This is a genomic window from Plantactinospora sp. ZYX-F-223, assembly GCF_039649625.1.
In the GTDB taxonomy this organism is placed as follows: Bacteria; Actinomycetota; Actinomycetes; order Mycobacteriales; family Micromonosporaceae; genus Plantactinospora.
This window is the reverse complement of sequence record NZ_JBDJAV010000050.1, coordinates 1-57,671: the sequence shown is the minus strand read 5'-3', so window position 1 is coordinate 57,671 and position 57,671 is coordinate 1. Positions and strand designations below refer to the sequence as shown.

Sequence of the window (57,671 nt, the reverse complement as noted above, 5' to 3'; positions counted from 1 at the left end):
GCAGCGCGGGATGGATGCCGAACCGGTCGGCGGTGGCGGTCTGCGACTCGGGCAGTGCCACCTCGGCGAGTACCTCGTCACCGCGCCGCCAGGCCGCCCGCAGCCCCTGGAACGCCGGGCCGTACGTGAACCCGCCGTCGGCGTCGCGGCCGTCGTAGAACCCGTCGACCGGCAGTGGCTCGCTGTCGGCCGGCGGCCAGACGGCGGCGACAGCGTGCGGAGGGGGTGGGCCGGCCGGGGCGAGGGTGCCGGTCGCGTGTCGCGACCAGTCGGCCGAGCCCGGGGCATCCTCGTGCCGGGAGAACACATTGAACGGTCGGCGGCCGTCCGCATCCGGGCCTCCGACGACGACGTGCAGCCGCACCGCGCCGCTGTCGGGCAGTACCAGCGGGGCGGCCAGGACGAGTTCCTCGACCAGACCGCAACCGGCCTGGTCACCGGCCCGGACGGCCAGCTCCATGAACCCGGTGCCGGGGAAGATCACGATGCCGGCCAGCGCGTGGTCACCGAGCCAGTCGTGCGAGCCCAGCGACAGACGGCCGGTGAGCAGGAAGCCGCCCGAGTCCGGAACTTCGACGGCGGCCCCGAGCAGGGGGTGCGCCGCCGCCACCAGTCCCGCCGACGCCACGTCGCCGACCACGCCCGGCTGGTAATCCAGCCAGTAGCGGCGCCGTTGGAACGCGTACGTCGGCAGGTCGACGGTGGCCACGTCACGGCCGGCGAAGAACGCGTCCCAGTCGACCGCCACACCACGGCTGTGCAGCCGGGCCAGCGCGTGCACGAGTTCCACACGGCTGTCGCGGTGGCTGCTCATCGACGGTAGGAACGCCGCCGGCTCGGCCGACTCCGGCAGGCACTCCGCCCCGAGGCCACTGAGCGTGCCGTCCGGGCCTATCTCCAGGAACGTCGTCACCCCCTGCTCGTGCAGGACCAGCACCGCGTCGGCGAACCGCACCGGGGCGGCGATGTGCCGCACCCAGTACCCGGGCGAGCACAGCTCGGCTTCGGTGGCCAGCCGGCCGGTCACGGTGGACACGATCGGGATCGTCGGCGGGTGGTACGCGACCCCCTCGGCGATTCGCTGGAACTCAGCGAGCACCGGGCGCATCCGGGGTGAGTGGAACGCGTGGCGGACGGGCAGCCGCTTGGTCTGGCGGCCCTGGGCGGCGAGTGTGGCGGCGATCTCACCGACCGCCTCCTCGTCGCCGGAGAGAACCACCGCGCCGGGCGCGTTCACGGCGGCGATGCCGACCGAGTCGGACCGCCCGGCCAGCAGCGGTACGACCTCGGCCTCGCTCGCGCGGACCGCGATCATGGCGCCGCCGTGGGGCAGTTCCGCCATCAGCCGGCCCCGCGCCGCCACCAGGGTGCACGCGTCGGCGAGTGAGAGCACCCCGGCGACGTGGGCGGCGGCCAGTTCGCCGACCGAGTGCCCGGCCAGGTACCGGGGGCGCACGCCCCAGTGCGTCAGCAGCCGGAAGAGTGCCAGCTCCACGGCGAACAGCGCCGGCTGCGCGTACCCGGTGTCGGCCAGCAGATTCGCCGCGTCGGTGCCCTCGGCCGCGAACACCACGTCGCGCAACGGGACGTCGAGCTGGGCGTCGAGGTGTGCGCACACCTCGTCGAACGCGTCCGCGAACGTCGGAAAGCTGTCGTACAGTGCCCGACCCATGCCGGGTCGTTGGCTCCCCTGACCGGCGAACAGCATCGCGGTCGCGCCGTCGGCGACGAACCCGCGTACCAGCCCGGGCACGTCCTGTCCGTCAGCCAGCGCGTCCAGCCCCGCGAGTAGGGCGTCCCGGGTACCGGCCACGACGACGGCGCGGTGTTCCATCCCGAGCCGGGTGGTCGCGAGCGAGTAGGCCAGGTCGAGCCGACCCAGCTCGGGTCGGTCGGCGACGTGTTCGTGCAGGCGGCGTGCCTGCCCGGCCAGCGCGGCCTCGGTCCGGCCGGTCACCGGGAACGGCAGGACCGGCAGCTCGGGCACGACCCACGGGTCCGCCTGGTCCGTCACGTCCGGCAACTCGGCCACGTCCGGCAACTCGGCCACGTCCGACGGTTCGGGCAGGTCCGTCGGCACCACCCGGGCGGCGCCGACCGCCGGCGCCGGTGCCTGCTCGACAATGACGTGGGCGTTCGTCCCGCTCACGCCGAACGAGGAGACACCGAAGCGCCGCCGCTCGGTGTCCGGCCAGTCGCGCGCCTCGGTCAGCAGTTCGACCGCACCGGCCGACCAGTCCACCTGCGGCGTCGGCGCGTCCACGTGCAGGGTCCTGGGCAGCACGCCGTGCCGCATCGCCATCACCATCTTGATCAGGCCGATGACCCCCGACGCCGACTGGGTGTGTCCGATGTTCGACTTGATCGAGGCCAGCCAGAGCGGGTTGCCCGCCGGTCGGTCCTGCCCGTACGTGGCGAGCAGCGCCTGCGCCTCGATCGGGTCGCCCAGGGTGGTGCCGGTGCCGTGTGCCTCGACCGCGTCGACGTCGGCGGCGGTCAGCCCGGCACTCGCCAGCGCCTGACGGATCACGCGCTGCTGCGCCGGGCCGTTCGGCGCGGTCAGCCCGTTCGACGCCCCGTCCTGGTTGATCGCCGAGCCACGCAGCAGCGCCAGTACCGGGTAGCCGTTGCGCTCGGCGTCGGACAGGCGCGCCAGCAGGAGCATCCCGACACCCTCACCCCAGGCCGTTCCGTCGGCGGCGGCAGCGAACGCCTTGCAGCGGCCGTCTGCGGCAAGCCCCCGCTGCCGGCTGAACTCGACGAACACCCCGGGTGTGGCCATCACGGCGACCCCGCCGGCCAGCGCCAGCGTGGCCTCGCCGGCACGCAGCGCCTGCGCGGCGAGGTGGATCGCCACCAGCGACGACGAGCACGCGGTGTCCACCGTGACCGCCGGCCCCTCCAGCCCGAAGGTGTAGGCGACCCGGCCGGAAAGCACGCTCGCCCCACCGCCGGTCACCACGTACCCCTCGGCCGCCGCGCCCTGGCCCAACAGCAGCGCGGCGTAGTCGGACGTGGCCCCGCCGACGAACACGCCGGTACGACTGCCGCGCAACCGGTCGGGGCGGATCTGTGCCCGTTCCAGCGCCTCCCACGAAACTTCCAGCAGCAGCCGCTGTTGCGGGTCCATGCCCTTCGCCTCACGGGGCGAGATGCCGAAGAATCCGGCGTCGAAGTCCGCTACGTCGTAGAGGAAGGCGCCCTCCCGCACGTACGAACTTCCCGGCCGGTCGCCGTCCGGGTCGTACAGCGCCGCGAGGTCCCAACTCCGGTCGGTCGGCATCCCCGAAACCGCGTCCACGCCCTCGCTGACCAACCGCCACAGGCCCTCCGGGTCTCGTACCCCGCCAGACGTCCGGCAACTCATCGCGACGATCGCGACCGGGTCGTCGTCGATGACCACGGCGGGCGGTACGGCGTCCACTTCCACCCCTGCGGCGCCGTTCCCGATCTCGGCCCGCAGGTGGTCCACCACGGCCGACACCGTCGGGTGATCGAAGACCAGCGTGGCCGGCAGCCGCAGCCCGGTGACCGCCGACAGGCGGTTGCGCAGCTCGACCGCAGTCAGCGAATCGAACCCCAGGTCCCGGAACGCCCGGTGGGGCTCCACCGCCTCCGCCGACCGGAAGCCCAGCACCGCGGCGGCCTCGCCCCGCACCAGGTCGAGCACGGCGGCGGCGTGCCGTGTCGGGTCCAGCTCGGCCAGCCGTTCCCGTAGGGCGGTACCCGCCTCGTCGGGAACCGGCGCGGACGCTTCGGCGACCGCCCGGGCCACCTCGTCGATGTCCTGCAACAACGGACTGCGACGGGCGATGGTGAAGGTCGGAACGAACCGGTCCCAGTCGATGTCGGCGACGATCACCAGCGTCTCGCCGTGCTCGACGGCCTGGTGCAACGCGCCCACGGCCAGCTCGGGCGCCATCTGGCGCACGCCGCGGCGGTTCAGCATGTCCTCGGCGCGGTCGTCGACCATGCCACCCCGGGTCCAGCTTCCCCAGCCGATCGAGACAGCGGTCAGGCCCCGGGACGCGCGAGCCTGCGCCAGCCCGTCCAGGTAGCTGTTGGCCGCCGAGTACGCGGCGGTGCCGGCACTGCCCCAGGACGAGGCGCCGGACGAGAAGAGTACGAAGGCGTCCAGCTCCCGGTCGCCGAGCAGTTCGTCGAGATGCCGGGCGCCGGCCACCTTCGCCTCCATGACGTCGGCGAACTCGTCCATCGTGGCGTCGAGCAGCATCGACGAGCCACTGACGCCTGCGGCGTGGACCACGGCTGTCAACGGGTACCCGGCCGGCACGTCGGCCAGAAGCGCCGCCACGGCGTCCCGGTCAGCCATGTCACACGCTTCGATCGTCACTGCGGCACCCAGGGCGGTCAGTTCCTCGGCCAGCTCGGCGGCGCCCGCCGCGTCCCGCCCGCGCCGGCTCGTCAGCAGCAGGTGCTCGGCCCCGGCACCGGCGAGCCAGCGCGCGACGTGCGCCCCCAGCGTTCCGGTCCCGCCGGTCACCAGGACCGTGCCACGGGGCCGCCACGCCCGTACCGGCGGCTTGTCACCGAGCGGCGCGCGTACCAGCCGCCGACCCAGTACGCCGCTGTCGCGGATGGCCACCTGATCCTCGTCGCCCGCCGTGAGCACGCCGCTGAGCCGTGCCAGGGCCCGTGGCGTCAACGTCCCACCGGGTAGGTCGACCAGGCCGCCCCAGCGCTGTGCGAACTCGAGCGCGGCCACCCGGCCCAGGCCCCAGACGGCGGACCCGACGGCCGAGGACACCCGGTCGGACCGACCGACGCCGACGGCGCCCCGGGTCACCGCCCAGAACGGCGCGGTGAGGTTCGCGTCCTCGGACGCCTGCAACGCGACGACCGTGGCGGACAGACCGGCGGGAACGCCGGCCCGGTCGTCCTCGTCCAGTGACAGCAGCGACAGCACGCCGGACGGGGCCTCTGCGTCGAGCACCTCGCGCAGCCGGTCGGCGAGGCCCGCGCGGTCGGCTCCGGCCGCCGCGACGACGACCGGCCGGGCCCCGGCCGAGGCCAGCGCCGTCCGGACCGCGTCGACCTCGGCCCGGTCCCCGGCAGGCGCCAGCACCAGCCAGACACCGGACATCGGCGTGACCGACGCCGGTATCGGGCGCCACCGCACCCGGTACCGCCACGAGTCGACCGTGGAGGTGTCGCGTCGGCGGCGCCGCCAGGCCGACATCGCGGGCAGCAGTTCGCGCAGCGGCTGCTCGCCCACCTCCAGGGTGCGCGCCAGCGCCTCGACGTCCGCACGTTCGACCGCCTGCCAGAACCCGGCGTCCGCCGGGTCGGCGTCGGCCGAGGTGGCACCGGGACCAAGCATCGCCGGCATTTCGAGCCAGTACCGCTCGCGCTGGAACGAGTAGGTCGGCAGCGCCACCCGACGTGCACCGGATCCGGCGTACACCGCCGGCCAGTTGACGGTCACGCCGTGCGCGTACGCCTCCGACAGCGACAGCAGAAACCGTTCGATGCCGCCCTCGGAGCGACGCAGCGTACCGAGCACCGACGCCGGGCGGCTGCCGGCGTCGATGGTCTCCGCCACGCCGACGGTCAGTACGGGGTGCGGGCTCACCTCGACGAAGGCGTCGTACCCCAGCTCCAGCATCCCGCGCACGGCGCTCTCGAACTCCACCGTCTGGCGGAGGTTCCGGTACCAGTACCCGCCGTCGAGCTGCACCGTGTCCACCAGGCCGCCAGAGACGGTCGAGTAGAACGGTACCGTCGACGACCGCGGCTCGATGATGGCGAGTTCGGTGGCGAGCCGTTGCCGGATCGTCTCCACCTGCGCCGAGTGTGAAGCGTAGTCCACCGCGATCCGCCGCGTCCGCATCCCGTCCGCTTCGCACGCAGCCATCAGCGCGTCCAGCGCCTCCGGGTCCCCGGAGACCACCACCGACGCCGGGCCGTTGACGGCCGCCAGCGACAGCCGGTCGCCCCACCCAGCGAACAGCCGCAGTACCCTGTCCCGGGGTGCGGCCACCGACACCATGCCACCCAGTCCGGCGAGCTCCCTCAGGGCCCGGCTGCGTACGGCGACCGCGCAGGCGGCGTCCGCCAGCGACAGGGCGCCGGCGACGCACGCCGCCGCGAACTCGCCCTGCGAGTGTCCGACCACGGCGGCCGGCTCGACGCCGTACGAGCGCCACAGCTCGGCTAGCGACACCATCACGGCCCACAGCACCGGCTGCACCACGTCGACGCGTTCCCACGACGGGTCGCCCGTCCCGTCGCGCACCACGTCCTCCAGCGACCAGTCGACGTACGGCGCCAGCGCGGCGGCGCACTCCGACATGCGCCGCGCGAACACCGGCGACGTCTCCATCAGCTCGGTCGCCATGCCGGCCCACTGGGAGCCCTGGCCGGGGAACACGAACACCGGTCGGGCCGGACTCTCCGCCACCCCGCGTACCAGGCCGGCGTCGCCCCGTCCGTCGGCCAGCGCCGCCAGACCGGCCAGCAGGCCCTCCCGGTCGCCGGCCACGATCACCGCCCGCCGTTCCATCGGGGCCCGGGTCGTCGCCAGGGAGAAGCCCAGGTCGAGATCTGACATGCCGGTGCCGTTCCGGACGTGGATGTCCAGTTGCCGTGCCTGGTCGCGCAGGGCCGCCTCGGTCCGGCCGGACACCGGCCAGGCCAGGTGCGCGCCGACCAGCCCACTTCCGGTTCCGGGCCGCTCGTCGGAGTCGTCCGGCCCGGTGCCGGACGGTGCCTGCTCCAGGATCGTGTGGACGTTGGTGCCGCTGACCCCGAACGACGAGACCCCGGCCCGTCGGGGCCCGTCGGTCGCCGGCCAGTCCTGTCGCTCGGTCAGCAGGGCGACCGCGCCGGCCGACCAGTCGACCTGCGGGGTCGGTGCGTCCACGTGCAGCGTCTGGGGCAGTACGCCGTGCCGCAACGCCTGCACGGCCTTGATCACGCCGGCCACGCCCGAGGCGGCGGCTGAGTGGCCGATGTTGGACTTGACCGATCCCAGCCACAGCGGCCGGCCGGCCGGCCGGTCCTGTCCGTACGTGGCCAGCAGCGCCTGCGCCTCGATCGGGTCGCCCAGTGTCGTACCGGTGCCGTGCGCCTCGACCAGGTCGACGTCCGTCGCGGAGAGCCGCGCGTTCGCGAGGGCCTGCCGGATCACCCGCTGCTGTGCCAGGCCGTTCGGTGCGGCAAGCCCGTTCGAGGCGCCGTCCTGGTTCATCGCCGAACCACGGATCACCGCGAGTACCGGGTGTCCGTTGCGCTCGGCGTCGGACAGGCGCTCCAGCAGCAGGATCCCCGACCCCTCGGCCCAACCGATGCCGTCGGCCGCCGCCGCGAACGCCTTGCACCGCCCGTTGGCCGCCAGCCCGCGTTGCCGGGAGAAGACCAGGAACGGCGCCGGGGTCGCCAGCAGCGCCACTCCCCCGGCCAGCGCCAGGTCCGTCTCGCCGGTACGCAGTGCCTGCGCGGCGAGGTGGATCGCCACCAGGGAGGACGAGCAGGCGGTGTCCACCGTCACCGCGGGTCCCTCCAGCCCGAAGGTGTACGCGATCCGGCCGGACAGGACGCTGGCACTGCTGCCGGTCATCACCATGCCCTCGGACTCCTGCCCCGAGGCCAGCATCAGCAGCGCGGCGTGGTCCTGCGACGCGCCCCCGACGAACACGCCGGTGCGGCTGCCGCGCAGCGTGCCCGGGTCGATCCCGGCCCGCTCAAACACCTCCCACGAGTTCTCCAGCAGGAGCCGCTGCTGCGGGTCCATGCCCTTCGCCTCGCGCGGGGAGATGCCGAAGAAGCCCGGGTCGAAGTCCCCGGCGTCGTAGATGAATCCGCCCTCGCGTACATAGGACTTTCCGGACCGGTCGGGGTCCGGGTCGTACAAGTCGGCGAGGTCCCAGCCGCGGTCCGCGGGGAAGGCGGAGATCGCGTCCGTCCCGTCGTGGACCAGCCGCCACAGGTCCTCCGGCGAGCGCACCCCGCCGGGGTAGCGGCAGCTCATCGCGACGATCGCGACGGGCTCGTCGGCCCCGACCGCCGCCACCGCCGCCGGCGCGTCGGCGGTCGGGTCGGCCCCACCGAGTACGGCCGGCAGCAGGAACGCCGCCACTGCCTGCGCCGTCGGGTAGTCGAATGCCAGCGTGGCCGGCAGCCGCAGCCCGGTCACCGCCGACAGCCGGGTACGCAGCTCGACGGCGGTGACCGAGTCGAACCCGAGGTCCCGGAACGCCTTCTGCGCCCCGACCGCCTCCGCCGACGGGTACCCGAGCACGGCTGCCGCCTCGGCCCGGACGGTTTCCAGGATCACGGCGGACCGCCGGTCGGCGGGGAGCTCCGCGAGCCGCTCCCGCAACGCGGAGCCGGCGACGGCGGGCGCGGCGTCGTCGGCGCGCAAAGCGTCCGCCACCTCCGGGATGTCCTCGATGAGTCGGCTGCGGCGGGCGAGGGTGAAGGACGGCGCGAACCGGGCCCAGTCCAGGTCCGCGACGGTAATCAGAGACTCGCCGTGCTCGACCGCCTGGGCCAGCGCGGTGACGGCGAGCGGCGGCGGCATCTGTCGCAGCCCGCGCTTGGTCAGCATGTCCTCGGCACGGTCGTCGAACAGGCCGCCCTTGGTCCAGCTTCCCCAGGCGATCGAGGTGGCCGGCAGGCCGCGGGCCGTACGGTGCTGCGCCAACCCGTCCAGGTAGCTGTTCGCGGCGGCGTACGGTCCCGCGCTCGCGCTGCCCCACGCCGACGCCCCGGACGAGAACAGCACGAAGGCGTCCAGCTCCCGGTCGCCGAGGAGCTCGTGCAGGTGCCGTGCCCCGGCCACCTTCGCCGCAGCCTGGCTGGCCAGGTCGACGAGGCTCGTGTCGGCCAGCGCCACCGAGGCACCGACACCGGCGGCGTGTACCACGGCGGTCAGCGGACGGTCGGCGGGTACCGCGGCGAACAGTGCCGACACTTGCTCCCGGTCGGTGACGTCACACTCGACGGCGTCCACGGTCGCGCCCAGCTCACGCAGCTCCGCGATCAGCTCGGAGGCACCGTCGGCAGCCGGCCCCCGGCGGCTGGCCAGCATCAGGTGCTCCGCGCCGTTGGCCGCGAGCCAGCGCGCCACGTGCCCGCCGAGCACGCCCGTACCGCCGGTCAGCAGCACCGTTCCGCGGGGCTGCCAGGTGCGCTCCGGCCTGCGGTCCCCGAGTGGCGCCCGGACCAGCCGCCGGGCCAGGACGGCCGTGCCGCGCACGGCCAACTGGTCCTCGTCGTCGCCGGCCACGAGGATGGCCACCATCCGGTCCAGCAGGTGTGCGTCCAGCCGTTCGGGGAGGTCGACGAGACCGCCCCAGCGCTGCGGATACTCCAGCGCGGCCACCCGACCGAGGCCCCAGACCGAGGCCTGTTCCGGACTACCCGCCCGGTCCGCCCGTCCGATGCTGACCGCGCCACGGGTCAGACACCACAGCGGCGCGGCGATGTCGGCGTCGCCCAGGGCTTGGAGCAGCGTCAGGGTCGCCGCGAGGGCGTTCGGCACCCCGTCGAACGCCGACCACCCGCCGTCGAGCGCCACCAGCGACAGGACACCGGCCGGTGCCGGCCCGTCGGCCGGCAGCGCGGCGCGCAGCCGCTCGGCGACGTCGGCACGGTCCGGTGACCGCGTCTCGACCGTCACCACGTCGGCCCCGCGTCCGGCCAGGGCCGTCCCGCACCGCTCTGCCAGCCCGTCCGGTACGGCGTCGGCCGGGGTCACCAGCAGCCAGGTGCCGGACAGCGTCGTCGCGGCCGGTGTGGCGACCGGTTTCCAGGTCACCCGGTAGCGCCACGAGTCGACCGTCGAGCGGTCTCGGCGGCGCCGCCGCCAGGCCGCGAGTAGCGGCAGCACCGGTCGCAGAGCGGCCGGGCCGTCCAGCCCCAGTTCGGTCGCCAGGCCCTCCAGATCCTCGCGCTCCACGCCGTCCCAGAACCGGGCCTCCACCGGGTCCGTCGTCGGCCCGGTGTCGGTGGCGGCCCCAGCGGGCAGGTCCAGCCAGTACCGCTGGCGCTGGAAGGCGTACGTCGGCAGCGCCACGGTGGTCGCGCCGGTGCCGGCGAACACCGCCCGCCAGTCCACCCGGGTTCCGTTCGCCCACGCCTCGGCCACCGACGTGAGCAGCCGCTCCAGGCCGTCCTCACCTCGCCGCAACGTTCCCGACGCTGTCGCCGCCACACCGCAGTCGTCGATCGTCTCCTGTACCGCGGGCGTCAGCACCGGATGCGGGCTGACCTCGATGAACACGCTGTGGTTGTGGGACAGCAGGAGACGGGTCGCGGCCTCCATCTCGACGGTCTGCCGGAGGTTGCCGAACCAGTAGTCGCCGTCGAGTTCCGTCCCGGTCAGCGGCCGGGCGGTCACCGTCGAGTAGATCGGTACCCGCGCCCGTCGCGGGGTGACCGGGCCGATCATGTCCCGCAGGTCGTCGCGGATCGTGTCCACCTGCACCGAGTGCGAGGCGTAGTCCACCGCGATCCGGCGCATCCGTACGCCGTCCGCCTCACCGTCGACCATCAGGGCGTCCAGCGCCTCCGGACGGCCCGAGACCACCACCGACGCCGGGCCGTTGACCGCTGCCACCGACATCTGGTCGCCCCAGCCGGACAGCCGCTCGTCCACCTCCTGCCGGGAGGCCGCCACCGACACCATGCCGCCCTCTCCGGACAGCCGGCGCAGCAACCGGCTGCGCAATGCCACCACCCGGGCGCCGTCCTCCAGCGACAGGGCGCCGGCCACCACCGCCGCCGCGATCTCGCCCTGCGAATGCCCGATCACCGCTGACGGCTCCACGCCGTACGAGCGCCACAGCTCGGCCAGCGACACCATCACCGCCCAGAGCACCGGCTGTACCACGTCGACCAGGCCCAGTGGGGCGGCGCCCGGTTTCCCCCGTACGACGTCGGTCAGCGACCAGTCTACGAACGGCGCGAGCGCGGTCTCGCATTCCGACAGGCGTCGGGCGAATACCGGTGACGAGTCCACCAGTCGCGCGGCCATACCCGCCCACTGCGAGCCCTGCCCCGGGAAGACGAACACGACCCGGCCGTCGGTGCCGGCCGTTCCCCGTACCAGACCCGGCGCCCCCCGTCCCTCCGACAGCGCGGTCAGCCCCTCGACCAGGGCCGACCGGTTGGCGCCGACCAGTACGGCGCGGTGCTCCAGGTGTGCCCGCGAGGTCGCGAGCGAGTACGCCAGGTCCCGGTCGGCGTCGTACGGGTGGTCGGTCAGGTGGGCCAGCAGGCGCGCCGCCTGGTCCCGCAGTGCGCCCTGAGAATGGGCCGACACCGCGAACGGCAGTACCGGCAACGGCGGCGCGTCACTGTCCAGGCCCGCCACCGCGTCGGGTCCGGAAGCGGGAGCGGGGGGCTGTTCCAGGAGCAGGTGGACGTTGGTTCCGCTCACTCCGAACGAGGAGACGCCGGCCCGTCGGGGCGCCCCGGTCGACGGCCACTCCCGTGCCTCGGTGAGCAGCTGCACCGCGCCCGACGCCCACTCCACCCCGGAGGTCGGCGCGTCGACGTGCAACGTGCGCGGCAGCATGCCGTACCGCATCGCCAGCACCATCTTGATCACGCCGCCGACGCCGGAGGCGGACTGAGTGTGGCCGATGTTGGACTTCAACGCGCCCAGCCACAGCGGACGGTCCGCCGGCCGCTCCGACCCGTACGTGTCCAGCAGGGCCTGCGCCTCGATCGGGTCGCCGAGCCGGGTACCCGTGCCGTGTGCCTCGACCACGTCGATTTCGGCAGACGACAGCCGGGCGGTGGCCAGCGCCTCCCGGATCACCCGCTGCTGGGACGGGCCGTTGGGGGCGGTGAGCCCGTTCGACGCGCCGTCGGAGTTGACCGCCGAGCCGCGGATCACCGCGAGTACCGGGTGTCCGTTGCGTTCGGCGTCGGGCAGCCGCTCAAGCAGCACCATGCCGACGCCCTCGGACCACCCGGTACCGTCGGCCGCCTCAGCGAACGCCTTGCACCGGCCGTCCGCGGCCAGGCCACCCTGCCGGACGAACTCGACGAACGCTCCCGGGGTGGCCATCACGGTCACCCCGCCGGCCAGGGCCAGCGAGCATTCGCCGTTGCGCAGGGCCTGCGCCGCGAGGTGCAGCGCCACCAGCGACGACGAGCACGCGGTGTCCACCGTGACGGTGGGCCCCTCCAGCCCGAGGGCGTAGGCGACCCGGCCAGACAGTACGGAGCCCGCTCCGCCGGTCATCGAGTATCCGGCCTCCTGGCCGGCATTCATCAGCAGGACGGCGTGGTCCTGCGACGTGCCGCCGACAAACACGCCGGTACGGCTGCCGTGCAGTGCTGTCGGGTCGATCCCGGCCCGCTCGACCGCCTCCCAGGCGGTCTCCAGCAGCAGCCGCTGCTGCGGGTCCATGCCCTTCGCCTCGCGCGGCGAGATGCCGAAGAACTCTGCGTCGAACTCGGCGGCGTCGTAGAGGAAGCCGCCCTCGAAGGCCGACACCGCGTCGGACGTGTCACTGTCCAGCCCGTACGCGGCCAGGTCCCATCCACGGTCGGTCGGGAACCCGCCGACCGCGTCGACCCCGTCCGCCACCAGCCGCCACAGATCCTCCGGCGAGCGCACCCCGCCGGGGTAGCGGCAGCTCATCGCGACGATCGCGACCGGCTCGTGTGCCCCGCTACTCGCCTGGCGCAAGCGCTCCCGGGTCGCCTTGAGGTCGGCGGTGACGCGCTTGAGGTAGTCGCGGAGCTTGTCTTCGGTGTTCACGATCTTCCTCATTTCACGCGGGTCAGCGGAAGGGCGGGCGGCGGTCCGGTCAGTGCACGCCGAGGTCGTTGTCGATGAGGTCGAACATCTCGTCGTCGGTCGCGGACTCCAGCCGCATTCCGAACGCACCGTCGTCGGTGGTGGCACCGGCGACGGCGGTCAGCTTGGCCAGCAGTGTCTCCAGTCGCGCCACCACCCGGCCGTGCTCGTCGTCGCCTGGAGTGAGCGAGGACAACAGCCCGTCGAGGTTGTCGATGTCGCGCAGCGCCGCCCCGGGCCCGGTCGGCAGGTCCGCGACGAGTCGGGACCGCAGGTGTCCGGTGAGGGCGGCCGGCGTGGGGTAGTCGAAGACCAGCGCCGCGGGCAGGGACAGGCCGGTTGCCACGGTCATCCGGTTACGCAGTTCGACCGCCGTCAGCGAGTCGAAACCGAGATCCGTGAACGGGCGAGTTGCGGAGATCTCGGCGGCCGATCCGTGGCCCAGGACGGCCGCCACCTCCCCGTGTACCAGGTCGCGCAGGACGCTCTCCTGTTCCACCTCGGTCAGCTCGGCCAGCCGCTGCCGCAGCGTCGACTGTTCGGGCCGCGCCTCGACCGGGCCCGGCCGCTCCAGCACCTGGCGTACCTCGGCCAGGTCGTCGATGAGCGGGCGCCGGCGGGCCAGCGTGTACCCGGGCACGAAACGCTCCCAGTCGATGTCGGCCACGGTGAGGACCGACTCGTCCCGGTCCAGCGCCTGTTGCAGAGCGCCGATCGCCAGCGCCGCCGGCATGAGGCGCATGCCATGCCGGGTCAGCAGCTTGGCGGCCTCGTCGGTGACCATCCCTCCGGTGTCCCAGCTTCCCCACGACACCGAGGTCGCCGCCAGGCCCTCGGCGCGACGCCGATGGGCCAGTCCGTCCAGGTACGCGTTGGCGGCGGCGTACGCGCCGGCGCCGGCACTCCCCCACACCCCGGCGCCCGAGGCGAACAGCACGAACGCGTCCAGCGGTGTGTCACCGAGCAGTTCGTCGAGGTGGCGGGCGCCGTCCGCCTTGGCGGCCAGCACGTCCGCCACCGAGGCCAGGTCGGTTCCGATCAGTTCCCCGTACCCGGGCACTCCGGCGGCGTGCACCACCGCCGTCGGTGCGTCCGCCGCCGGCAGCCCGGCCAGCAGTGCCGCGAGCTGTTCGCGGTCGGACACGTCGCACGCGGCGACCGTGACCCGGGTACCGGCGGACCGCAGTTCCGCCTCCAGATCGGCCACCCCGGGCGCGCGGTCACCCCGGCGGCTGGCGAGAACCAGGTGCTCGGCTCCCCTGGCGGCCAGCCAGCGGGCCACCTGCGCGCCCAACCCGCCGGTACCGCCGGTGACCAGCACCGTGCCGCGCGGCCGCCAGTCGCGTGCCGATCCGGGCTCGGCGGGTACGGCGCGGACCATCCGGCGGGCGAATACACCCGAGTCGCGGACCGCCACCTGGTCCTCGTCGCCGTCGGCGAGCACCCCGGCGAGCAGCGCCCCCGCGGGTCCGGACAGGACCGGCGGCAGGTCGACCAGCCCGCCCCAGGACCGGGGCCGCTCCAGGCCCAGCACCGTGCCGAGCCCCCAGATCTGGTACTGGACCGGGCTGACCGTCGGATCCTGGCGGACGACCTCGACCGCGCCCCGGGTCGCGAGCCACAGCGGCGCGGTCACCCGCTCGTCGGCCAACGCCTGGACCAGCAGGACGGTCAGCGCGAGCCCACGCGCCAGCGCCGGATGGGTGTCCAGCCGCTCCTCGTCGACGGCCAGCAGGGACAGGACGCCGGCCACCTCGACGCCGTCGGCGAGCGCTTGGCGCAGCCGTGCGGCCACGGTGTCCCGATCGACGCGGTCCTCGCCCAGCTTCACCGTCACGACGTCGGCACCGTGCCGCTCGAGGGCGTCCGCGTAGGAGCCCACCGGTGTGTGCGGCGGGGCGACCAGCAGCCAGGTGCCGGACAACGGCGTCTCCGTGGGTCGTACCGCCCGCCAGGTCAGCCGGTAGCGCCAGGAGTCGATCGTGGACCGGTCCCGCCGGTCCCGACGCCAGGACGAGATCGCCGGCAGCACGGCGCTCAGCGGCTCGTCACCGACCACGCCGAGGGTCTCCGCGAGGGCCGAGAGGTCACCCTGCTCCACGGCCGCCCAGAACTCGTCGTCGACGGGGTCGGCGTTGGTGCTCACCACGGGTTCCGCCGACGCGGCGGCGACCGGCCAGAATCGTTGCCGCTGGAACGCGTACGTGGGCAGGGCGACCTGGCGCGCGCCGGTGCCGGCGAACACCCCGGCCAGGTCGACCGGGACGCCGTTGACGTACAGGTGCGCGACCGTGGTGAGCACGGCTTCGGGCTCCGGCCTGTCGGCGCGCAGGGTCGGTACGAACACCGGGCGGGCGCCGTCGACGCCGTCGAGACACTCCTGGCCCTGGGCGGTGAGACCGCCGTCCGGGCCCAGTTCGACGAAGGTGGTGACGCCTGCGGCGTGCAGGGTACGGATGCCGTCGTGGAAGCGCACCGTGTCCCGGGCGTGCCGGACCCAGTAGTCGGCCGAGCCCAACTGCTCCGGGTCGGCCAGCTCGCCGGTCAGGGTGGACACCACCGTGATCTGTGGCGGGTACGGGGTCAGGCCGGCCGCCACCCGTCGGTACTCGCCCAGCATCGGCTCGATCCGGCGGGAGTGGAAGGCGTGGCTGACGGTCAGCCGCTTGACCTTGCGCCCATGGTCCCGCCACCGTGCGGCGAGCGCCAGCACCTCGTCCTCGTCGCCGGAGAGCACGACCGATCGGGGGCCGTTGACCGCCGCGATGTCCACGCCGCATCCCGGCTCCGCGAGTGCCTCCCGCAGTTCCTCCTCGGCTGCCTGGACGGCGACCATCGCGCCGCCCTCGGGCAGTGCCTGCATCAGCCGGCCACGCGCGGCGACCAGCGCGCACGCGTCCTCCAACGACCACACTCCGGCGACGTGTGCGGCGGCCAGTTCCCCGATCGAGTGCCCGACGAGTACGTCGGGCCGGACGCCCCAGCTCTCCAGCAGCCGGAACAGCGCGACCTCCACGGTGAACAGCCCGGCTTGGGCGAACACCGTCCGGTCCAGATCCGTGGCCCCGGCGGGATCGAGGACGACATCCCGCAGCGGCCGGTCGAGGTGCCGGTCGAACTGCGCGCAGGCGGCGTCGAAGGCATCGGCGAAGACCGGAAACGCGTCGTACGCGAGCCGGCCCATGCCCGCCCGTTGCGCGCCCTGGCCGGCGAAGACGTACCCGAGACGGCCGGTCGTGACGGTGCCGGTCACCAGACCGGGAGAGGGGCGGCCGTCGCCGAGCGCGGCCAGCCCGTCGAGAAGCGCTTCGCGGTCCGCGCCGAGCACGACGGCACGCTTCTGCATCGCCGCTCGGGCGTTGGCGAGCGAGTACCCGACGTCGACCGGGCGGGCGTCCGGTGTGTTGCCGACGTGCTGATGCAGACGCCGCGCCTGCTCCCGCAGCGCGGTGCCGGTCGCGCCGGAGAGCACCCACGGCACCGGCGGAGGGGCCGCCATGGCGTCACCCGCCAACGGATCCGGCGCGGGCGGCCCCGCCTCGGGGACGACGTGCGCGGGCGGTCCCGCCTCGAGGATGACGTGTGCGTTCGTGCCGCTGATGCCGAACGACGACACACCCGCGCGCAGCGGCTGATCCGCCGGCCACGCACGCCCCTCGGTCAGCAGCTCGACGGCGCCGGCCGTCCAATCCACGTGCGGCGACGGCTCGGTCACGTGCAGCGTCGGCGGGAGTACCCGGTGGTGCATCGCCAGCACCATCTTGATGATCCCGGCGACACCTGCGGCAGCCCCGGTGTGACCGAGGTTGGACTTGATCGAGCCGAGCCAGAGCGGCGCCGCCGCCGGACGGTCCCGGCCGTACGTCGCCAGCAGGGCCTGCGCCTCGATCGGGTCGCCCAGCGTGGTACCCGTACCGTGTGCCTCCACCACGCTCACCTCGGCCGGACGCACTCCGGCGGCGGCCAGTGCCTGCCGGATCACGCGCTGCTGCGCCCGGCCGTTCGGTGCGGTGAGCCCGTTCGACGCTCCGTCGGAGTTGACCGCCGAACCTCGGACGACCGCCAGCACCGGGTGCCCGTTGCGCCGGGCGTCCGACAGCCGCTCCACCAGCAGCATGCCCACGCCCTCCGACCAGGCCGTACCGTCGGCCGAACCGGAGAACGACTTGCAGCGCCCGTCCGGGGCCAGCCCGCGTTGCCGGGAGAACTCGACGAACGCGCCCGGCGTAGCGATGACCGTGACACCGCCGGCCAGGGCCAGTGCGCACTCGCCGTTACGCAGCGCCTGGACCGCCAGATGCAGGGCGACCAGCGACGACGAGCACGCGGTGTCGACGGTCACGGCCGGGCCCTCCAGCCCGAACGCGTAGGCGACACGTCCGGACAGCACGCTCGCCACGTTGCCGGTCAGCGCGTAGCCCTCGCTCGCGGCCGACGCCAGCATGCCGTAGTCCTGGGCGCCGGCACCGACGAACACCCCGGTCTGGCTGCCGCGCAGGCGGTCCGGGCCGATACCGGCCCGCTCCAGCGCCTCCCACGAGGTTTCCAGCAGCAACCTCTGCTGGGGGTCCATCGCCACGGCCTCACGGGGGGAGATGCCGAACAGGCCGGCGTCGAAGTCACCGACGTCGTACAGGAAGCCGCCGTCGCGTACGTAGGAGGTGCCGGGCCGGTCCGGGTCACTGTCGTACAGCCGGTCCAGGTCCCATCCCCGATCCGTGGGGAACGGTCCGATCGCGTCGACGCCTCCGGCCACCAGGCTCCACAGCGCTTCCGGGTCGCGCACACCACCCGGGTACCGGCAACTCATCGCGACGATCGCAATGGGTTCGGATGCGGTGGGGACGGGTGACGGTGTGGGCGTACCCGGGTCACTGGCCGTCCCCTCGAGCTCGCCGCGCAGGTACCCGGCGAGCTCGACCGGGGTGGGGTGATCGAAGACCAGTGCGGCCGGCAGCCGCAGGCCGGTCGCGGCGCCGATCCGGTTGCGCAGTTCCACGGCGGTCAGTGAGTCGAACCCGAGTTCACGGAACGGCCTGGTCGTCCCGATCGTCTCGGGGGACGGATGTCCGAGTACCACGCCCGCCTCGACGCGGACCAGGTCCAGCAGGGCGGCCGCGCGATCCGCCGGTGGCTGGTCGAGCAGGTTCCGCCGGAAGGTCGACAGTGTGGCCGGCTCGGACACCTGGTCGCCGCTGGTCCGGATCCGTACGACCTCGGAGACGTCACCCAACAGCGGAGCCGTACCCAGGGCCGGGTGGTCGGCCAGCAGCTGTTCCCACTGGACGTCGGCGATGACGAGCGAGGTCTCACCGCGTGCCACCGCCCGCGACACCATGCCCATCACCAGCTCCGTCGGCATCGGCCGCAGGGCTCGCGCGGGCGGCGCGTCCCCGGTCGAGGCGACGTCGGCCAGGTTGCCCAGCCAGAGCCGGGTCGCCGCGAGGCCGCGCGACCGGCGACGTTGTACCAACGCCTCCAGGTAGGCCTCCGCCGGTGGTCGGCCCTCCGGCCGGGCCAGATCGTCCACCGAGCGCCCGGCCCGGGCACCGAACATCCCGGCACCGGTCGAGATCGTCACGACGGTGTCCAACATCTCGCCTGCCAGCAGTTCGTCCAGGTGCCCCGCAGCGGTCGCCGTCGCGGCCTGCCGCTCGGCACCGTGACCGGCGTCGAGGATCTGGACGAGCGCGGTCAGCGGGCGCTCCGCCGGGACGGCCGCGAGCAGTGCCGCAACCCCGTCGCGGTCGGTCAGCTCGGCGGCTCCCACGTTCACCGTCGCGCCGGCGGCGGTGAGCCGGGCCGCCAACGCCGTTGCCGCCTCCTGGTCGCCGTGGCCGGCCAGGACCAGGTCCACACCGGTACCGGCGAGCCACCGCACCACCTCCGCCCCGGCGCCCGTCGCGTCGCCGACGACGAGCACGGTGCCGCGTGGCGTCCACTCGTCACCACCCCGGGTGTCCGCCGGGCGGGCGTCCCCGTCCCGGGTGTCCACCTCTGGCGCTGGAACCAGGCGCCGGACGTGGATCGCCGAGTCGCGCAGCGCGACCTGGTCCTCGCCTCCGGCGAGCACGCCGGCCAGCCGGGTCGCGGCGCGCTCGGTGAGCACCGCGGGGGTGTCCACCAGGCCACCCCACCGCTGCGGCGGCCGCGACGTGGACGTCACCGCCAGCCCCCAGACGGCTGCCTGCTCCACGTCGACCGGCTGGTCGGACCGACCGACGCTCACCGCGTGCCTGGTCGCCACCCACAGTGGCGCCGCCACACCGGCCTCGTCGAGGGCCCCGGCGAGAGCCTCGGTCCGGGCGAACACCGCCGCCGACGGCGTCGGTTCCTTACCCGGTCCGGCCCAGGCCAGCAACGACAGCACCCCGGCCGGCTCCGGTACGTCGGCGAGCAGCGCGCGCAGTCGCTCGACCGTCTCGTCCCGGTCCGTGCCCGTCACTTCCAGCCGGATCACCTCCGCTCCGGCGGCCCGCAGCGCCCGTTCACACGTCTGCACGGTCTCCCGGGTCGTGGTTCCGGTACCGGCAGCCGCCGGCTGGCCGTCCCCGGCTGTCTCCGGCGGCGTCACCAGGAGCCAGGTCCCGGACAGCCCGTTGCCGGGCGGCGCGTGCACCGGCTTCCAGGTCATCCGGTACCGCCACGAGTCAGTCGTCGCCCGGGTACGCCGGCGGCGGCGCCACGACGACAGCGCCGGCAGGACCGGCGCCAACTCCGCCGCGTCCGCCAGCTCCAACGTCTGGGCGACCTCTGCCAGGTCGGCGCGCTCGACTGCCGCCCAGAACCCGCCGTCGCCATCGTCCCGCGCGCCGTCCGCACCGGTGCGGGTGGCGCCGGATCCTATTTCCAACCAGTACCGTCGCCGTTGGAACGCGTACGTGGGCAGTTCGACCCGCCGCGCGGCGGTGAACCGGGACGCCCAGTCCACCGCTACCCCGTGGGCCCACGCCTCGGCGAGCGAGGTGAGGAACCGGGTCGTACCGCCCTCGCCACGACGGAGGGTACCGACCGCGACCGCGCCCAGCCCGGTCGCCTCGATCGTGTCCTGCATGACAACTGTCAGCACCGGATGCGGACTGACCTCGATGTACGCGTCGTAGCCGGCGGCCAGCATGCCCCGCACCGCATGGTGAAACTCCACGGTTTGGCGGAGGTTGCGGAACCAGTACTCGGCGTCCAGGGCCGCGGTGTCGACCGGGCCACCGGTCACGGTCGAGTGGAACGGCACCGACGACGACCGGGGGGACAGCCCGGACAGCGCCGCGAGCAGATCATCGCGGACCCCGTCCACCTGGGCCGAGTGTGACGCGTAGTCCACCGCGATCCGGCGTGCCCGCACCCCTTCGTTGACGTACCCGGCGAGCAGCGTGTCCAACGCCTCGGGATCGCCCGACACCACCACCGACGACGGGCCGTTCACCGCCGCCAGCGACAGCCGCTCGCCCCATGGTCGGATCCGCTCCGCCACCGCGTCGTGCGGTACCGCCACCGAACCCATGCCGCCGTGCCCCGAGAGGCTGCACAGCAGGCGACTACGTAGCGCCACCACGCGCGCGCCATCCGTCAACGACAACCCGCCGGCCACCACCACCGCCGCGATCTCACCCTGGGAGTGCCCGACGACCGCCGCCGGCTCCACGCCGCAGGACCGCCACAATTCGGCCAGCGACACCATCACCGCCCACAGCGCCGGCTGTACCACGTCGACCCGGTCCAGCGACGCGGCTCCGGGCAGCGCCCGTAACACGTCCTCCAACGACCAGTCCACCAGCGGCGCCAGGGCGTCCGCGCACTCCCGGAGCCTCGCGGCGAACACCGGCTCGGTGTCGAGCAGCTCGGCGGCCATCCCCACCCACTGCGAACCCTGCCCTGGGAACACGAAGGCGGGGCGTCCCGTTCCCTCGACGACGCCCCTAACCAGTCCGGTGGCGCTCCGGTCGGCCGCGGCGGCCCCCAGACCGGCCAGCAGGTCCGCCCGGTCGGCGGCCGTCACGACCGCGCGGTGCTCGAACCGCGCCCGCGAGGCGGCCAGCGAGTACGCCACGTCGTGGTCGGACAGCCCGGGATTGGCCTCCAGGTGCGACAGCAGCCGACGGGCCTGCCCGGCGAGTGCCGCCGGTGACCGGCCGGAGAGGACCCAGGCGATCGGTCCGGACCCCCGGGCGTCATCCTCTGTGCGGACCTCGGGTCGGTCGTCTTCGCCGATCGGCACCTCTTCGAGGATCACGTGGGCGTTCGTCCCGCTGACGCCGAACGACGAGACGCCGGCCCGGCGGGGCCGGTCGGGTACGGTCCACGGTCGCGCCTCGGTCAGCAGCTCGACCGCACCGTCGGACCAATCCACCTGTGCCGTCGGCAGGTCGACGTGCAGGGTGCGAGGCAGGATCCGGTGCCGCATCGCCTGCACCATCTTGATCACGCCGGCCATGCCTGACGCCCCTTGGGTGTGCCCGATGTTCGACTTCACCGAGCCGAGCCACAGCGGCCGGTCGACCGGCCGGTCCTGCCCGTACGCGGCGATCAGGGCCTGTGCCTCGATCGGGTCGCCCAGCGTGGTACCCGTGCCGTGCGCCTCCACCACGTCGACGTCGGCCGGTGCCAGTCGCGCCGACGCCAGCGCCCGACGGATCACCCGCTGCTGCGCGGGGCCGTTCGGCGCGGTCAGCCCGTTCGACGCGCCGTCCTGGTTGACCGCCGATCCACGGATCACCGCCAGCACCGGATGCCCGTTGCGCCGGGCGTCCGACAGCCGCTCGACGAGGAGCACGCCCACGCCCTCGGACAGCCCGATGCCGTCGGCCGACGCCGCGAACGGCTTGCACCGGCCGTCCGGTGCGAGCCCCCGTTGCCGGGCGAAGTCGACGAACATCGTCGGCGTCGCCATCACCGTCACGCCGGAGGCCAACGCGAGTGAGCAGTCCCCGTTGCGCAGTGCCTGTCCCGCCAGGTGCAGCGCCACCAGCGACGAGGAGCAGGCCGTGTCGACTGTCACCGCCGGACCTTCCAGCCCCAGCGTGTACGCGACCCGGCCGGGCACGACGCTGCCGGCGACTCCGGTACCGAGGTAGCCGTCGGTCTGGCTCGCCGAGCTGGCGAACAACGTGCCGTAGTCCTGGTAGAGCACGCCGGTGAAGACACCCGTATCGGTGCCCCGCAGCGTCGTCGGATCGATCCCGGCGCGCTCGACGACCTCCCACGAGGCCTCCAGCAGCAGCCGCTGCTGGGGATCCGTGGCAACCGCCTCACGCGGCGACAGACCGAAGAACGCCGCGTCGAAGTCACCCACCGTGTCGAGGAACCCACCCTCGCGGGCATAGGTCGTACCCGGGCGGTCGGGGTCCGGGTCGTACAGCGTGTCGACGTCCCAGCCCCGGTCCACCGGCAACCCTGAGATCACGTCGGCCTCGTCGGCCACCAGCCGCCACAGATCCTCGGGCGAGTCGACGCCACCTGGGTACCGGCAGCTCATCGCGATGATCGCGATCGGCTCGTCGGGGTGCCCCGCCGGCCGGGAGGCAACCGGCACCGGGGCGTCCAGCGCCGCCGCCCTGCCCACCAGTTCGTCGCGCAGGAACCGGGCCAGCACCAGCGGGTTCGGGTAGTCGAAGACCAGAGTGGCCGGTAGCCGCAGGCCGGTGGCGTTCTTCAGCGCGTTACGCAACTCCACCGCGGTGAGCGAGTCGAATCCGAGTTCCCTGAACGCCCTGCTGACCACGAGCCCGCCCGGCGACGGGTACCCGAGGACCGCGGCTGCCTCGGCCCGTACCAGTTCCAGCAGCAGGTTGTGCTGGTCCGGCTCAGTCATGCCGGCGAGCCGGCGCAACAGGTCCGACCCGTCGCCGGAGCTGGCGGCGGCACGCCGCCGCGCCGGGCCCCGGACGAGGCCCCGCAGCAGCACGGGTACCTGGCCCCGGGCCGTGTCGGCGGCGACGGCCGGGTGCCACAGCATGGACAGCAGCAGCGGCTCGTCTGCCACGAGCGCGGCGTCGAACAGGGCCGCGCCGTCACGGGCGGACAGCCCGGTGACACCGTTCTGCGCCATCCGCGCCCGACCCACCTCGTCGAGTTGGGTGAGCGTCCCCGCGGCGCCGGACCAGGGCCCCCACGCCATCGAGGTCGCGGTCAGTCCCCGGCTGCGACGGTGCTGGGCCAGCGCGTCGAGGAAGGCGTTCGCGGCTGCGTAGTTGGCCTGCCCGCCCCGGCCGAGGATGCCCGACGCCGACGAGAACAGTACGAACGCCGACAGTTGCCGGTCACGGGTCAGCTCGTGCAGGTGCCACGCCGCGTCGACCTTCGGTGCCAGTACGGTGTCGATCCGCTCCGGGGTGAGCGCCTCGAGCACACCGTCGTCCAGGACGACCGCGCCGTGGATGATCCCGGTCAGCGGATGCGCGTCGGGAACGGCGTCGAGCAGAGCCGCGAGTGCGTCCCGGTCGCTGACGTCGCAGGCGGCCATCGTCACCTCGGCGCCCAGTTCCACCAGCCGCGCGCGCAGGGCGGCAGCGCCCGCCGTGGCAGCGCCGCGCCGGCTGGCCAGCAGCAGGTGCCGCACCCGGTGCTCGACCACCAGGTGTTCGGCGATCACCGCTCCGACCGTCCCGGTGGCGCCGGTGATCAGCACGGTGCCGTCGGAATTCCAGACCGGTCTGGTGGTGGCCGAATCACCGGTGACCGGCCGACGGGCGAGCCGGGGTACGAGCACCACACCGTCGCGTACGACGAGCTGCGACTCGCCGGCGGCGACGGCGTCGGCGACCGACGACGGGATGGCACCGTCGGTGTCCAGGAGCAGGAATCGGTCCGGATGCTCGTTCTGCGCCGTGCGCACCAATCCCCAGACAGCCGATACCGCCAGGTCGGTGACGTCCCCGCCGTCCCCGGTCGGTACCGCACCCCGCGTGACGACCATCAGTTTCGCCGCCCCGAACCGCTCGTCGGCGATCCACGCCCGCACCAACTCCAGCGCGCGCCCGGTCATGGTCCGCACCCGTGCCGGCAGCTCGCCATCGCCGGCCCCACTGTCGATGACGGGGTCGGCGGTCAGCGGTACCATGATCACGTCCGGCACCGGGGTCCCGGCGTCCCTCGCCGCCAACGCCGCGAGGTCCGCAAACGTCTCGACGGCCGGCACCGGACCGGACAGGTCCGGCGGCCCGGCGAGCCAGCCCCACCGGGCCGGCGGCGGTTCGGCCGGCGGCGCGCTGGTCAGCGGTGTCCAACAGACCCGGAAGAGACTGTTGCCAATCGTGGCCACCGAGCCGGCGGCCCCCTGCGCACCGACCGGCCGGAACGCCAGCGACTCGACCGTGACGACGGGAAGACCGGCCCCGTCCACCGCGACGAGCGACACGGCGTCCGCCCCCGCGGGCCGCAGCGCGACGCGCAACCGGGTGGCCTGCGCGGCGTGGAGCGTCACGCCGCGCCATTCGAACGGCAGCCGAACCGCTCCGGTGTCGGCGAAGAAGGAGCCGAGGCCGGTGGCGTGCAACGCGGCGTCCAGCAGGGCGGGATGGACGCCGAAGGCGGCGCCGGCGGCGCTCTCCGGAAGCGCGACCTCGGCGAACACCTCGTCACCGCGTCGCCAGGCCGCCCGGAGTCCCTGGAAGGTGGAACCGTAGACCAGGCCGGCGTCGGCGGCACGCGCGTAGTAGTCGTCCAGAGCCACCGGTTCGCTGCCGGCCGGCGGCCACACCTCAAGGTCGACCGGTTCCGATCCCGGGTCGGCGACGAGCGTACCGACCGCGTGTCGGGTCCACGGCAGACCGTCGTCGGCTCCGTCCGGCAGCGAGTACACGCTGACCGGACGGAGACCCGCGTCGTCGGGTACGCCGACCAGCACCTGGATTCGGACCGCCTGCCCGGAAGACAGCAGCAGCGGGGCCTCCAGGACCAGCTCCTCAACGTGCCCGCAACCGACCTCGTCACCGGCCCGCAGCGCCAGCTCCACGAAGCCCGCGCCGGCGAACAGCACCTGGTCGCCGAGGGCGTGGTCGGCGAGCCAGCCGTGTGAAGCCGTCGAGAACCGCCCGGACAGCAGCACGCCGCCGGACCCGGGAAGCTCGACCGCGGCGGCCAGCAGCGGGTGCCCTGCGGCCACCAGCCCCGCCGACGACACGTCGCCGACCCGGCCCGCCGTGTCGAGCCAGTACCGGCGCCGTTGGAAGGCGTACGTCGGCAGGTCCACAGTGACCGCCCGCGAGCCGGCGAAGACGCGGTCCCAGTCCACGTCGACCCCGTGCGTGTACGCCTCTGCGAGCGAGCTGACGAAACGCTGCGGGCCGCCCTCGTCCCGCCGCAGCGTGCCGATGGCCACCGGTGCGGCGCCGGCCTCGTCCGGGTTGTCGTCGAACGTCTCCTGTAACGACGACGCGAGCAGCGGATGCGGGCTGACCTCGACGAAGCACCGGTGGCCGTCGACGAGCAGGGCGCGGGTGGCGGACTCGAACTCCACGGTGTCGCGCATGTTGCGGTACCAGTAGTCCGCGTCCAACGTCGTGGTGTCGATCACCGCACCGGTGACCGTGGAGTAGAACGGGACCGTCGCGGCCCGCGGAGACACCGGTGCGAGGTCGGCCAGCAGCCGGTCCCGCAGCATCTCGACCTGCGGCGAGTGCCCGGCGGTGTCCACGCCCGGGATCTGCCGGGCCCGTAGCCCGTCCGCCGTGCACTCGGCGAGGAACTCGGCGCAGGCCGCCGCCTCTCCGGACACCGCACACGAGCCCGGCCCGTTGACCGCCGCCACGGCCAGCCTGTCACGCCAGGGTTCGAGCTTCTCCCGTACCCGGTCCGCCCGCGTCTGTACGGACACCATCGCGCCGCGGCCGGTCAGCTCGAGCCACGCCTGGCTGCGCCGCGCGATGATCCGGGCGGCGTCGTCCAGGGACAGGGCACCGGCCACGTACCCGGCCGCCACCTCACCCTGCGAGTGGCCGACCACGGCCGCCGGCTGGACGCCGTGGGCGTGCCACAGCGCCGCCAGCGACACCATCATCGTGAACAGCACCGGCTGCTTCACGTCGACCCGATCCAGATCCGCAGCCCCGGGCAGCCCACGCACGACCGGCTCCACCGCCCAGTCCAGGTACGGCTCCAGGGCCTCCGCGCACGCCCGCACGCTGTCCCGGAACACCGCCGAGGAGTCCATGAGCTCGCGGCCCATCTCCGGCCACTGCGAACCCTGTCCGGGGAACACGAACACGACCTTGCCGTCGGCGCCGCCGACACCTCGGAACAGGCCGGTCGACGGCTGCCCGGCGGCGAGCGCGTCGAGGCTGGCCAGGAGCTCGTCGCGGGTCGTACCCAGTAACGCCGCCCGGTGCGGCCGGGCGGCCCGGGTCGTGGCGAGCGAGAACCCCACGTCGACGGGCGACAGTTCGGGACGGTCGGCAAGGTACCCGCGCAGCCGGGTGGCCTGGGCGCGCAGCGCCTCGTCGGAGTCTGCCGAAACCACCCACGGTGCCGTCCCCGCGACCAGGTCGTCGCCGTCGTCCAGGGCGCGCCTGCGCGGGGCCGGGTCCGGAGGTGCCTGTTCCAGGACGACGTGCGCGTTCGTCCCGCTGATCCCGAAGCCGGACACGCCGGCCCGGCGCGGTCGGGCGAGGTCCGGCCACGGCCGGGGCTCGGTCAGCAGTCGGACGTTCCCACTCGACCACGCCACGTGCGGCGTCGGCTCGTCGACGTGCAGGGTTTGCGGCAGGACACCGTGACGCAGGGCCTGCACGACCTTGATGAAGCCGGAAACCCCCGCCGCGCCCTGGGTGTGTCCGATGTTGGACTTCAGCGAGCCCAGCCACAGCGGCTGGTCGGCCGGTCGCTCCTGACCGTACGTGGCGAGCACGGCCTGCGCCTCGATCGGGTCGCCCAGGGTGGTGGCGGTGCCGTGCGCCTCGACGAGGTCCACGTCGCTCGTCACCAGCCCCGCGTTGGCCAGCGCCTGCCGGATCACCCGCTGCTGGGCCGGGCCGCTCGGGGCGGCCAGCCCGTTTGACGCGCCGTCCTGGTTGATCGCTGAACCACGGATGACGGCGAGCACCGGATGGCCGTTGCGTCGGGCGTCGGAGAGCCGCTCCAGGAGGACCATGCCGACGCCCTCGGCGAAGCCGGTTCCGTCCGCCGCCGACGCGAAGGCCCGGCACCGGCCGCTCGGCGACAGCCCACGCTGCTTCGACGTCTCGATGAACGGTCCGGGCGTCGACATGACGGTGACACCGCCGGCCAGCGCGAGCGAGCAGTTCTGAAGCTTGAGCGCCTGGACGGCCAGGTGCACCGCGACCAGCGACGACGAGCACGCGGTGTCCAGCGTGACCGCCGGGCCCTCCAGGCCCAGGGTGTAGGCAATCCGGCCGGACAGCACGCTGGCGGAACTGCCGGTGAGCACGAAGCCCTCGGACTCCTCGCCGGCGGCCGCCATCAGCAGTTGGAGGTAGTCCTGGCCGGTGGTGCCGACGTACACGCCGACGCGCCGGCCGCGCAGTGCCGCCGGGTTGATGCTGGCCCGCTCGATGGCCTCCCACGACGTCTCCAGCAGCAGCCGCTGCTGCGGGTCCATCGACAGTGCCTCGCGTGGCGAGATCCCGAAGAACTCCGCGTCGAAGTCGCCCGCGTCCTGCAAAAAACCACCGGCCTGTACATAGGAGGTGTTCGGGCGGCTGCGGTCGGGGTCGTAGGTGGCCGCCAGATCCCAGCCGCGCTCGGTCGGGAACGGACCGATCGCGTCGACGCCGTCGGCAACCAGGTGCCACAGGTCCTCCGGCGAGGTGACCCCGCCGGGCAGCCGGCACGCCATTCCGACGACGGCGACCGGCTCGGTGGCCACCTCGGTGAGCCGCTCGTTCTTCTGCCGGAGGCGTTCGTTCTCCAGCAGCGACGCCCGCAGGGCCGTAACAAGCTGTTCCGAAGATGTCTCCACCATCAACTCCCCGACTCGCGTGCCGGCGGCGCGTCGCTGTCGACCATCGCCATCCTGATCAGGTCCTGTACGTCCATCGCCTGGATCGCGCCGCTGCGGTCGGCGACCGGCTGCTCCGGTGCCGTCGGCGTGGTACCGGTCAGCTTCAGCAGCTCGTCCATCAACCCCGACGCGCGCAGCCGTTCGAGTGGGATCGACGCCAGCGCACGCCGGACCGGCTCCTCCTCGGCGTCGTACGTCATCGCCGGTTCACCAGCGGTCAGCAGTTCGGTCCGCAGGTACGCCGCGACCGCGGCCGGCGTGGGATGGTCGAACGCCAGCGTCGCCGGTAACCGCAGCCCGGTGGCGTCGTTGAGGCGGTTGCGCAGCTCGACCGCCGTCAGCGACTCGAACCCGATGTCCTTGAACGGCTTCACCCGCCCGACTCGGTCCGTGTCGGGATGGCCGAGGACGGCGGCGACGTTCTGGCGTACCAGCTCCAGCAGCATGCTGTCCTGTTCGACGGGGGTCAGGCCAGCCAGCCGCCGCTGGAGCGCGGGCTGTTCCCCGTCGGTGCCGGACCGTTCCGTACCCGGGTCCTGCAGGGCCCGGACGACGGCCGGGATGTCCCCGATCAGCGGGCTGGGCCGGGCGATCGTGAACGCCGGGGCGAACCGCTCCCAGTCCATGTCCGTGACGGTGACCGTGGTCTCGTCGTGCTCCACTGCGCAGCGCAGTGCGCGTACGGCGAGCGCGGGGTCCATCAGCCGGACGCCGCCTCGGCGGAACGTCTCCTCGGTGGCCCGGTCGAGCATCCCCCCGCCGCCCCAGTTGCCCCAGGCGACGGAGGTGGCGGTACGACCACGGGCGCGTCGCGCCTCGGCCAACGCGTCGAGGAACGTGTTCGCCACGGCGTAGGGGCCCTGCCGGGCGCTGCCCCAACTGGCGGCACCGGACGAGAACAGCACGAACGCGTCCAGTTCGACGCTGTCGAGCAGGGCGTCGAGGTGTCGGGCGCCCTCGACCTTGGCCTCCATCACGGCGGCGAACTCGTCGAGGCCGGTGTCGGCCAGCTCGGCCTGCCAGCCCAGGCCGGCGGCGTGCACCACCGCGGTCAGCGGGAGGTCCGCCGGTACCGTGGCCAGCAGGTCGGCGAGGGCGCCGCGGTCGGCGACGTCGCACGCGGCGATGGTGACCCTGGCGCCGACCTCGGTCAGCTCGGCGGCCAGTTCGGCGGCCCCGGCAGCCGCGTCCCCACGCCTACTGGTGAGCACCAGGTGTTCCGCGCCGGCCCGGGCGAGCCAACGTGCCACGTGCCCGCCGACCGCACCGGTGCCACCGGTGACCAGCACCGTACCGCGTGGTCGCCAGGTGCCCACGGGCCGTGCGCCGGCCAACGGTGCGGGCAGCAGCCGGCGCCCGTACAGGCCGGCGTCGCGTATCGCGACCTGGTCCTCGCCGCCGGTGCCGGCGAGCAGGGCCACGAACCGGGCGACCACGCGGTCGTCGTGGTCGCGGGGCAGGTCGACGAGCCCGCCCCAGCGTTTCGGGAACTCCAGCGCGGCGACCCGGCCGAGGCCCCAGATCATCGAACCGTTCGGGTCGGCCAGCGGGTCGACCGGGCCGAGGCTGACCGCAGCCCGGGTCGCGACCCAGACCGGTGCCTCCACCGTCGACCCGACCAGCGCCTGTACCAGGGTCACGGTCAGCGCGAGCGCACGGGAGAGGGTCGGCCGGTCGACCGACGGCGATTCGTCGAACCCCAACATGGACAGCACGCCCGCGACCGGAGTCCCGTCCGGTGCCGCGTACCGCAGCCACTCCCGGATCGCCGTGTGGTCGGCGCCGGCCTCGGACAGCTCCAGCACCTCCACCTCGGCACCCCGGCGGCGCAGTCCGTCGAGGTACGGCTCGGCCTCCTGCCGTCCGTTCCCGTCGGGCACCACCACCAGCCAGGTGCCCGGCGACACCGCCGGGGACGGCTCCGGCAGGGGCTTCCACTCCACCCGGTACCGCCAGGAGTCCACCGTGGACATGTCCCGGCGACTCCGCCGCCACGCCGCGAGCATCGGCATCACCGGCTTCAGCAGGTCCGCCGCCGGTACGGCGCCGTCGGGTGCCAACGTCCCCGCCACCTCGACCGGGTCACCGCGCTCGACAGCGGCCCAGAATCCCGCCTCGACCGGGTCCTCAGCAATGGTCGGTTCCCCGGTCGGCCGGTCCAGCCAGTAGCGCTGGCGCTGGAACGCGTACGTCGGCAGGTCGACTCGGCGATCGGTCGGGCCGTACGTCCGCCGCCAGTCCACCGGTACGCCGCGAACCCATGCCTCGGCCAGCGACGTCGTCACGCGCGTCGGGCCGCCCTCGTCGCGGCGCAGGGTGCCCACCGAGGTGCCCCCCGCATCGGTGTCGTCGAAGATCTGCTGAAGGGACGCAGTGAGCACCGGATGCGGGTTGACCTCGATGAACACTCCGGCTGTGGTGGCCAGGACGGCACGGGTCGCCGGCTCGAACGCCACCGTCTCGCGCATGTTCCGGTACCAGTAGTCGGCGTCCAGGCCGGCGGTGTCGAACAGTGCGCCGGTCACCGTCGAGTAGAACGGGACCCGGGACGGGCGTGGCGTCACAGGTGCCAACTCGTCGAGCAGGCGCTCACGGAAGACGTCCACCTGTGGCGTGTGTCCGGCCGTGTCGACACCCGGGATACGCCGGACCTGGACCCCCTCGGCGACGCAGGCCTCGACGAACTCGTCGCAGGCGGCCGGGTCGCCGGCCACCGCGCAGGAGGCGGGTCCGTTGACGGCCGCGACGGAGAGCACGTCACGCCACGGTTCCAACCACTGCCGCACCCGCCCGACCGGCGACTGCACGGCCACCATTGCGCCCCGACCGGCCAGTTCTCTCCAGGCCCGGCTGCGGGTCGCCACGATCCGGGCGGCGTCGTCGAGCGACAGCGCGCCGGCCACGTAGGCGGCGGCGATCTCGCCCTGGCTGTGCCCGATGACCGCGGCCGGCTCCACTCCGTACGACTGCCAGACGGCGGCCAGCGACACCATGATCGAAAACAGCGCCGGCTGCTTGACGTCCACCCGGTCCAGCGGTGCCGCCCCGGCCGTGCCTCGTACCACGTCCGCCACGGACCAGTCGACGTGGGCGGCGAACGCCTCGTCACAGGCGACGAGCTGCTCGCGGAACGGTGCCGACGTGTGCCACAGCTCATCGCCCATGCCTGGCCACTCGGAGCCCTGACCGGGAAAGACGAACACCGGCCTGGCGGTACCACCGGCCACGCCGCGTACCACGTGCGCGACCGGTGCCGCCGTGGCGATCGCATCCAGCCCGGTCCGGAACGTCTCCCGGTCGGCGGCGACGACGACCGCCCGGTGGTCGAGTGACGCCCTGGTGGTCGCGAGCGAGTACCCGACGTCACCGTCCTGCGCGTCGGGATGCGCGCCCAGGTGCTCCGCCAGCCGGGCGGCCTGTGCGCGTAGGCCGTCCTCACCGCCTGCCGACAGCACCCAGGCGAGGGTGGGACCGCCAGCTGCCTGCCCGGCGGAACCGGTCGACGACTGAGCTGTCCACTCGGCCGCGCGCGCCGACGGCTCGGGAGCCTGTTCGAGAATCAGGTGGGCGTTGGTGCCGCTGATGCCGAACGACGAGACGGCCGCCCGGCGCGGCCGGCCTCGGGTCGGCCACGGCACCGCCTCGGTGAGCAGGCGCACGCCTCCGCCGGACCAGTCGACGTGCGGCGACGGCTCGTCCACGTGGAGCGTCGGCGGCAGATCGCTGTGCCGCATCGCCATCACCATCTTGATCACACCGGCGACGCCCGCCGCGGCCTGCGTGTGCCCCAGGTTGGACTTCACCGACCCCAGCCAGAGCGGATTGCCGGCGGGCCGATCCGCCCCGTAGGTGGCCATCAGCGCCTGCGCCTCGATGGGGTCCCCGAGGGCGGTACCGGTGCCGTGCGCCTCGACGGCGTCGACATCGGCCGGCGACAGCCGGGCGTCGGCGAGCGCCTGCCGGATCACCCGCTGCTGCGACGGTCCGTGCGGCGCCGTCAGTCCGTTGCTCGCGCCGTCCTGGTTGACCGCCGACCCACGGATGACCGCGAGCACCGTCCGCCCGTTGCGCTCGGCGTCGGACAGTCGTTCCAGCAGTACCACGCCGGCGCCCTCGGCGAAGCCGGTGCCGTCGGCGCCCGCGGCGAACGCCTTGCACCGGCCGTCCGGCGACAGCGCCCGTTGACGGGACAGCGCGACGAATGCCGCCGGGGTCGCCATCACGGTCACCCCACCGGCCAGGGCCAGCCCACAGGTCCCCTCGCGCAGCGCCCGTGCGGCGAGGTCGATGGCGACCAGCGACGACGAGCAGGCCGTGTCGAGCGACAGGGCCGGACCCTCCAGGCCCAGCGCGTACGCGACCCGCCCGGAGGCGATGCTGCCCGACGTGCCCGTGGTCAGGTAGCCCTCCAGGTCGCCCGGCAACCCGTCGGCCCAGGACGCGTAGTCGTGGTACATGACGCCGGCGAAGACGCCGGTGCGGGTACCCCGTACCGACAGCGGGTCGATGCCGGCCCGCTCCAGCGCCTCCCAGCTCGTCTCCAGCAACAGCCGCTGCTGGGGGTCCATCGCCAGCGCCTCACGCGGTGAGATGCCGAACAGCGCCGCGTCGAACAGCGCCGCGTCGTGCAGGAAGCCGCCCTGGGCGGTGTAGCTGGCGCCGTGCCTCTCGGGATCCGGGTCGTACAGCGTCCGCAGGTCCCAACCCCGGTCCGTGGGGAACCCGGAGATGGCATCGATCCCGCTCGTCACGAGCTGCCACAGCCCCTCCGGACTGTCCACCCCGCCCGGGAACCGGCAGCCGATGCCGACGATCGCGATCGGCTCGTGGGAGGCGGACGTCGGTGCGGCCGGTGCGGCCGGTACGTCGGCACGGCCCGCCAACTCCGCGTACAGCAGGTCGGCGAGGGCCTGCGGAGTCGGGTGGTCGAAGGTGACCGTGGCGGCCAAGCGCAGCCCGGTCGCGGCCCGCAGCCGGTTGCGCAACTCGACTCCGGCAAGCGAGTCGAAGCCGAGATCCTTGAACGCCCGGGTCGCGCCGACCGCTGCGGCGGACGGCTGGCCGAGGACCTCGGCCACCTCCTGGCGTACCAGTGCGAGCAGCAGGTCGGCACCCTCGGGCGCGGAGAGGACGGCCAGTCGCCGGGTGAGGTCTGAGCCGGGCGTGGTGGCGGCGGGCAGGCGGCGCGGGGCGGGTACGAGATTCTGGAGCACCGCCGGCAGGAGGCCGGCACGCGCCTGGGACCGGAGTACTGCGGTGTCCAGCCGGGCCGCGACCACCAGTGGCTCGGCGGCCGATCGGGCCAGGTCGAACAGCCGCAGTCCCTGTTCCGGACGTATCGGCAGGACACCGGCACGGGCCATGCGGCGCCGGTCGGTGGCGCCGAGACTGCCGGCCATCCCGCCCTCGCCGTCCCACAGGCCCCAGGCCAGCGATTGCGCCGGCCGACCGGTGGCCTGTCGGTGCCGGGCCAGTGCGTCCAGGAACGCGTTGGCCGCTGCGTAGTTGGCCTGCCCGGCTCCGCCGAGCACTCCGACGAAGGAGGAGAACAGTACGAACGTGCGCAGGTCCAGACCTTCGGTCAGCTCGTGCAGGTGCCAGGCGGCGTCCACCTTGGGCCGCAGCACCCGGTCGAGTCGGGCCGGGGTCAACGCGGCGATGAGCCCGTCGTCGAGCACCCCGGCCGTGTGCACCACGCCGGTCAGCGGGTGCTCGGCCGGTACGGACGCCAGCAGCTCCGCCAGTGCGTCGCGGTCGGCGACGTCGCACGCCGCCGTCGCCACGACCGCACCGGCCGCGCGCAACTCCGCCCCGAGTTCGGCAAGACCGGCGGAGGCCTGGCCCCGGCGGCTGACCAGCAGCAGGTGGCGGACGCCACACTCGGCCACCAGATGCCTGGCCAGCAGCCCGCCGAGCATCCCGCTCGCGCCGGTCACCAGCACGGTGCCCGTCGGATCGAGGTCGGTGACAACCGGTTGCCCGTCCGGGATCATCCGGGCCAGCCGGGGCACCATGACGACGCCCGCGCGGACCGCCAGTTGTGGCTCGTCGCCGCTGGCCGCCGCACTGATCGCTTCGGGCAGGCCGGGACCGGGTCCGTCCGTGTCCGCCCCGGTACCAGGCCGGTCGAGGTCGAGCAGGACGAACCGGCCCGGGTGCTCGGCCTGCGCCGACCGCACGAGACCCGCCACGGCCGCAGCCGCCAGATCAGTTCCAGCCGCCGGATCGGTCGCGTCGGCGGCGGTGGCACTCGCCGCTCCCCGGCTCGCCAGGACGAGTCGCGCACCGGCGTACCGTTCGTCCGCCAGCCAGTCCTGCACCAGAGCGAGCGCGGCGGCGACGGCTCGCCGCGCCTCGCCGGCAATCCCACCGTCACCCGCGTCGCAAGGCGGGAGGCTCGCCACCACGAGTTCCGGTACCGGGCGGTCCGCCGGGGCACCGAGACCGGCGTACGAGGCGACCTCCACACCGGCCGACCGGAGTGCCGGACCGATGCCGAGGTGGTCGTCGTCGAGCACGGCCACCGCCGGTACCGGCCGACTCGTGAGCGGTTGCGGCGCCGCGACCCAGCGCAGCAGGTACAGCGGATCGCGGTCCGCACCGCCCAAGCGGCCGACCTGCTCGGCGGGGACGGGGCGGAAGTCGAGTGCGCGTACGGCCACGACCGGTCGACCGGCGGCGTCGGCCAGCAGCACCGTCACCGCGTCCGCCGATTCGGCCGGCTTGAGCAGTACCCGGACGTCGGCGCCGCCGGCGGCGTGCAACGCCACACCGTTCCACGCGAACGGCAGGCCACGCCCATCGGCGTCGGAACCGGTCAAGCCGAGCGCGTGCAGCGCCGCGTCCAGCAGCGCCGGGTGTACCCGGTACCGGGCTGCGTCGGCGTGCAACTCGTCGGGGAGCCGGACCTCGGCGAGGATCTCGTCGCCCCGGCGCCACGCCGCCCGCAGTCCCTGGAACGTCGGACCGTAGCCGAGCCCGGCGTCGGCGAGCGTCTCGTAGGCGTCGTTTAGGTCTACGGCGAGCGCCCCGGCCGGAGGCCATTCGCCGAGGTCGAAGTCCGACTGGAGCGCGGCCGGAGAGAGGACACCTGTCGCGTGGCGCCGCCACTGCCCGTCCTCGTCGCCGGCGTCCCGGGCGTACACCGTCGCCGACCGCCGGCCGGACCCGTCCGGCGCACCGACGCCGACCTGCACCCGCACCCGACCCTCACCGGACAGCGGAAGCGGCTCGTGCACGGTCAGCTCGTCCACTACCGGGCAGCCGACCTGCTCCCCGGCGGTCAGCGCGAGGTCGACGAACGCCGAGCCGGGCAGCAGCACGACGCCGAGTACGGCGTGGTCGGCCAGCCACGGGTGGGTGTCCAGCGAGATCCGGCCGGTGAACAGGTGGCCGCCCGATTCCGGCAGCTCCGTGACGGCAGCCAGGACCGGGTGGTCGATACCGCCGAGACCGAGGGTTCCGGCGTCACGCCGGTCGGGTGGCGTCTCCGCCCAGTAGCGTTCCCGCTCGAACGCGTACGTGGGCAGCGGCACTCGGCGGGCACCGGAGCCGGCGAAGGTCCCCTCCCAGTCGACCGGTATGCCCCGCACGTGCAGGTTCGCCAGCGCGGTCACGAGGGTGTCGGGCTCGGGGTGGCCCGCCCGTAGCGCCGGGACGAAGACGGTGGCCGGTTCGCTGTCCACCGCGTCGGACAGGCAGTCCTCGCCCATCGTGGTCAGGACGGCGTCGGGGCCGATCTCCAGGAACGTCGTCACGTCGTCGGCCGCCAGCTCGCGGACGCCGTCGCAGAACAGCACCGCCTCCCGTACGTGCCGCACCCAGTACCCGGAACCGCACAGCTCGTCGGCGGTCGCCAGCCGACCGGTCAGGTTGGACACCACCGGAATGCGCGGCGGGTGGTAGGTCACCGAGTCGCAGACCCGGCCGAACTCCTCGGCGATCTCGTCCATCCGGCTCGAGTGGAAGGCGTGGTTGACCGAGAGGCGTTTCGTCTCGCGCCCCCACCCTGCGATCTCGGCGGCGACCGCCAGTACGGCCTCCTCGTCGCCGGAGAGGACGACCGAGTCGGGTCCGTTGACCGCCGCCACGCCCACCACACCGGATGCGACGCCCATCGCACCGGACGCCATGCTCGCCGCACCGGACGTGACGCCCACCGCATCGGACGCGGCGGTGAGCAGCGGCGCGATCTCCGCCTCGGTGGCCCGGACGGCGACCATCGCGCCGCCGGTCGGCAACGCCTGCATCAGTGCGCCGCGTGCCGCCACCAGCCGGCACGCGTCCTCCAGTGACCAGAGCCCGGCGACGTACGCTGCGGTCAGTTCGCCGAGCGAGTGGCCCATGACCACGTCCGGCCGTACGCCCCACCGTTCCAGCAGCCGGCACAGCGCTACCTCGAGGGCGAACAGCGCGACCTGGGTGTAGCCGGTGCGGTTCAGCCGTCCGTCCGGGTCGGGCCCGAACACCACGTGCTCCAGCGGTACGTCGAGGTGCGGGGCGAACGCGGCGGCCACCTCGTCGAACGCGTCCGCGAAGACCGGGTAGCGCTCGTACAGCTCGTGGCCCATCCTCGGGCGCTGCGATCCCTGACCGGTGAACAGGAACGCGAGCCGGCCGGACGTCACCTCGCCGCGTACCACCGATCGGGCGGGCTCGCCGGCCGTGGTCGCGGCCAGCCCGGCGAGCAGTTCGTCGCGGTCGTGCGCCACGACGACCGCCCGTTGGCGCAGCGCGGCCCGGGTGGTGGCAGCGGAATAGCCGGCGTCCACGGCGCCGACCGCCGGGAGCTGCGACAGGTGGGCACGCAGCCGGTCGGCCTGCGCGCGCAGCGCGGCCCCGGACGCGGCCGAGATCGGCACCGGTACGGGCGCCAGCGGTGACGCGGCCGGCACGGCCGGGGCGAGGTTGTCCGGGGCGACTCCGTTCGGCGCCTCCTCGATGATCATGTGGGCGTTCGTGCCGCTGAACCCGAACGACGAGATCCCGGCCCGCCGGGGCCGCCCGTTCGCGGGCCACGGCCGGGCCTCGGTGAGCAGGCTCACCGCGCCCTGGTCCCAGTCGACGTGCGGCGACGGCGCGTCGAGGTGCAGCGTCCGTGGCAGTTCCCCGTGCCGCAGGGCCAGCACCATCTTGATCACTCCGGCCGCACCGGCCGCCGCCTGGGTGTGACCGATGTTCGACTTGACCGAGCCGAGCCACAGCGGGCGGTCCGCCGGCCGGTCCTGGCCGTACGTCGCGAGGATCGCCTGCGCCTCGATCGGGTCGCCCAGCGTGGTGCCGGTACCGTGCGCCTCGACCACGTCGACGTCGGCCGCGGTCAGTCCCGCGGTGTCCAGCGCCGCCCGGATGACCCGCTGTTGGGCTGGCCCGTTCGGTGCGGTCAGCCCGTTCGACGCTCCGTCGGAATTGACCGCGCTGCCCCGGATGACGGCGAGTACGCTGTGGCCGTTGCGCCGCGCGTCGGACAGCCGCTCCACCAGCAGCATGCCCACGCCCTCGGCCCAGCCGGTGCCGTCCGCACCGGCGGCGAAGGACTTGCAGCGGCCGTCGGCGGAGAGTCCGCGCTGGCGGCTGAAGTCGACAAATGTTCCCGGTGTCGACATCACCGTCACCCCGCCGGCCAGCGCCAGGTCGCACTCCCCCTGGCGGAGCGCCTGGGCCGCCCAGTGCAGGGCGACGAGCGACGACGAGCAGGCCGTGTCGACCGTGATCGCCGGCCCCTCCAACCCGAACGTGTAGGCGACCCGGCCGGACATGAGGCTGCCCGCACTGCCGATGCCGAGATGGGCGGCGACGCTCTCGGGCGCGTCCCGCAGCCGGACGGTGTGGTCGTGGTACATCACACCCGTGAACACGCCGCACCGGCTGCCGCGTACCGTGGTCGGGTCGATGCCGGCCAGCTCGAAGGTCTCCCACGACGTCTCCAGCAGCAGCCGTTGCTGCGGGTCCATCGCCTGGGCCTCGCGCGGCGAGATACCGAAGAAGTCCGGGTCGAACCGGGCGGCGTCGTGCAGGAAGCCACCCTCGCGGGTGTAGCTGGTGCCTGGGTTGTCCGGATCCGGGTGGTAGAGCGTTTCGACGTTCCAGCCTCGGTCGGTGGGAAACGGCGAGATGCTGTCGCGACCCTCGGCGAGGGCGCGCCAGAACTCGTCGGGCGAGCTGATCCCACCCGGGTAGCGGCAGGCCACACTGACGATGGCGATCGGGTCGTCGGCCCCGGCGAGGATCCGCCGCGCGCCCGTTGCCGGCGCCGTGTCGCCGCTGACCAGCAGGGAGAGCAGGTGGTCCGCGAGCGTGGCCGGCAGCGGGTAGTCGAAGACGAGGGTGGCCGGCAGCCGCAGACCGGTGCTGGCGCCGAGCCGGTTGCGCAGTTCGATGCCGGTCAGCGAGTCGAACCCGAGTTCCCGGAAGGCACGGTCGGCGTCGATCAGGTCCCCGGACGGGTGGCCGAGTGTCCGCGCCGCCTGCTCGCGCACCAACTCGAGCACGGTCCGGCGCTGCTCGGTGTCGGGCAGTCCGACGAGCCGCGCCGCGAGGGAGCCGCGCCCGCCGTCGGTGGCGGCGGTCCGGCGTACGGGGGTGCCGACCAGCCGGCGGAGGATCTCCGGTACACCGGTGCTCGCGGCGATCTCGCGCAGCCGCACCAGATCCAGCCGCACCGGCACCGGTACCGGCACAGGAAGCGCCAGTACGGCGTCGAACCGCGCCAGTCCCTGCTCCGTGTCGAACGGGACGAGGCCGGCCCGCCCCATCCTCACCAGGTCGGCCGGGGAAACCTGGCCGAGCATCCCGCCGGTGGCCGTCCACGGTCCCCAGGCCACCGAGGTTCCCGTCAGACCGAGCCGTCGACGGTGCAGCGCCAGGGCGTCCAGGAACGCGTTGGCCGACGCGTAGTTGCCCTGGCCGGGGCTTCCGAGCGTGGCGGCGGCGGAGGAGAACAGCACGAACGCCGCGAGTTCGTGGTCCCGGGTCAGCTCGTGCAGGTGGATCGCGCCGTCCACCTTCGCGCCGAGGACAGCGTCGACGCGTTGGGGGGTGAGCGCCGACAGCACGCCGTCGTCGAGTACGCCGGCGGTGTGCACGACCATGGTCAGCGGGTGCGCCTGAGGAATCCGGTCCAGCAGACCGGCCACCGCGCTGCGATCGGAGACGTCGCAGGCGACCACACTCACGGTCGCGCCCTCGGCGGACAGCGCGGCCACGAGTTCGGCGGCGCCGTCGGCATCGGCTCCGCGTCGACTGGCCAGCAGCAGGTGGCGTACCCCGTGGTGGCTCACCAGTCGGCGGGCGACCAGGCCGCCCAGCATCCCGCTGGCGCCCGTGACCAGCACCGTGCCGTCCGGATCGGCAGTGGCCGGATCGAGAGTGGACGGATCGGGCGACGCGGTCACCCGTCGGAGCCGGGGCGTGTGGACGACACCGGCGCGGATCGCGAGCTGCGGCTCGCCGGTGGCGACCGCGGCCGTGATCGCCCGTTCGGACTCCGGCGTGCCGTCCAGGTCGACGAGGATCACCCGGTCGGGGCTCTCCGCCTGGGCGGAGCGGGCCAGTCCCCACACCGCGGCGAGTGCCGGTGACGGCGGCCCGTCGTCCGCACCGGCGTACACCGCCGACCGGGTCACGATTACCAGCCGGGATCCGGCGAAACGCTCGTCGGCCAGCCAGCTCTGGATCAGCTCCAGCGCGTGGTGTGTCGCCGAGCGGACCCCGGCGCGGAGATCCGCGCCAGGGTCCGGCAGGACGGCCAGGACGTGGTCCGGCACGGCCCGCCCGGCATCGACCGCCGCGCCCAGTGCCGGCAGGTCGTGGTACGCCACGACGTCGCCGGACGGCTCCGTGTCCGGGTCCTCGCCCACCGGGCCGAGCGCCGCCCACCCGCCGTGCAGCGCGCCGGAGAGGGTTGCCAGTACCGGCCAGTCGACCTCGTAGATGCTGTCGACGCCGAGCGCCGCCGGCATCTGGTCGGCCGGGATCTCGCGCACGGTGAGGGATTCCACCGTCGCGACCGGTTGCCCGGCCGGGTCGGTCAGCGTCAGGGACAGCCCACCGGTACTGGGCGTGAGCCGTACCCGCAGCGCCGACGGCCCGTTGGCGTGCATCGATACGCCCCGCCACTCGAACGGCAGTCCGGTCGGCGCCGCGTCGCCGAGGAGAGCCGCCCCGTGCAGCGCCGCGTCGAGCAGTGCCGGATGCACGCCGTACCGGCTGGCGTTCTCCACCTGGTCGGCGGTGAGTGCCACCTCGGTGAACACCTCGTCGCCGCGCCGCCAGGCGGCTCGCAGGCACTGGAACGCCGGGCCGTACGCGAGACCGGAGCCGGCCGCCCGCTCGTAGAAGCCGGCGAGGTCGACTGGTCGCGCGTCGGCCGGTGGCCACACGGACGGCTCCGGGGACGCGGCCGTTTCCGGCGGGGCCAGGACGCCGGTGGCGTGGCAGGTCCATGGCTGGTCGGGTTCGGCATCCTCGGTCCGGGAGTGCACCGTCACCGGGCGCCGTCCGGTGTCGTCCGGCGCGTCCAGGGCAAGCTGCACCTGGACCGCCCGATCCTCGGGCAGCAGCAACGGGGCGCGCAGGGTCAGTTCCTCGACCCGGGTACCGCCGACGCGGTCGCCGGCGCGCATGACCAGTTCGACGATCGCCGCACCGGGCAGCACCGGGGTGTCCCGCAGCGCGTGGTCGGCCAGCCACGGGTGGCCGTCCAGGGCGAGGCGGCCGGTGAGCAGGTACCGGTCGGAGTCGGCGAGCGCGATCGCCGCGCCGAGCATCGGGTGGTCGGTCGGCGCCAGACCGGCGGCGGCCAGACCGGCCGGGGACCCGGGGTCGCGCAGCCAGTACCGCTGACCTTGGAAGGCGTACGTGGGCAGGTCCACCGGCACCGGATCGGCGCCGGCCAGGAGCACCTGCCAGTCCACCGCCACACCGCGTGCGTAGGCCCGGGCCAGTGCGTTGGTGAGAGCGCGCGGCTCGTCCTGGTCCGGTCGCATGAGCGGAATGAACCGCAGGTCGTCGGTCTGCGGTTCGCAGCAGTCCGACGCCAGGCCGGTCAACACGGCGTCCGGTCCCACCTCGACGAACGTGGTGACACCGGCATCCCGCAGCGCCCGTACCGCGTCGCGGAAGCGCACCGGCTCGCGGACGTGGCGTACCCAGTGCTCGGCCGAACCCGGCCCGCCCGCATCCGGCTCGGCCGAGTTTGGCGATGCCTCGGTGGCGATCGTGCCGGTCAGGGCGGAGGCGATCGGAATCGCCGGTGGCCGGAGGGTCAGAGCCTCGGCAACCAGGCGGAAGTCGTCGATCATGGGGTCCATCAGCGGCGAGTGGAACGCGTGGCTGACGCGCAGCCGCCGGACCCGGCGCCCCTGCCGCTCGAAGTGCCCGGCCAGGGCGAGCACCGCTTCCTGCGCGCCAGCGACGGTCACCGCGTCGGGCCCGTTGACGGCGGCGATGGACACCGCGCCGCCGTGGTCGGCCAGCTTCGGCTCGACCTCGGCCTCGGTCGCCTGGAGCGCGACCATCGCGCCGCCGGCCGGCAGTGCCTCCATCAGGCGGCCCCGGGCGGCGATCAGGCGCGCCGCGTCCGCCAGCGAGAGGACACCCGCGACGTGCGCGGCGACGATCTCCCCGAGTGAGTGTCCGGCCACCAGGTCCGGCCGCAGGCCGTGCTGCGCCAGTAGCCGGTACAGCGCGATCTCCAAGGCGAACAGCGCCGGCTGCGCGAACTCGGTACGGTCCAGCAGGGCTGCCTCGGCTGATCCCGGCGCGGCGAACACGACGTCCCGCAGCGGCCGGTCAAGATGCTGGTCGAGTTCGGCGCTGGCGGCGTCCCACGCGGCGGCGAATTCCGGGTACGCCCGGTAGAGGTGACCGCCCATGCCGGCCCGTTGGGCGCCCTGGCCGCTGAACAGGAACGCGACTCGGCCCTCGCCGACGTCGTCACGTACCGGCTCGGCGGCGGGCTCGCCCGCTGCCAGCGCTTCCAGGCCCCGCAGCAGCTCCGGGCGGTCGGCGGCCACGACGACGGCCCGGCTGTCGAGGGCCGTACGGGTGAGCAGCGAGCCGGCGACATCCGGCCCGCCCAGCTCCGCGTGTTCGGTGAGATGTGTGTGCAGCCGCTCCGCCTGGGCCCGCAGCGCCGCCGGAGTACGCGCGGACAGCACGTACGGCAGGACGGGCGGCACCATCGTGCCGACCGCGTCCGTCGGGTCGGCGGGGTCGGCGGGGTGGACCGGCGGTGCCTGCTCGATGATCACGTGTGCGTTGGTGCCGCTGATGCCGAACGAGGACACCCCGGCCCGCCGGGGCCGGTCGGTCTCCGGCCACCGCCGGGACTCCATCAGCAGCGACACCGCGCCGGCCGACCAGTCGACCTGCGGGGTCGGCGCGTCGACGTGCAGGGTTGCGGGGAGTTCGCCATACCGGATGGCCTGCACCATTTTGATCACACCGGCGACCCCGGCAGCCGCCTGGGTGTGTCCCAGGTTCGACTTGACGGAGCCGAGCCACAGGGGGCGGTCGGCCGGGCGGTCCTGCCCGTACGTCGCGAGCAGCGCCTGGGCCTCGATCGGATCCCCCAGGGTGGTACCGGTGCCGTGGGCCTCGACCGCGTCGACGTCGGCGGCGGAAAGTTGGGCGTCGGTCAGTGCCTGCTGGATGACCCGCTGTTGGGACGGGCCGTTCGGGGCGGTGAGGCCGTTGGACGCGCCGTCGGAGTTGACCGCCGAACCGCGCATCACGGCCAGTACCGGGTGCCCGTTGCGCCGCGCCTCGGACAGCCGCTCGAGCACCAGTACACCCACGCCCTCGGCCCACCCGGTGCCGTCGGCCGCCGCGGCGAACGACTTGCAGCGGCCGTCGCGGGCGAGTCCGTTCAGCCGGGACGACTCGGCGAATGTGGTCGGCGTCGACATCACGGTCACACCGCCGACCAGGGCCAGTACGCATTCGCGCTGCCGCAGCGACCGGGCGGCCAGATGCATCGCGACCAGGGATGACGAGCAGGCGGTATCGATCGTGACCGCCGGTCCTTCGAGTCCCAGTGTGTAGGCGACCCGGCCGGACACCACGCTACCGGCGACGCCGGTGCTCAGGTACCCTTCGGCGACCGGCGGCAACGTGGTCAGACCGGAGCCGTAGTCGTGGTACATCACCCCGGCGAACACCCCGGTACGGCTGCCGCGCAAGGTCACCGGATCGATCCGGGCGCGCTCCAGCGCCTCCCAGGACGTCTCCAGGAACAGGCGCTGCTGCGGGTCGGTCGCGAGGGCCTCCCGTGGCGACATGTCGAAGAACTCGGCGTCGAAGTCGCCCGCGTCGTGGATGAAGCCACCCTCGTGCGCGTACGACGTGCCGTAGCGCTGCGGATCGGGACCGCGCAGCGTCGCCAGGTCCCAGCCGCGGTCGGCCGGGAACGGCGACATGGCGTCGCCGCCGTCGGCGACCAGCCGCCAGAGGTCCTCCGGCGACCGTACGCCGCCCGGGTACCGGCAGCCCATGGCCACGATGGCGATCGGCTCGTGGTCCTCGGCCTCGACCTCGCGCAGCCGGCGGTGGGCCTTACGCAGATCGGCGGTAAGCCGCTTGAGGTACTCGACGAGCTTCGCGTCCTCGGCCATCCGATGCTCTCTCCGTTGTCCGCGACCAAGCAGATTCGCCCAGCCTGTCCACCCCGACCCGCCCGGTTCATCCGTCCGGTAGGGGCCCTGGCCGCCGGTGCGCACAATTCGCCAACAGACGTCCCATCACCCGCGTTCGGGCCGGGTCGCCGCGACGCGGGCAGATCCACGGCCCCCGATCGGGCACGTCGGACGCTACTGACCGCGTCTGACCCGGCCAACCCCTAACGCACCCCTAAGCAAGCCCGGGACCAGGGCCGCGACGAGCGACGACATGCCGCTATCCCGACCCGCCTACCGACGACGGGCGCCGCTATCCCGCCCGCGTACGCAGGATCAGGTCGGCGGCTGCGCTGACCCCGCCCGCGTCACGCAGCCGCCGCTGCCACTGTGCCGCGGATCTGGCGAAGGTGGCGTCGCCGGTCAGCCGGGACAGCTTGTCCACCAGTTCGTCGGCAGTCACCCCGCGCACGTCGTCGACCATCAACGTCGCGCCGCCCTCGACGAGCCGGACCGCGAGGTCCCGGGTCTCCCAGGAATGGGGCAGCACCAGCAGTGGCTTGCCGAAGTACAGGCCGTGGTGCGCCCCGTTGCCACCGTGTGTGAGGAACACCCGCACGTGCGGATGGGCCACGATCTCGGTCTGCGGCACCCACGACTCGATCCGCAGGTTGGGCGGCAATTCGGCCGGCAGCCGGTCCTGCTGGGACAGCGGCATGGTCCACAGCACGTGCCGGTCGGGACCGACCCGGGCGACCGCTTCGACGATTGCGTCGGTCTGCCGCCGCGAGGTACGCATCATCGTGCCGAGCCCGATGTACACGACCGACTCGTGGGCGTCCAGCCAGTCGAACAGGTCCTGGTAGGGCGCAGTGTCCTGACGCATCACCGGCACCATGGTGCCGAGCATGCTCAGGTGTTCCGGAACGTTCGGGAACGGGTACTCGATGCCGAACACCGAGTTGCCGATCACCGCGGCCGCGGCCTCGGCGTACACCGACGGGATGGCCATCGGGTTCTTGATGCCCTGCGCCTGGCGTCGGCGGAAGAACGCGATGTTCCTGGCCGCGTGGGACGGTTGGAGGAGCGCAGCCGCCTGGGCGAGCTTGAACAGCAGGTTGGCGGCGTGCTGACGGGGTGTCATCCGCAGCGGCAGCCCGGAGAGCGCGGCGGGGTAGCGCAGCGGCACCTTACCCGGGAAAACGTAGCTGACCGGGGTGGCGATGTTCACCACGTACGGCACACCACGGGTCATGGCCGCGTCCAGCCCACTCTGGCTGTGTACGTCCACCACGATCAGCGCCGGCCGTATTTTGTCGATCGCGGCGAGGGTCTGCTCGTACCGCCCCTCGGAGTGGGTGCGTCGGACGGCCTCGTTCAGGAACGCGAGGAAGCTGCCGACACGCGACGGCGAGTTCACCCGTGCGTAGGTCTCGTCGTCCCAACTGGCCGGCGACAGCGCGGGCTCGGCGGGCCCGACGGAGACGAACCGCACTGGGCTCGCGCCAGGAATGGACTCGACGTCCGCCTGGCGGTCGTCGCTGCTGGCGAACCACAGCCCGGGGACCCCGCGACGGGCCAACTCCCCGGCGATCGTGAGCAACGGACTGATGAGCCCGGCGTGCGGCTCGCTCACGAAAAGGATCGGACCTACGCCTGACGCGTTCATCTCCACAGCTTCCCGTCCACGGTCATCCCTGGTAAGGCGTTCGGTGGTGTCGATCCGGTGCCGCGCTTGTCGACATCCCGGGTGTCACGGTGACGACCGTCGTTCCCGGTCGCCGATGCGCCGGTCACGGGCGCGGGCCCACCGCGTCGCTGGTGTACGGCAGCAGTCCGTCGGAGATCGCACCGATCACCCTCGACGCGACCTCGGTGAGATAGAAATGGCCGCCCGGAAACACCTGGACGGTGAACTCCCCGGTGGTGTGCTGGCGCCACGCGTCCGCCTCGTCCCTGGTGGTACGCGGATCGCTGGCGCCGACCAGCACGTACATCGGGCAGCTCAACTCCGGGCCCGGACGGTGCCGGTACCGCTCGATCGCCCGGTAGTCCGCGCGCACTGCGGGCAGAATCATCTGTCGCAGTTCCTCGTCATCGAGCAGCGCGGCGTTGGTCCCACTGAGCGCACGCAGTTCGGCGATGATGCTCGCTTCACCCCGCAGGTGCAGGGCTTCCTCACGGCTGCGTGAAGGCGCTCGCCGACCGGAGGCGAACAGCGCGGCCAGCGTGACACCGGCCTCGTGCTCAAGGCGCCGGGCTACCTCGTACGCGATCACCGCACCCATGCTGTGCCCGAAGAACGCCACCGGGGTGTCAATCTGCGGCCGCAGGGTACGCAGCACCTGGTCGGCCATGTCCTCGATCTTGTCGAGGCACTGTTCCCTGCGCCGGTCCTGGCGGCCCGGGTACTGAATCGACAACACCTCGACGACCGGTGCGAGCGCCTCCGACATGGGGAAGTAGAAACTGGCCGAGCCACCCGCGTGCGGAAAACAAACGAGTTGCACCCGGCTGTCTGGCGCCTGATGGAACCGGCGGATCCACAGGTCACTGTCATCGGACGAGGTCGTCATGATTTCGTGTTGAGCCTTTCGTTCGGTCGTCGGACGAGAGGTCTGCGGTGGGTACGACGACGGGCACAGGGGACCGGCGCAGCGCCGGACCGGACGGCGCCGACGCTCGACAGGCACATTTGTGATTGCCAGAGACCGTCACACGTGCGCGTCTCCTCCGGCCACCCCTAACTGCCCCTAAGCTGGACCGTTCACGGCCTCGACGTGGGCTCCGGCCGCTGCGCAATCGTCGCGCCTGCCCTGCCGAACCGAGCGGCCTGGCCGACCCGACCGCCGCGCGGGACCGCCGGGTAAACGCGACTAGGGGTCGCGGTAGGGGTACGGCCACCGCCGTCTCCGGTTCGTGCCGGGCCCGGGATGTACGCGCTCCCTTCGAATAGGGGTAGGCGGCCCGATGAGCCGACAGTAGTGTCCCGATCGTCCACTGGAGAATCGGTCCGTGCACGTCACGCGTTGCGTACACGTCATCTCGCGGGAGGGGTTCATGGATCGCGGCGCACACGTCACCGAGTACACCGATGTCGAGCAGGGGTTCGCGCGTTCCGCGCTCACCTTCGACAGCCCGCTGATGCCGATGGACCGGTTCTCTCAATGGTTCGCGCAACGCGCCGAAGCCATTCCGTTCAGCGTCTCGCAGATACCGTTCACCGAACTTTCCGGTTGGCGCTTCGCTACTGACACCGGCAATCTGGTACACGATACCGGACGCTTTTTTTCAATCGAGGGTCTACACGTCCGGACCGACCGGGAGTGGATCCGGAGCTGGACGCAACCGATCATCGTGCAGCCCGAGATCGGCGTGCTGGGCATCCTGGTCAAGGAGTTCGACGGGGTGCTGCACTGCCTGATGCAGGCGAAGATGGAGCCCGGCAACGTCAACACGGTGCAGCTGTCGCCCACGGTGCAGGCGACCCGCAGCAACTACACGGGCATTCACCTCGGCGCCAGTATCAGGTACCTGGAGCACTTCACCGGCGCGCGCGACGGGCGGGTGATCGTCGATGTGCTCCAGTCCGAGCAGGGCTCCTGGTTCCTGCACAAACGCAACCGCAACATGGTGGTAGTGACCGACGACGACGTCTCCCCGCACGAGGACTACTGCTGGCTGACCGTGGGCCAGCTCCGCCGACTGCTGCGCTACGACCACGTGGTCAACATGGATACCAGGACAGTCATGTCGTGCATACCCATCGCTGTTCCCACGGCCGAGGCACTGCGCGGCGTACCGAGCGGTGGGGACGCGTGGTTCGCCCGGTCGGTGCTTGACTCGTTCGACCCCACGGCAGGCTCCCGGCACACGACGAGCGAGGTGCTGAGCTGGCTCACCGCGTTGCGTGCCCGTCAGGAGTTCGTGCAGCGGCGCGTTCCGCTGTACACGGTGGCGCAGGACGGCTGGCTGCGCGGCGAGGAAGAGATCTCACACCGGTCCGGCAAGCACTTCCGGGTGATTGCAACCGCCGTGCAGGCGGGCAACCGCGAGGTGACGTCGTGGACGCAGCCGCTGGTGGCACCGATCCAACCCGGCCTGCTCGCCATCATCGCCCGGCGGATCGACGGCGTTCTGCACGTGCTCGTACAGGCCCGCGTGGACGCCGGGTCGCTGAACGGTGCCGAGATGGCCCCGACCGTGCACTGTCAGCCGGCCAACTATCACGGGGTCCCGGCCGAGCACCGGCCGCGCTACCTGGACCTGGTCCTGTCGGCCGACCCGTCCCGCATCCGATACGACGTCATGCAGTCCGAGGAGGGCGGCCGTTTCTTCCACGCGATGAACCGGTACATGGTCGTCGAGGTGGACACGGAGTTCCCGCTCGACACCTCGGACGAGTACCGGTGGATGACGCTCGGGCAGCTGACCGGCCTCCTGGCGCACAGCAACTACCTGAACGTAGAACTGCGCAGCCTTATCGCCTGCATCCAGAGCATCTGGTGACCGCGCTCGCCGGGCCCCGCGCGGCCGGTCCCCTACGGTTCGGTGTGATCGGTTGCGCGGACATCGCATGGCGCCGGATGCTGCCTGCCATGGCCGCCGCGAGCCGGATCCGGGTGACGGCCATCGGCAGCCGCGACGTCACGCGGGCGACCAGGTTCACCCAGCGGTACGGCGGCGTGCCTGTGGCCGGCTACCAGGCCGTACTCGAACGCGACGACGTGGACGCGGTGTACATCCCGCTGCCGAGCATGCTGCACGCGGAGTGGATCGAACGGGCACTGCTGGCCCACAAGCACGTACTGGTCGAGAAGCCGTTGACCGCGCAGCCCGCCCGTACCGACGAGTTGCTGGATCTTGCCCGATCCCGAGAGCTCACGCTCGTGGAGAACTCCTCCTTCCTACTCCACAGCCAGCACCGGCTGGTACGCCGGATGCTGGACGAGCAGGCGATCGGGACGCTTCGGGAGTTCTCCTGCGCGTTCACCATTCCGCCGCGACCGGACACCGACAACCGCTACCAGTTGGCAGTCGGCGGCGGCGCGCTGGTGGATCTCGGCGGGTACCCGGTCCGCGCCGCGTTGCACTTCCTGGGTCCGGAGCTGGAGGTCTGCGGGGCCGTCCTCCGACAGGAACGCCGACGCGGCGTGATCATCTCCGGTGCGGCCCTGATGACCACACCGGAGGGCGTCACCGCGAGGCTGACCTTCGGAATGGAACACTCGTACCGATCCGGGTACGAACTGGCGGGTTCGCTCGGTCGGCTGTCAGTGGACCGCGTGTTCACCCCGCCTCCGACCTATCAACCGGTGATCCGTATCGAGCGGCAGGACCATCGCGAGGAGTTCCTCCTTCCCGGCGACGACCAGACGGACAACATGTTGACCGCGTTTGCCTCGGCCGTACTCGACGGGACGGACCTCACCGACGCCGCAGAGGGTTCCCGCCGGCAGGCCGAGCTGGTGCAACAGCTACAGGCTCAGGCCAGGCTCGTGACGTTCTGAGCGCTGGTCGCTGCGGCCGGCCACACATCATCGAGGGGGTGGCGAGCGTGGAAATCACGCCGATGACGGTTCCGAACGCTTTCCGGATCAAGCCGGAGCAGCTGTCGGACAACAGGGGGTACTTTTATGAGGCATTCCGACAGAGCCTGTTGTCGGAGGCGATCGGCTATCCGTTCAGGATCCGCCAGGCCAACCATTCCGTTTCGGTCCGCAACACCCTTCGCGGTATCCACACCACGGTCCTGCCACCGGGTCAGGCAAAGGTGGTCACCTGCGTACGGGGCGCCGTGCTCGACATCGTGGTCGACCTGCGGATCGGGTCTCCCACCTTCGGCACGTTCGACATCACCCGACAGGACGCCGAGTCCGGCCTCTCGGTCTACCTGGCCGACGGGATCGGGCACGCCTTCCTGGCGCTGACCGACGACGCCTGCATGAACTACCTCTGCTCCGAGGAGTACCTGCCGGGCACGATGGTCGACATCGACGCCCTCGACCCGGATCTGGCGCTGCCCTGGCCGCTCGACGAGCCGCCGATCAGGTCGAGCAAGGACGCGAAGGCGCCGTCCGTCGCCGAGGCGGCGAGGATGGGCCTCTTGTCCACGTACGACGAGTGCCTCGCCCATTACGCGATGCTGGCGGCATCGGTAGCCTGATCTGCTGGCCGTGGGACGTGGGCACCGCGTCAGCGCGGCCGGCCCGGCCCGGGCTGTCCGTCGATGAACGGTGGGCTACTGGATTCGGTACGCGCGTACGAGGGTCTGAATTGTTGTGTTGCCAGCGCTGTCAGTGGTGCTGGCCCGCAGTGAGACGTACCCGGGCCGGGTCGGGTGGATCAGCGTGGCGATCCCATTCCGGATGGTCGCTCTCTGCCAGGTCCGACCGTCGTCGTAGGAGGCATCGACGGTCAGTCGCCGCACGTCGGCGTGCGGGGCGCCGGGCTGGCGTTGGACGGTGACCGGGATGTCGAACGACCGGCCGGCCGGGGCTGAGTTACCGGCGGCCAGGGTGGGGGCGAACCGGACTGCGGAAACCGGCAGGCGGGCGGGGGTGTCGCCATCGACGTGTCCGGACCGGAACGTCCACTCTGCGGTGACCTGGGTTGTCAGGTCGCCGACCGCCTGGGTGAGGTTGAGTTCCAGCCGGTAGTCGGCGCGTCCGGCCGGCACCTCGAACTGGCTGTAGTCGAAGGTGTCGTTCTCACCGATCAACGCGCCGTTGCGGTACAGCCTGGTACGGATCGGGTCAGGGACCGCGTAACCCGCGTGTCCGGCGCTGTCTCCGTAGAACGGTATGTCGACCAGGATCTGATCCCCCTGCCGGGTGACCCAGTGCGCGGGCCCCACGGGTTCGGGGAACACCAGTCCGTACGGTCCGGTGTTCCACCGGTCGCGGTACTCCCGCCCGGCTTGGTACGTCACGGGTGCCTGGAGGAAGAAGAGCCGCTGGTCGATCAGCCCGGTGTCGTCGGGGACGCCGATGGCAACATCGGAGCTCCACCGCACCTGGTCGGTGCTGTAGAACTCGACGCGGCGCCCGGAACGGGGCAGCGGCACCTTCTCGGTCAGGTTGCCGGTGTTGTACTCGTACACGGGCGTGATGAGCCGTACGCCGGTGAGCCCCGGCCCCGGCGGGCCGAACTCCTGCTGTACGGTCGCGAACTCTCTGGCCTGGTAGTGGCGGGTGTAGCCGGTCGGGAACCGGCCGGGGAACGGCTCGGCGACTGCATAGAGGTACGGGCTGTCGGCGAACGTTCCGTCCGTGTCGGGGAGCGCCCACTGGCTGGCGACGACACCGACGAAGTCGGGCGCGGCCGGTGCCGGGCCGATCTGTCGGCTGCTCAGGACCTCGAAGCTGGCGGCCAGCAATGCGTCGAAGTGGGAACTGCCCCCGTGGTGCTGTGTGTACGACACCTCGATCAGCACCGGTCGAGCGGTCGGATCGGGCACCGTCGTCCGGATCGGTTCCGCGGTACGGGCGTCCAGCACGACCGTGGTGTCCCGGTCGACGGTTACGGTCGGCCGCACCAGGAAGGCGCTGTCGTGCTCGGGCTCGGCTGGACCGCGGGGGGTCCAGATGACCGCGTTGACGTGGTAGGTGCCCCGGGGGACCCGGATGGTGGCGGTACCGTCATCGTCCCCGGCCCACTCGTACACGCCCTGTTCGAGGTCGAACAGCTTCGGTGCGCTGAGACCGGTGGGGGTACCGGTCTTGTCGATCGTGGTGACGGTGACGTCGTAGCTCTCGACCTCCTTCTCGACCCACAGCGGAGTGATGACCACTGCCGAGCCGGCGGTGGCGAACAGGTAACCGGAATAGCGCCCGTCGGGGCCGTCGACGGTGGTGTCTGCGGTGACGGCGACCTCGGTATCGCCGCCTGCCGGCACGGTCACCGAGCGGCTGGCGGGCGTAAAGAGGCTGGCCGGTGCCGGCGTACCATCCGGGCCGGTGGCCTTGACGGTCAGGTCCAACGTCACTGCGTTGGTGCCCGAGTTGCGGTAGGTGACGGTCCGTACGATCGGCGCGTCGTCCTCGTGCGGCCACGCCGCGCGGCCGTAGCCGAGACTGACCGGGGTGCTGGTCACCGTGTGCGTGATCGCACCGGCCACATCGATGCGGCCGGCACCCTGCTGTTCCGGGGTGAGGTCGGGGTTGGTTCTCGCCGAGCCGGTGAGGGCCGCCTTGAGGCGTTCGGCGGTCCAGTCGGGATGGCGCTGAGCCAGGAGCGCCGCCGAACCAGCGACGTGTGGGGTGGCCATGGAGGTCCCGGACGCGGTGACGTACCGGTCGCCGACGGGGGCACCGAGCTCGGCGTCAGCGGCCCGGGCCGCGACGATGTCGACGCCGGGTGCGGTGAGGTCCGGTTTCACCGCACCGTCGAGCCGAGGGCCGCGGCTCGAGAAGTCGGCGAGCTGGTCGGCCCGGTCGACGGCGCCGACGGTCAACGCCGCGTCAGCGCTGCCCGGCGAGCCGACCGCCCGGTCCGCGCCGCTGTTGCCCGCCGCGACCACAAAGAGGGTGCCGTACTCGGCGGTGAGCCGGTTGACCGCCTCTTCGAGTGGGTCGATCTCCGGCGTGTCGGGGCCGCCGAGACTGAGGTTTACCACTGCCGCCCGCTTGTCGACCGCGGCCCAGTGCATGCCGGCGAGGATCGCCGAATCGTCACAGAACTCGTTCGGGCAGACCTTGCCGGACACCAGCGTCGCCTCGGGTGCGACACCCCGGTACCGGCCACCCGAAGCAGCTCCGCTGCCGGCGATGGTGGACGCCACGTGGGTGCCGTGACCGGTCAGGTCACCGCCGTCGGTGGCATCGGTGAAGTTAACCGAGTCCGCCACCCTGCCGGCCAGGTCGGGATGCCCAGCGTCGACACCGCCGTCGAGGACCGCGACGGTCACCCCACGGCCGGTGTATCCGGCCTGCCAGGCGACCGGTGCGCCGATCTGCGGCACGCTGGCGTCAAGCGAGATCCGCCGCGTGCCGTCCAGCCAGATCCGGTCGATGCCGCCGGCGGTCTCGCCGCGCTGTGCCCGGTTTCGAGCGGTCACCGCGTTCCAGAAGGCGGTGGCGTCGGACTTGTCGGCCCTCACCGCCGCACCGGAGATGGCGGGCAGGTCGCGGGTGACCCGGGCCCCCGCCGCGACGAGCGTATCGCCGCCCCTGCGGGCGGCACCGGGACGATGGGCGACGATCAGCGGCAACGTGCCCCGGGCGTCGTCGTGGTAGCCGGCCCGGACCAGTCCGGCGACGTCGAAGAGCCGCCGATCGATCTTGCCCGTCTGGACCAGGCGCTGGGCGTCGCTCGGGACGACGTACACATTGTCACGCTCGCGCCGGACCACGAACTGGATGTGGCTGCGGCCCTCAGCCGGCCGCACCGCGATCCTCTTCGCGTCGGCGGACGGGAGCGAAACCCGGTCCCCGGTCAGGAGGGTGACCGAGAATCGCGTGGCTCCGCGCTGCTCCCCCGTCGTCCGCTTGCCGGTCGCGAGCGGGTCGGGGGCGACCGGCGGCGCCAAGCCGAGCACCACGCCGAGCACCACGCCGACTCCAAGCACCCCGGTCAGGACGCTGCCCAGTCCCGCAGAGCCCTCCCGCGATCGGCACACCGTTGACGGTGCCCACGTCTCAGGCGACACCGGAGGCCTCCGCTCGTGCCGGCCCGAGGGCAGGGGCGAGCGCCCAGCGTCGGGCTAGGACAATCGCCTCGCCGAGTGCGGCGGCCACAATCGCGGCCTCGATGGCAACGGCCGGCAAGGCCGTACTGTAATCGACCAGCGCGGCGAGGCCCATCACCACCGGCGTGGCCAACGCACCGGCCAACGGCACCAGCAGCGCCATCCGCGACACCGTCCGTCCGATCACCGCTGTTCCGCGCATCCCCCAGCGCACCGCGACCAGCGCACCGACCAAAACGAGCAGGGCGAACGCGAGGTACTGCGACGTCAGCAGCCACAGATTCGGCTCCAGCGGCAGCGGTCTTTCCCAGAGGAGGATCCAGGCCAGGACCAACCCTGGGAGCGCGCCGGCGAACGCGGTCAAGAACAACCGCCTGAACTCGTACGACACGCGACGCACCCCGGCCCCGGCCGCGAGATCACGGACGAACCCGCGGATGTCGCCGCCCAGCAACTGACGCGGCGTCAGCCCCTCGGCCGCCGCCCCGGTCAACTCGCTCCACAGGTCGTCGACAAGCCCCGCCCGGTCGGCCTCGATGACCCCCATGACCCGCCACTCCCGGTCAGCGAGGGCTATGACCTCTTCGACTGAGATGTCGACGCTGCCTTTGTCTACCTTGCCCATGTTCACCCCTCGGTACTCGACGTCGAAGGCGCCACGCCCGCGAGCGTGGCGTTGATCGTGTCCACGAAACCGGCCCACTGCCCGGCCCAGCCGTCCAACGCCTGGTGGCCCTGCGGCGTCAGCCGGTAGACCTTGCGAGCCGGTCCACTCGGGCTGTCCTGGAGTTCGTCTGCCACCAAGCCGAGCCGACGCATCCGGGTGAGTAGGGGATAGACGGTGCCGTACCCCACTGCCTCCAGGCCCGCGGCGTTGAGACGGCGGACCAGTTCGTAGCCGTGTGTCGGCGCCCCGGCCAGCAACGCGAGCATGCACATGTCGAGCACCCCACGAAGCAACTGGGTACGCCGATCCACGGCGGTCACGTTCTCGGGAACTACCATGCCTCGCATAATAGTGAGCTATTATGTGTTGTCAAATAGCACCGAGCGCCTCCGGCAACTGGCGCCTCCCGACGCTGGTCAACCGGGCACCGCTGCTAGACCGGCGTGCACCCTGGGGGAACCGCAGGTGCCGGCCGAGGCGTCGTGCACGACAGCGATCTGCTCGGCCAGCTCGGTGTCGACCCGCTGGCCAGGCGACGGACCGGCGCTGCGGTGCCGGCAGCCAGGGTCATTGCGTTGTCGGGTTGCCGCTGGCTACGGCGTGGATGAGGTCGTGTGGGCGGCGGTTGGCGCGTCGGGTCGCGCGTCAGCCCGAACGCTGCGAAGGTGTGGAGCGCGACGCTGCCGTCCCCGTGGCCAGTCAAGCCCATGCGCATGGCGTGCAGATGGTCTGCCGCGATGTTCGTGGGCTGCGTAACCGCATGACTTCATCTGGTGCGGGTTGGTCCGGCGGTCATCTCAGGCAAGGGCTCCTACTTCACAGCCATCGTCGACGACCCGCCTGGTGGCGCCGCAGCCGCGTGATGCTCTCGCCCGTCCCCGGGGTTGCCAAGAGAACCGTTTCCATCGATACTGTTAACTGTTTCGAGCCGGGCACGGTCGGGTGGAGTGGCAGCCCATGACCGCATCGCTGAACGTCGCTGCGACGTCCCGGGCTCTGCGGGGTTGCCGCACGGCCACGAGGCAAGCTGCCATCTCTTGATCAGCCACTGACGGCATCCTGTCGCCGATCGATGGTTAACGCTCATTTTCTCGACCTCATCCCCCACCGAAAGGGTTCGAGATGCGCACTCACGTGTGTCTTCGCACTCGTTCAGCGGCCGTTTCACAGTGGCAGAGCGGGTTCGGCGCGGTCACCGTCAAGAACGCCGCCTACCGCGGCACCATCGCCGGCAACGCGTCCACCACCGTCGGATACACCGCCAGCGGCAACGGCTCGACCGCCCCCGCCGGCCTGCGGCGTACCAGCCCGTGCCGACCGGTCGACCGCCGGCAGAACGCGCCCTTCCATCCCCATCTGAAAGGAGAACCTAGTGATCATTAGCTCGGGCCGCCCTAACATCCGTTCGATAATCATCGTGCTGGCGATCGCGGCACTCGCGATCACTGGAGCGGTAACGGTACTGGCGAGAACCACCACCGCGGCGGCCGCCGCGGCCGGTGTCGAAGACGAGGGTGCCGACTGCCCGGTGCCCGGCAACGTCTCGTTGACCTCCAACTCCCGGCTTCCGGATCCGTTCCGGAAGATTGACGGTAGCCGGATCACTACCAAGGCCGACTGGCGGTGCCGGCGGGCCGAGATCAAGGAGCTGGCTGAGCGGTACGTCTACGGCCAGAAGCCCGCGAAGCCGGCGACCGTCACGGGCACGGTCTCGAACTCCAGCATCACGGTGAACGTGTCGGACCAGGGCCGAAGCACCAGCTTCTCGGCGAGCGTTCAACTGCCGACCAACGGTGGCAGCGGCCCGTTCCCGGCCGTCGTCGTGCTGGGCGGGTTCGGCGCGGACACGGCCACCATCCGATCCTCCGGTGCCGCCGTCATCAACTACGACCCCTACGCGGTGGGCCGCGAGGGCACCCCCCGGAACAACAAGCAGGGCGCGTTCTACAGCATCTACGGCGCGACGAGCAGCACCGGCCTGCTGGCCGCATGGTCCTGGGGGGTAAGCCGGATCATCGACGTCATCGAGCAGTCCGGCGGCAACGTCCTGCGCCCGGACATCGGCGTCACGGGATGCTCGCGGTTCGGCAAGGGCGCCTTCACGGTCGGTGTCTTCGACCAGCGCATCGCGTTGACCATGCCGATCGAGTCGGGCAGCGCCGGCGTGCCCATCTTCCGCGGCATCCCCGGGGAGGGCGCGCAGAGCCTGAGCAGCGCCTACGGCGAGCAGCCGTGGCTGGGCGACGCGTTCGGCTCGTTCACCAGCAACCCGAACACGCTGCCGGTCGACCAGCACTCGGCAGTCGCCATGATCGCGCCGCGCGGCCTGTTCATCATGGACAACCCGCACATCACCAACCTGGGTCCCAGGTCGGCGAGCGTGGCCGCCCTGGGCGGCGCGGAGGTCTACAAGGCACTCGGTGCCGGCGCCAACATCACCTACTGGTCCGACGTGGCGGACGGCAGCCACTGTGCCAACCGGGCCGAGTGGCGGACGCCCCTGCAGCAGAACATCCAGAAGTTCCTGCTCAAGACGGGCAACGCCGCTGGCGTGATGCGGATTTCCAGCCGGGCTGCGGGCAACCTGGCTGACTGGCGGGACTGGACCACGCCGACGCTGACCGACGGCCCGAACACTCCGCCACCCACCACCCCGCCGACCACCCCGCCCACGACTCCCCCGACCTCGACTCCGCCGACGACCACCCCGCCGGTCGGTGCCTGCGCCGCGACGTACCGCACGGTCAACGCGTGGTCCGGCGGGCACCAGGGTGAGATCACCGTCCGAGCCGGCAATTCGGCGATCAACAGCTGGCGGGTGTCCTGGACCCTCGCCAGCGGCCAAACCATCACCCAGGTCTGGAACGGCACGTCGAGCACCAGCGGATCCACGGTCACGGTCCGCAACACCTCGTACAACGGTCCGCTCGCCGCGAACGCCTCCACCACCTTCGGCTTCCTCGCCAATGGCGCCCCGACGACGCCGTCGCCGACCTGCGCCAGCCCGTAATCCACCTGTGCGCCTCGGTGGGCGGCCAGGCAACCCGGCTGCTCACCGAGCGCCGCCCAGCTCGACGGTGCCGCTGAGCAGCCGATGGGTCAATGCGCGCCCGCCGGATACCGCAAAGCCTCACCATATTGATCGATGTTTGCCGATATTCGGGAACCCGGCTGGGCACTGGGCAGCCTCTGCCGGAAGGCGTTCCCGTCCATTCGTCCCTTAGGAGGATTGCCCATGCCTACTCATCGTTACCGGTCCACGGTGGCGGCCATGGTCGCCGCCACCGTGGTTACCGGGGCCGGGACCGTCACCGCGATCACGGCGCAGCCGGCGGCCGCAGCCGCCGGCTGTGGAGTCACCTACACGGTCGCGTCGCAGTGGAACAACGGCTTCACCGCGAACGTGAGCATAACGAACCTCGGTGATCCGCTGACCGCGTGGACGCTCACCTGGAGTTATACCGGTGGGCAGCAGGTCACCCAGGTGTGGAACGCCACCGTATCGCAGAGCGGTAGCCAGGTTACCGTCCGCAACGCCAGCTACAACGGCAATCTCGCCACCAACGGGACCGCGTCGTTCGGCTTCAACGGCTCCTGGAGCGGCAGCAATCCGGCGCCGGCGAGCTTCGCGCTCAATGGCACCACCTGTACCGGCGCCCCGTCCACCGGCACCCCCACCACCACCCCGACCGGCGGCGGCCCCACGACACCGCCGCCCAACAACGCCGGCTGGGGCCGGGCGCTGCCGCCGGCCGGCGCGGCGCACAGCATGGCGTACCACATCGTCGCGGCCGCCGACGGCACCGGCTACGTACCGCGGGCGAACGAATGCTCGCGCGAGGTCCACGCGCGCTACTGGGCGTACGGACCGGACGGCAAGGTGTACCCGACCTGGCACCCGGCGCGCGATCCGAGCGGTTGCTCGTTCGGGCACGAGCACGGCGACGACCCGCGCACCTCGGACCTGTACA

The 57,671-nt window shown here is 72.6% G+C and carries 13 protein-coding genes (1 of these 13 running past the window's edge); 5 read left to right on the top strand and 8 right to left on the bottom strand.

Features of this window, described 5'->3' with window-relative positions:
* The 5 genes from AAH979_RS35085 to AAH979_RS35065 all read right to left on the bottom strand — a co-directional run.
* Positions 1-12,739: the 5' portion of a type I polyketide synthase gene (locus AAH979_RS35085; protein ID WP_346262430.1), read on the bottom strand. 2,858 nt of this gene lie to the left of the window's left edge; 12,739 of the gene's 15,597 nt are visible here — the first part of the coding sequence; its start codon is at positions 12,737-12,739; its stop codon lies beyond the left edge, outside the window.
* A 49-nt stretch (positions 12,740-12,788) separates the two neighbouring features.
* Complete coding sequence (locus AAH979_RS35080; protein WP_346262429.1) at positions 12,789-27,689, bottom strand: type I polyketide synthase; 14,901 nt, start codon at positions 27,687-27,689, stop codon at positions 12,789-12,791.
* Between the two features lie 2 nt (positions 27,690-27,691).
* Positions 27,692-43,345, bottom strand: coding sequence for a type I polyketide synthase (locus tag AAH979_RS35075; protein WP_346262428.1), 15,654 nt, complete (start codon positions 43,343-43,345; stop codon positions 27,692-27,694).
* A gap of 313 nt (positions 43,346-43,658) precedes the next feature.
* Positions 43,659-44,981, bottom strand: coding sequence for a glycosyltransferase (locus AAH979_RS35070; RefSeq protein WP_346262427.1), 1,323 nt, complete (start codon positions 44,979-44,981; stop codon positions 43,659-43,661).
* 157 nt (positions 44,982-45,138) lie between these two features.
* On the bottom strand, positions 45,139-45,921 hold the full coding sequence (locus tag AAH979_RS35065) for an alpha/beta fold hydrolase (protein ID WP_346262426.1): 783 nt from the start codon (positions 45,919-45,921) through the stop codon (positions 45,139-45,141).
* A 568-nt stretch (positions 45,922-46,489) separates the two neighbouring features.
* Between AAH979_RS35065 and AAH979_RS35060 the strand changes: the two genes are divergently transcribed.
* Genes AAH979_RS35060 through rfbC form a run of 3 tightly spaced genes read left to right on the top strand, consistent with a single transcriptional unit; the run spans position 46,490 to position 49,511 of the window.
* Entirely contained in the window at positions 46,490-47,854 is a 1,365-nt protein-coding gene (locus tag AAH979_RS35060) for an NDP-hexose 2,3-dehydratase family protein (RefSeq protein WP_346262425.1), read from the top strand.
* Entirely contained in the window at positions 47,851-48,855 is a 1,005-nt protein-coding gene (locus AAH979_RS35055) for a Gfo/Idh/MocA family oxidoreductase (RefSeq protein ID WP_346262424.1), read from the top strand. The genes AAH979_RS35060 and AAH979_RS35055 overlap by 4 nt, the downstream gene beginning before the upstream one ends.
* Before the next feature lie 38 nt (positions 48,856-48,893).
* Positions 48,894-49,511 carry a dTDP-4-dehydrorhamnose 3,5-epimerase gene (rfbC, locus tag AAH979_RS35050; protein WP_346262423.1) on the top strand — a complete coding sequence of 206 codons (618 nt, stop codon included), beginning with the start codon at positions 48,894-48,896 and terminating at the stop codon, positions 49,509-49,511.
* Between the two features lie 75 nt (positions 49,512-49,586).
* Here rfbC and AAH979_RS35045 read toward each other — a convergent pair whose 3' ends face one another.
* The 3 genes from AAH979_RS35045 to AAH979_RS35035 all read right to left on the bottom strand — a co-directional run bounded on the left by AAH979_RS35045 (position 49,587) and on the right by AAH979_RS35035 (position 54,038).
* Positions 49,587-52,913, bottom strand: coding sequence for a S8 family serine peptidase (locus tag AAH979_RS35045; protein ID WP_346262422.1), 3,327 nt, complete (start codon positions 52,911-52,913; stop codon positions 49,587-49,589).
* A 70-nt stretch (positions 52,914-52,983) separates the two neighbouring features.
* Positions 52,984-53,658, bottom strand: coding sequence for a hypothetical protein (locus tag AAH979_RS35040; RefSeq protein WP_346262421.1), 675 nt, complete (start codon positions 53,656-53,658; stop codon positions 52,984-52,986).
* Between the two features lie 2 nt (positions 53,659-53,660).
* Positions 53,661-54,038, bottom strand: coding sequence for a PadR family transcriptional regulator (locus AAH979_RS35035; protein WP_346262420.1), 378 nt, complete (start codon positions 54,036-54,038; stop codon positions 53,661-53,663).
* 1,034 nt (positions 54,039-55,072) lie between these two features.
* Between AAH979_RS35035 and AAH979_RS35030 the strand changes: the two genes are divergently transcribed.
* Together AAH979_RS35030 and AAH979_RS35025 are read left to right on the top strand one after the other, a co-directional pair.
* Positions 55,073-56,710, top strand: coding sequence for a cellulose binding domain-containing protein (locus AAH979_RS35030; protein WP_346262419.1), 1,638 nt, complete (start codon positions 55,073-55,075; stop codon positions 56,708-56,710).
* A gap of 225 nt (positions 56,711-56,935) precedes the next feature.
* The coding region (locus AAH979_RS35025; RefSeq protein ID WP_346262418.1) for a cellulose-binding domain-containing protein at positions 56,936-57,671 on the top strand (736 nt) is incomplete at its 3' end.

Bases quoted from the DNA above. Each gene is read 5' to 3' on its own strand.
- AAH979_RS35075 (WP_346262428.1), bottom strand. From the start codon at position 43,345: ATGGCCGAGGACGCGAAGCTCGTCGAGTACCTCAAGCGGCTTACCGCC.
- AAH979_RS35065 (WP_346262426.1), bottom strand. From the start codon at position 45,921: ATGACGACCTCGTCCGATGACAGTGACCTGTGGATCCGCCGGTTCCAT.
- AAH979_RS35060 (WP_346262425.1), top strand. From the start codon at position 46,490: ATGCCGATGGACCGGTTCTCTCAATGGTTCGCGCAACGCGCCGAAGCC.
- AAH979_RS35040 (WP_346262421.1), bottom strand. From the start codon at position 53,658: ATGGGCAAGGTAGACAAAGGCAGCGTCGACATCTCAGTCGAAGAGGTC.
- AAH979_RS35035 (WP_346262420.1), bottom strand. From the start codon at position 54,038: ATGGTAGTTCCCGAGAACGTGACCGCCGTGGATCGGCGTACCCAGTTG.